We start from the raw sequence: 52,311 nt of genomic DNA, 5'->3' as shown, positions 1-52,311 counted from the left end.
CGTAGACGGGCGCGTTGTCGAAGTACGGGCGGAACTCCCGTACGGCGTCCTGGGAGTTCTTCCGCATGAAGACCTGGCCGCCGAGGCCGACGATCGCCTGCTCGGCCGTGCCGTGGCCGTAGTGCGCGTACCGCCGGCGGTAGAGACGGACCATCTTCTCGGTGTGCTGCTTGGGCCAGAAGATGTGGTTGGCGAAGAAGCCGTCGCCGTAGTACGCGGCCTGCTCGGCGATCTCGGGGGAGCGGATGGAGCCGTGCCAGACGAACGGCGGCACTCCCTCCAGCGGGCGGGGCGTGGCGGTGAAGCCCTGGAGGGCGGTGCGGAACTTGCCCTCCCAGTCGACGACGTCCTCCCTCCACAGCCTGTGGAGGAGGGCGTAGTTCTCGATGGCGAGCGGGATGCCCTGGCGGATGTCCTGACCGAACCACGGGTAGACCGGGCCGGTGTTGCCGCGGCCCATCATCAGGTCCACGCGGCCGTCGGCGAGGTGCTGCAGGGTGGCGTAGTCCTCGGCGATCTTCACCGGGTCGTTGGTGGTGATCAGCGTCGTGGACGTGGAGAGGATCAGCTTCTCCGTGCGCGCGGCGATGTGTCCGAGGAGGGTGGTCGGCGACGACGGCACGAACGGCGGGTTGTGGTGCTCGCCGGTCGCGAAGACGTCGAGGCCGACCTCCTCGGCCTTGAGCGCGATGGCGACCGTGTTCTTGATCCGCTCGTGCTCGCTCTGGGTGCGGCCGGTCGTGGGGTCGGTCGTGACGTCACCGACGGTGAAGATCCCGAACTGCATCGTGCTCACCTCTCGCCTCGGGGGCTGTTGGTTGAATCGTAAACTATCTCGCTCAACGGCGCATCCCCGCGTCCCATTCCCGGCCCCCTCCAGGTCGCCGGCTCCTCGTCCACGTGGGCCGGAACGCCCAGAAGCAGGGTGCGGGAGGGGCCTCCCGTAGAGTTCGCCGACGTGAGTACCGTTCCTCCAGCTGCGATATCGGTCGTCGGGATCGGCGCGGACGGCTGGGACGGCCTTCCCGCGCGCTCCCGCCGCGTCCTCGGCGCCGCCGAGGTCCTGATCGGCGGCCCCCGTCAGCTCGGCCTGCTGCCCGCCGCCGAGTGCCCCGGAGAGCGGATCGCCTGGCCTTCGCCGCTGCGGCCCGCCGTCCCCGGACTCTTCGCCGCCCACGAGGGCCGGCGGATCGCGGTGCTGGCCAGCGGCGACCCGATGTTCTACGGCATCGGCCGGACGCTCGTGGAGACGCTGGACCCCGAGCGCCGCGCCGGCCTGAGGGTCCTCCCGCACCCCTCCTCCGTGTCGTACGCCTGCGCCCGCGTCGGCTGGGCCCTGGAGACCGTGGAGACGGTCTCCCTGGTGGGCCGCCCCCTCGCCGCGCTCTCCGCGTCGCTGCACGACGGCCGACGGGTGCTCGTCCTCAGCGAGGGCGCCGAGACGCCCGGCGCGGTCGCGGCGCTGCTGCGGGAGAAGCGCTTCGGAGCGACCCGGATGCGGGTCCTGGAGCAGCTCGGTTCGGACCGCGAGCGGACCGTCGACGGCACGGCCGACGCCTGGCCGCCGCACGAGCGGGTCGACCCCCTGAACGTGATCGCCCTCGACCTCGTCCGCTCGCCGGGCGCGCCGCGCCTCGGCGCCGTGCCCGGGCTGCCGGACGAGGCGTACGAGCACGACGGCCAGCTCACCAAGCGGTACGTTCGCGCCGCGACGCTCGCCGCGCTCGCCCCCGCGCCGGGGGAGCTGCTGTGGGACATCGGCGGCGGCTCCGGCTCGATCGGCATCGAGTGGATGCGTACGGAACGGTCCTGCCGGGCCGTCGCCGTGGAGAAGGACCCCGTGCGGGCCGCCCGGATCGAACGCAACGCCGCCGCCCTCGGCGTCCCCGCGCTGCGGGTCGTGACCGCCGCCGCGCCCGGCGGCCTGGCCGGCCTGCCCGTCCCGGACGCGGTCTTCATCGGCGGCGGCCTCACCGCGCCGGGCCTGCTCGACGCGTGCTGGAACGCCCTGCCCGCGGGCGGACGGCTGGTCGCCAACACCGTGACGCTGGAGTCCGAGGCGCTGCTCGCCCGGTGGTACGGCGAGCACGGCGGGGAGCTGGTCCGGCTCGCCGTCGCCCAGGCCGTCCCGGTGGGCGGCTTCACCGGCTGGCGCCAGGCGATGCCGGTCACACAGTGGTCCGTAACGAAGGCAGGAGCTGGAGCATGACCGTCTACTTCATCGGAGCGGGCCCGGGCGCGGCCGACCTCATCACCCTGCGGGGCGCCCGCACCCTCGCCTCCTGCGGGGTCTGCCTGTACGCGGGCTCCCTGGTCCCGCGCGAACTGCTCGCCGAGTGCCCGCCGGACGCGCGGCTGGTCGACACCGCGGACCTGGACCTGGACCGGATCGTCGCCGAGATCGTCCGCGCCCACGAGGCCGGGCAGGACGTGGCGCGGCTGCACTCCGGCGACCCGTCCGTCTTCAGCGCGGTCGCCGAGCAGATGCGCCGGCTCGACGCGCTGGACATCCCGTACGAGGTCGTCCCCGGCGTCCCGGCGTTCGCCGCCGCGGCGGCCGCGCTCAAGCGGGAGCTCACCGTCCCGACGGTGGGCCAGACGGTCATCCTCACCCGCATCGCCCAGCAGGCCACGCCCATGCCGGAGGGCGAGGACCTGGCGACCCTGGGCCGCAGCGGCGCCCTCCTGGTGCTCCACCTGGCCGCCCGGTACGTCGACCGGGTCGTCGCCGAGCTGCTCCCCCACTACGGCGCGGACTGCCCGGCCGCGGTCGTGGCGATGGCCAGCCGCCCGGACGAGATCGTGCTGCGGGGCACGCTGGAGGACATCGCGGGGCAGATGAAGGAGGCGGGGATCACCAAGACGGCGGTGATCCTGGTCGGCCGCACGCTGGCGGCCTCGCAGTTCCGTGACAGCCACCTCTACGACCCGGCGAGGGACCGTCACACCTGCTGAACGGGGAGCGGTGGCCGGTGGGCCGGCGCCGCCCCCCTCCACGCGCCCGGGCCGGACACCCCGGTGGGTGTCCGGCCCCGGCTGTCAGGCGTTCGGCCGCTTGCCGTGATTCGCCTTCTTCTTCTTGCGGGCGCGCTTCTTGTTGCCTCGCTTCGCCATGGGGCACATCCCTCTCTCGTGGGGGCACTGCCCTCGCAAGCCTAGGTTCGGAGCTCGGGGGCCGCATCCCGTGTCGCACGGCCGGTGAGCCCGGCCGCCGTCACGGTCCGGCGGGTTCCGCTCGGCCCACCACCGTGCCCGCGCGGTCGATGCAGACGACGTCGACCGCGACCGGGGCGCCGCGCAGGACCGCCAGGGCCTCGTCGCGGGCGCGGGCGGCCACCAGGTCGCCGAGGGGCACGCCCGCGGCCTCGCAGAGGCGGAGGGCCGCCAGGCCCGTGTTCGCCCCGGCGATCTCCGCGGCGAGGGCCTCCGACGCACCACCCGTGCGGGCCAGGTCCGCGAGGAAGGCCTTGTCGACCTGGGAGCGGGCCGAGTGGAGGTCCAGATGGCCCGCGGCCAGCTTGGAGAGCTTGGCGAAGCCGCCGCAGACGGTGAGGCGGTCGACCGGGTGGCGGCGGACGTACTTGAGGACGGCGCCCGCGAAGTCGCCCATGTCGAGCAGGGCGATCTCCGGAAGGTCGTAGAGCGTCGTCACCGTCCTCTCCGAGGTGGAGCCGGTGCAGCCCGCCACATGCGTCAGACCCGCCGCGCGCGCAACGTCCACGCCCCGGCGGATGGAGTCGATCCAGGCCGAGCAGGAGTACGGCACGACGATCCCGGTCGTCCCCAGGATCGACAGGCCGCCGAGGATCCCGATCCGCGGGTTCCACGTCGAGCGGGCGATCTCCTCGCCGTGGTCGACGGAGACCGTGATCTCCACGTCGCCGCCCGCGCCGTGCGCCGCCGCGACCTCCGCCACGTGCTCGCGCATCATCTGCCGCGGGACCGGGTTGATCGCCGGCTCGCCGACCTCCAGGGGGAGGCCCGGCAGGGTGACCGTACCGACGCCGGGACCGGCGCGGAACACGACGCCCGAGCCGGCCGGGAGGAGCCGTACCGTCGAGCGGATCAGCGCCCCGTGGGTCACGTCCGGGTCGTCGCCCGCGTCCTTCACGACCGCCGCCATGGCGTGGTCCGCCGTCAGCTCCTCCGCCGCGAGCGCGAACGCCGGGCGGCCGCCCTTCGGCAGGGTGATCGTCACGGGGTCGGGGAAGTCGCCCGTCAGGAGCGCCGTGTACGCGGCCGTCGTCGCCGCCGTCGCGCACGCCCCGGTCGTCCACCCGGGGCGCAGACCGGTGTGCTTGAGTTGGGCGTCGCGCCCGCCGCCTGCGCTCATGAAAGGGCTCCCGTGCACGTACTCATTCTCGGCGGGACCACCGAGGCCCGCGCCCTCGCCGCGCGACTCCACGCCACCGTACGGGTCACCAGCTCGCTCGCCGGGCGGGTCGCCGCCCCCCGGCTGCCCGTCGGGGAGGTCCGGATCGGCGGGTTCGGCGGCGTGGACGGGCTCGTGGAGTGGGTGCGCGCGCACGCCGTGGACGTGCTCATCGACGCCACCCATCCCTTCGCGGAGAACATCAGCTTCAACGCGGCCCGGGCGGCCGCCACCGCCCATGTTCCCCTGCTCGCCCTGCGCCGCCCCGGCTGGGTCCCGGCGGCGGGGGACGACTGGCACCCGGTCTCCTCCCTGGAGGAGGCGGCACGGGCTCTGGACGGGCTCGGGAGCAGGGTGTTCCTGACGACCGGCCGGATGGGGCTCGCCGCCTTCGCCGACTGCCCGCAGCGGTTCCTCGTGCGGTCGGTGGACGCCCCCGAGCCCCCGATGCCCGCCCGCACCGAAGTCCTCCTGGACCGGGGGCCGTTCACCCTGGAGGGAGAGCGGGAGCTGCTCGCCCGCCACGGCATCGACGTCCTCGTCACCAAGGACAGCGGGGGTGCCGCGACGGCCCCCAAGCTCGCCGCGGCCCGCGAGGCGGGCATTCCGGTGGTCATCGTCCGCCGCCCGCCGGTCCCGCAGGGCGTACCGGTGGCGGCGACCCCGGAGGAGGCCGCCGCATGGGTGCGGGGGCGGGCGGAGGCACCTCCGCCGCGGGCGTGAAGGCCCCGCTCCCGCCTACGCCTCGGGGGCCGTCGCGGCCCTTCCCGCCTACGCCTCGGGGTAGCGCCGGGGCGTCCAGGTGATCGTGCGGCCGTCGCCGCGCTGGACCGCGCGCGTCTGGGACGAGCCGATGAGCAGCAGCGTCCGCATGTCGACCTCCGACGGCTCCAGCGTCTTCAGCGTCACCACCCGTACCGACTGCTCCGGGCCGCCCACGTCCCGCGCCACGACCACCGGGGTCTCGGGGGAGCGGAGTTCGAGGAGCAGGTCACGGGCGGCCGCCACCTGGTGCGTACGGGACTTCGAGCCCGGGTTGTAGAGCGCCAGGACCAGGTCCGCCGAGGCCGCCGCGCGCAGCCGCGCCGCGATGACGTCCCAGGGCTTGAGGCGGTCGGAGAGGGAGACGGTCGCGTAGTCGTGGCCCAGCGGGGCGCCCGCCGCGGCCGCCGCCGCGTTCGCGGCCGTCACGCCCGGGAGGACCCGTACCGGAACGTCCGCGTACCGCTCCTCCGACGCCACCTCCAGGACCGCCGTCGCCATCGCGAAGACGCCCGGGTCGCCGCCCGAGACGACCGCGACCCGGCGCCCGCGCCGGGCCAGGTCGAGGGCGAACTCGGCGCGCTCGGACTCGACCTTGTTGTCCGAACCGTGCCGGAGCTGGCCGGGACGCAGCGCCGGGACCCGGTCGAGGTACGTGGTGTAGCCGACCAGGTCGTCGGCGTTGACCAGCGCGCCGCGCGACTCCGGGGTCAGCCAGGGCGCGCCCGCGGGGCCCGTGCCGACGACGACGACCTCGCCGCCCGTCTCGCGGGACTCGGGGGCGACGGCGTCGATACGGGAGGGCAGCACGGCCACCGAGAAGTACGGCACCGTCTCGGCGTCGACCTCGGAGAGGACCGCCGTCCGCTCGCCCGCCATGAACGCCCGCTCCACGTAGCGGGCGTCCTCCAGCCGGCCCGCCCGCTCCAGGGCGCGCCGCACGGTCGGGAACGTGCGGCCGAGCTTCATCACGACCGCCGAGTCCGTGCCCGCGAGGCGGGCCGTCAGCTCGTCCTCCGGCAGGGTGCCGGGGATGATCGTCAGGACCTCCTCCGCCTCGCACAGCGGCTCCCCGAGCCGGGCGGCGGCGGCGCTGACGGAGGTGACACCGGGGATGACGGTGGTGTCGTAGCGGTCCGCGAGGCGCTTGTGCATGTGCTGGTACGAGCCGTAGAAGAGCGGGTCGCCCTCGGCGAGCACGGCCACCGTGCGGCCGGCGTCCAGGTGGGCGGCGAGACGGGCGGCCGCCTCCTCGTAGAAGTCGTCGAGCGCGCCACGGTAGCCGCCGGGGTGGTCCGTGGTCTCCACCGTGAGCGGGTACATCAGCCGCTCCTCGACGTGGTCCTCGCGGATGTGCTCGGCGGCGATCGAGCGCGCGATGGAGCGGCCGTGGCGGGCGGAGTGGTAGGCGATCACGTCGGCGGAGGCGATCGCCTTCACGGCGGCCACCGTCATCAGGTTCGGGTCGCCGGGGCCGAGGCCGACTCCGTACAGCCTGCCGGGGGTGGTGGCGCTCATGCCTGGATCTCCGCTTCGGTCGCGATGGCGTTGATCGCGGCGGCGGTCATCGCGCTGCCGCCGCGCCGGCCGCGTACGACGAGGTAGTCGAGGCCCAGGGTCTGGTCGGCCAGCGCGTCCTTGGACTCGGCGGCGCCGATGAAGCCGACCGGGATGCCGAGGACGGCCGCCGGGCGTCCGGCGCCCTTCTCGATCATCTCCAGGAGGCGGAAGAGGGCGGTCGGGGCATTGCCGATGGCGACGACCGAGCCTTCGAGGCGGTCGCGCCAGAGTTCGAGCGCGGCGGCGCTGCGGGTCGTGCCGAGCTCGGCGGCGAGCGCGGGCACGGACGGGTCGGAGAGCGTGCACACCACGTCGTTGTCGGCGGGCAGCCGCTTGCGGGTGACGCCGCTGGCGACCATCTGCGCGTCGCAGAGGATGGGCGCGCCGGCGCGCAGGGCGGCGCGGGCGCGGGAGACGACCTCGGGCGAGTACGCGAGGTCGCGGACGAGGTCGACCATGCCGCAGGCGTGGATCATGCGCACCGCGACCTGGCTGACGTCGGCGGGCAGACCCGCCAGATCCGCTTCGGCGCGGATCGTGGCAAAGGACTGGCGGTAGATCTCCGCGCCGTCCTTCTCGTAGTCGAACATCCTGTTGCTCTCGCTCATCTCGTTGGGGTGCGGGCCGCCGCGACGGCGTGGGGAAGGTCTGTACGGGGGGTGGGGCGGCCGTCCACGAGGTAGTGGCCGTCGTCGGTGGCGACGACGTCGACCCAGGCGCGGCCCTGCGGGTGGCCGCACCGACGCTCGCACCCGGAGAAGTGGACGGGGAGACCGCCGCGGCCGGGAGTGGCGTCGGCGCGCACGTCCGCGAGGGACTTGGCGCAGCCGGGGCGCCCGGTGCAGGCGCCGACGCCGACCCAGGGGTCGGCGGGCCGGGTGATGAGGCCGGCCGCGTCGAGCTCCGGCAGTCGCTCGGGGGAGGCCCCGACGACGACGGCACCACGCCAGGGCGTGAGCCGCACCTCGTCGGCGGGCAACAGCGCCCGGAGTTGGGCGGCGGTCAGCCGCCCGAGGGGCGCGAGCACGTGCAGCGCGCGCCCGCCGAGCGCTCCGGGCTCGGGCGGAGCGCGGTGCGGCAGCGGCGGTGCGGGGGTGACGGGGCGGGCGTCGACGCCGGCCCGCGCGAGTGCGGCGGCGAGGTCGAGGAGGCCGGTCTCGGCGTTCGCCGCGCCGGCCCCGTCCTCCGGGCCGTCGGCGCCCGGCAGCCCGTTCGGGCCGGCGGCGTCGGTGGCTTCCGCTTCCGGCGCTCCGGAGCGCGGCAGTTCCTTCACGCGCCACGCGCCGTTTCCGGCGTCCTGTGCGGCCCGCAGGAACGCGTCGGCCGCGGCGAGCGCGGCTCGCGGCGCGTCGGCACCTGCGACGCGGAACGCCTGTCCGCCGACGCACAGCAGGGCGTCGGCGGCGCGCGGCGCGGGGCCGACGCTCCCGCTCGCCGTGGCTCCGCCGGGCGACGGGCTCGTGCCCGTCCGGTCGGCGTCCGGCCGGGGGCCTTCTGCGATCAAGGTCACATCTCCGCCCAGCCCCGCCACGTCGCCGCGGCCGTCGTCCAGGGCGAAGAGGAAGCGGCCCGAGAGGGCCGCCGTCCAGGGGGTCGCGCACAGCAGCGCGTCCAGCTCGCGGGCCCACAACTGGACGTCCGCGTGGCCGAGTCCGTCCAGTGTGGCCGCCGGGGAGGCGACGATGTTGCGGACCCGTTCGTGGGTGGTCGAGGGGAGGAGGCCCGCCTCCGCCAGGCGGTCCGCCAGTTCCGCGCCGCAGCCCTCGCCGAGGCCCCGCAGCTCCACGTTCCCCCGGGACGTGACCGTCACCCGTCCGTCGCCCAGGGACTCCGCCGCCGACGCCAGAACCTGGACCTGACGAGACGTCAACAACCCTGCGGGCAGGCGCAGTCGGGCCAGGCGACCGTCGTCGGCGGGGTGCAGTCGGAGCGCCCCGGGGCAGGCGTCGCCACGGTCCCGTATGAGAGGTTCGCCCTGGTTGGGCGCAGGGGGCGTGGTGGGCGGCATGGCGGCGAGCATACCCACGTGAATCCGGGTGACCCCCCGGGCCGCCGAGCGCACGATCTACTATGCAGATCGGCATGGGGTCCCAGGACCCCGGGGAGGAAGCCCGGTGAGAATCCGGCGCGGTCCCGCCACTGTGAGCCGGGTCCCGGAAGGGGCCGGGTGAGTCAGGAACTCCTGCCGTCCACACGACCACCCGGGGCGCGGACAACCCCGAGGAAGGCCTGCGCACGCATGCGAATTCTGTTGCTGTCGCACTCCGACACCGACCTGCTCAGCGCCCGCGCGGCCGGCGGCCCCGTCGCGTACCGGTTCGCCAACCCCTCCCGCCTCGCCCTGGACGACCTGCCCGGGCTCCTGGACGGCGCCGACCTCGTTCTCGTACGCCTCCTCGGCGGTCTGCGCGCCTGGGAGGACGGCCTGGACGCCCTGCGGGCGACGGAGAAGCCGCTGGTCGTGCTCTCCGGGGAACAGGCTCCCGACGCCCAGCTGATGGAGGCCTCCACCGTCCCTGTCGGCGTCGCCACCGAGGCCCACGCCTACCTCGCGCACGGCGGCCCGGCCAACCTGGAGCAGCTGGCCCGGTTCCTCTCCGACACCGTGCTGCTCACCGGTCACGGCTTCGACGCCCCGGCCGCCGCGCCCACCTGGGGCCCGCTGGAGCGGGAGGCGCGCGCCACCGACGGCCCGACCGTCGCCGTGCTCTACTACCGCGCCCACCACATGAGCGGGAACACCGCCTTCGTCGACTCGCTCTGCGCGGCGATCGAGGACGCGGGCGCGCGTGCCCTGCCGCTGTACGTCGCCTCCCTGCGCGCCCCCGAGCCGGAGCTGCTCGACACCCTTCGTACGGCCGACGCGATCGTCACCACCGTCCTCGCGGCCGGCGGCACCAAGCCCGCCGAGGCGCAGGCGGGCGGGGACGAGGACGCCTGGGACGCGGGCGCGCTCGCCGCCCTCGACGTGCCGATCCTGCAGGCGCTCTGCCTCACCGGCTCGCGCGCCGCCTGGGAGGAGAACGACGAGGGCCTCTCCCCGCTGGACGCCGCGAGCCAGGTCGCCGTGCCCGAGTTCGACGGCCGGCTCATCACCGTCCCGTTCTCCTTCAAGGAGATCGACGAGGACGGACTTCCGGCGTACGTCGCCGACACCGAGCGCGCCGCGCGCGTCGCCGGGATCGCGGTCCGCCACGCCCGCCTGCGGCACATCCCGAACGCCGAGAAGAGGCTCGCGCTGGTCCTCTCCGCGTACCCGACCAAGCACTCCCGGATCGGCAACGCGGTCGGCCTCGACACCCCCGCCTCCGCCGTCGCGCTCCTGCGGCGCCTGCGTGAGGAGGGGTACGACTTCGGCCCGGTCGAGGAGATCCCCGGGCTGGTCTCCGGGGACGGCGACGAGCTGATCTACGCCCTGATCGAGGCCGGTGGCCACGACCAGGACTGGCTGACCGAGGAGCAGCTGGCGAAGAACCCCGTCCGCATCCCGGCCGCCGACTACCGCCGCTGGTACGCGACCCTCCCGGCCGAGCTGCGCGAGGCCGTCGAGGAGCACTGGGGCCCGGCGCCCGGCGAGATGTTCCTCGACCGGTCCCGCAACCCCGAGGGCGACATCGTCCTCGCCGCCCTGCGGCGCGGGAACCTCCTCGTCCTCATCCAGCCGCCGCGCGGCTTCGGCGAGAACCCGATCGCGATCTACCACGACCCCGATCTCCCGCCGTCCCACCACTACCTGGCCGCCTACCGCTGGATCGCGGCGCGCGCCGAGGACGGCGGCTTCGGCGCCGACGCGATGGTCCACCTCGGCAAGCACGGCAACCTGGAGTGGCTGCCCGGCAAGAACGCCGGCCTGTCCGCCGCCTGCGGACCGGACGCGGCGCTCGGCGACATCCCGCTGGTCTACCCGTTCCTGGTCAACGACCCGGGCGAGGGCACGCAGGCCAAGCGTCGCGTGCACGCGACGCTGGTCGACCACCTGGTGCCGCCGATGGCCCGCGCCGACTCGTACGGCGACATCGCCCGCCTGGAGCAGCTGCTCGACGAGTACGCGCAGATCTCCTCCATGGACCCGTCCAAGCTGCCCGCCATCCGCGCGCAGATCTGGACGCTGATCCAGGCGGCGAAGCTCGACCACGACCTGGGCCTGGAGGCCCGACCGGAGGACGACGGCTTCGACGACTTCCTGCTGCACGTCGACGGCTGGCTGTGCGAGGTCAAGGACGCCCAGATCAGGGACGGTCTGCATGTGCTCGGCGGGGCGCCGGCCGGTCCCGAGCGCGTGAACCTGGTGCTCTCGATCCTGCGCGCCCGGCAGATCTGGGGCGGCACGCAGGCCCTGCCGGGTCTCCGTGAGGCCCTGGGCCTGGACGAGTCCGCCGCGACCCGCACCACCGCCGACGAGGCGGAGGCGACGGCGCGCGAGCTGGTCGAGGCGATGGAGGCGGCGGACTGGTCCGTGGACGCGGTCCCGGCGGTCGCCGCCGCGTACGGTCCCGACGTCCAGGCCGTCCTCCGCTTCGCCTGCGAGCAGGTCGTGCCGCGGCTCGCCGCCACGACCGACGAACTCGCCCACGCCGTCCATGCGTTGAACGGCGGCTTCGTCCCGGCGGGGCCCTCCGGGTCGCCGCTGCGCGGCCTGGTCAACGTGTTGCCGACCGGCCGGAACTTCTACTCCGTCGACCCCAAGGCCGTCCCCTCCCGCCTCGCGTGGGAGACCGGCCAGGCGCTCGCCGACTCGCTCCTGGAGCGCTACCGCTCCGACAACGGGGAGTGGCCGACCTCCGTCGGTCTCTCGCTGTGGGGCACGAGCGCGATGCGCACGGCGGGCGACGACGTGGCCGAGGCCCTCGCCCTGCTGGGCGTCCGCCCCACCTGGGACGACGCCTCGCGCCGCGTCAACGGCCTGGAGGCGATCCCGCTCGCGGAGCTGGGCCGCCCGCGCATCGACGTCACGCTGCGCATCTCGGGCTTCTTCCGGGACGCCTTCCCGCACGTCATCGGGCTTCTCGACGACGCCGTACGGCTGGCGGCCTCGCTGGACGAGCCGGCCGGGGAGAACTTCGTACGGGCGCACGCGCAGGCCGACCTGGCCGAGCACGGCGACGAGCGGCGCGCGACGACCCGGATCTTCGGCTCGCGGCCGGGCACCTACGGCGCGGGCATCCTCCAGCTGATCGACTCGCGCGACTGGCGCACGGACGCGGACCTCGCCGAGGTGTACACGGTGTGGGGCGGCTACGCCTACGGCCGGGGTCTGGAGGGCCGTCCGGCCCGCTCGGAGATGGAGACGGCCTACAAGCGGATCGCGGTGGCCGCGAAGAACACGGACACGCGTGAGCACGACATCGCCGACTCGGACGACTACTTCCAGTACCACGGCGGCATGGTGGCGACCGTCCGCGCGCTGACGGGCACGGCCCCCGAGGCGTACATCGGCGACTCCACCCGCCCGGAGACGGTCCGCACGCGGACCCTGGTCGAGGAGACCTCGCGGGTCTTCCGCGCCCGGGTGGTCAACCCGAAGTGGATCGAGGCGATGCGCCGCCACGGGTACAAGGGCGCGTTCGAACTGGCGGCGACGGTCGACTACCTCTTCGGCTACGACGCGACGACGGGCGTGGTCGCCGACTGGATGTACGACAAGCTGACCGAGACGTACGTCCTGGACCCGGAGAACCAGGCCTTCCTGAAGGAGGCCAACCCCTGGGCCCTGCACGGCATCGCGGAACGCCTCCTGGAGGCCGAGTCGCGCGGCATGTGGGAGAAGCCGGACCCGCAGACCCTGGCCGCCCTGCGCCAGGTCTTCCTGGACACGGAGGGCGACCTGGAGGACGGCGCCGAGGGCTGAGGCCTCCGCCGGGGCCGGGCGGCCCCGGCGCCGGGCCTCGACGGCCGACGGTCTACACCCGGGCCGCCTGCGCCGGGGCCAGTTCGAGGCGGCGGCCGGGGAAGGACCGCCTGATGCGGCGGTCGTGGGTGACCACGACCAGCGTGCCCCGGTAGGTGGCGAGTGCGGCCTCCAGTTCCTCCACGAGGCCGGGGGCCAGGTGGTTGGTCGGTTCGTCGAGGAGGAGCAGGTCCGTCGGGCGGCTGACCAGACGGGCGAGCTCCAGCTTGCGGCGCTGGCCCGTCGACAACTCCCTTACGGGCGTGCTCAGATCGGCCGCTCCGAAGAGCCCGAGCCGGAGCAGCTCCTCCTCCCGGCCCGGGCCGAAGGCCGCCGCGACCGTGCGCGGGTCGTCCGGTGGGGCGCCGTCCTGGCGGAGCATGCCGACCCGCGGTGGGACCGTCACCGTCCCGCCGTCCGGGGCGAGTTCGCCGGCGAGGACCTTGAGCAGCGTGGTCTTGCCCGCGCCGTTCGGGCCGGTGACCAGGAGGCGTTCGCCGGGGGCCAGATGCAGGGAGTCCAGGCGCAGCCTGCCCTCCACCCGTACGTCCGTCAGCGCGACCGCACCCGGGTCGCCCTCGATGTCGGCCGCGAACCTCAGCGGCTCCGGGGGCGGCGGCACCGGGTTCTGGTCCAGCCGGTGGAGCCTCTCCCGGGCGGCCCGGATCCTGCTCATCGCGCCGTGCGCCCGTGACCGGGCCCGGAACGCGCCCGCCCCGCTGAACGCAGCCGGAGCCTTGCGCGGGATGGCGGAGAAGCGGTCGATGTTCGTGTCGGCGAGCGTCGACCTGCGGGCGGTCTCGGCCCGCCACTCCTCGTACTCCCGCTCCCACCGGGCCCGTTCGGCCGCCCGTCCGGTCAGATAGCCGGCGTAGCCGTTGCCGTACCGGCGTACCGTCCGCCGCTCGTGGTCGACCTCCAGGACGGCGGTGGTGACCCCGTCGAGGAAGGCCCGGTCGTGGGTGACGGCGACGACCGTCCCCCGGTGGGTGCGCAGCCGCTCCTCCAGCCAGGCCACGGCCTCGTCGTCGAGGTCGTTGGTCGGCTCGTCGAGCAGCAGCAGTTCGGGGTCGGAGGCGAGGGTCGCGGCGAGCGCGAGGCGTGAGCGCCGTCCGCCCGAGAGGGTGCCCAGGGCGCGGTCGCGATCGAGCGGTTCGCGTTCGCCGAGCCGGCGGAGTGTCGTCTCCACCCTCCGGTCGGCGTCCCGTCCGCCGCGCGCCTCGTACGCGGCGAGCAGCGCGGCGTAGCCGTCGAGGTCGCCGGTGCGCGAGAGCGCCGCCTCGGCCTTCCGGATCGAGCGTTCCAGCCTTCGTACGTCGGCGAGCGCGAGGTCGATCGCGTCGCCGACGGTCGCCGTCCCCGCGAGGTCCAGGGTCTGGGGGAGGTGGCCGAGACCGCCGGGGGAGTCGACGGCGACGGTGCCGTTGTCGGGCGCCTCCAGGCCGGCGAGGAGCCTGAGGAGGGTGGACTTCCCGGAGCCGTTGTCGCCGACGACGCCCACGCGCTCGCCGGGCCGCACGGTGAGGGAGACGCGGTCGAGGACGAGCCGGTCGTCGTAGCGCTTGGTGACGTCGGTGAGTTGGACTCGGAACAAGTGGGGATCCTTCGCGTCGGGGACAGGGACAGGGACAGGGACAGGACAAGGGGGCAAGGGGCAGGAACTCAAGACGATACGTATCGTCTCGTGTGACCGACGATAAGGGTTCGCTCGCCAGCTTGCAAGACGTTCCGTCTCGTCAGTCCCGGGAGGGCTCGCCCAGCACCCGCACGGCCTCCACGATCAGATCCCAGAAGCCCGCGACGTCGACCTCCATACCCACCTCCGCGTTGGCCGGGCGGCCCGTCACCCCGAGCAGGTCCACCACCGTCGCGCCCCGCGTGTACGTGCCCGTCAGCTCGACCGACACCGCCGCCCGCACCAGGCTGATCAGGGACGGGTCGATCAGATGCGCCACGGTCAGCGGATCGTGCAGCGGCGGGGCGTCGAAGCCGAACACCTCGCGGTACGTACCGGCGAAGTAGGTCAGCAGCTCGACGCAGAGCTTGGACAGAGGCGTGCCGAGCGCCGCGATCCGCGAGACGACGTCGGCGGTCGCGCGTGCCTGGTGGGTGGCGTTGAGCCCGAACATCGTGATCGGCAGCCCGCTGGAGAAGACGATGTCCGCCGCCTCGGGGTCGCAGAGGATGTTGAACTCGGCGGCCGGGGTGGTGTTCCCGCGCCCCGTCGAGCCGCCCATCAGCACGATCCGCTCGATGCGCGGGGTCAGCTCCGGGTGGGCGAGCAGAAAGGTGGCGATGTTGGTCAGTGGCCCGGTCGGTACGAGCGTGACGGGCGCGGGATGCGCGAGCAGGGTGTCCCGGATCAGTGTGCGCGCGTCGCGCGGGTCCTGCGGGACGTCCGGTTCGCCGTCGCCGAAGCCCGGGCCGTCGAGCCCCGAGCCGCCGTGGATGTTCTCCGCGACGAGCGGCGGCCCGTGCAGCGGGCGGTCCCGTCCGGCCGCGATCGGCACCCCGCGGATCCCGGCGACGGCGCAGACCCGGCGGGCGTTGAGGGTGGTCTTCTCGACCGTCTGATTGCCCGCCACGGTGGTCACGGCCAGCAGGTCGACGGCCGGATGGGCGGCAGCCAGCAGGATGTTGAACGCGTCGTCGTGACCGGGATCGCAGTCGAGGATCACGGGTACGGGCATACGTCCACCGTCCCATACGGCCGCCCCGCCGTCACGACCACGTGCCGCCGCCGACGTGGCGCCGACGTGCCGCCGCCGACGTGGCGCCGACGTGCCGCCGTCGACGTGCCGCCCGCGCTACCGCTCCCTCCCGGACGCCACCGCTCCTCCGCGCTACCGCTCCCCCAGCGTCCGTACGGGAGTGCCCGCCAGGTACGCCTCGATGTCCTCCACCGCCTGCCCGAAGTAGCGGTCATAGTTGCCGCGCGTCACGTACCCCAGGTGCGGCAGCGCCAGGACGTTCGGCAGGGTGCGCAGGGGGTCGTCGGCCGGGAGCGGTTCGGTGGCGAAGACGTCGAGTCCGGCGCCCGCGATCCAGCCCTCGCGCAGCGCCCGCAGCAGCGCCTCGCCGTCGACCAGGCCCGCCCGAGAGGTGTTGACCAGATACGCCGACGGTCGCATCGCCCGCAGTTCGGGCTCCCCGATCAGCCCGCGGGTCCGCTCGGAGAGCACCATGTGCAGCGACACCACGTCCGCGCGCTCCATCAGCGCCCGCCGGTCCGGCACGTGGGCGACCCCGTGCTCCGCCGCCCGTTGTGCCGTCAGGTTCGGGCTCCAGGCGACGACCTCCATGCCGAAGGCGAGCCCGACCCGGGCGACCCGGCCGCCGATCTTGCCGAGGCCGACGAGCCCGAGCGTCCGCCCGGACAGGTCCGCGCCGACCGTCGACTGCCAGGGCCCTCCCTCGCGCAGCGCCTGCGCCTCGGCCGGGACCTGCCGGGCCAGCCCCAGGATGAGCGCCCAGGTCAGCTCGGCGGGCGGTTCGGAGCTGCTGGCCGTACCGCAGACGGTGATCCCGAGGGCTGCCGCCGCCGCCAGGTCGATGGAGGCGTTGCGCATGCCGGAGGTGACCACGAGCCGCAGCCGGGGCAGCCGCCCGAGCAGCTCTGCGTCCAGCGGCGTCCGCTCGCGCATGACGACGAGGATCTCGCAGTCCCCGACCGCCGCGACCAGCGCGTCCCGGTCGGTCAGGTGCTCGCGCAGGACGCGTACGTCGACGCGGTCGGCGAGCCGGCTCCAGTCGGCGGAGGAGAGGGCGACGCCCTGGTAGTCGTCGAGTACGGCACAGCGCGGCTTCATGGCCCCATGATCGCGCGGCCGGCCGATCGTACGACGGGGGCCCCGGCCCCGCCCCGCGCTGCTGCGACACCCCGCTTGACGGCCCGTGAACGGCCCCGCTCGGACCGGCGGGAGTTCGTGATCACTCGCCGATTCGGACGAGGGCGATGGTGATGTTGTCCGGCCCACCGGCGTCGATGGCGGCCTTCCACAGTTCGAAGGCCGCCTTGCCGTCGTCGTGGACGCGCAGCAGCTCCTCGATCTCGCCCTCGGGCACGGGGTCGGTGAGCCCGTCGCTGCACACGAGATAGCGGTCGCCCGGCGAGAGCGGGAAGGCGGCGATGTGGGGGGCGACCGGGTTGTACGTCAGGCTGCCGCCGAGGGTCTGGGTGACGGCCGACGTGGTCCGGTGCCCGGGCGCGGGCGGCGGGCTGTCGTCCACGCTGACCTGGCGCAGCCCGTCACCGGTCGCGTGGAAGACCTTGCTGTCGCCGACGTTGAACGACAGCAGCGACCCGTCCAGGACCAGCGTGCCCGCGACGGTCGTCCCCATGGTGGCCAGCTCGGGACGGCCGTCGGCGGCCGCGTACACGGCACGGTTGCAGAGGGCCAGCGCCTCGCCGACCGTCTCCGGGCCGTCGAGCGCGGGTCCGAGACCCGCGAGCCGGCGGACGACCAGGGCACTGGCCACCTCGCCGGCCGGCTGGCCGCCGAGCCCGTCGGCGACGGCGACGAGGAGCGGCCGGTCCGGCGGGAAGGCCAGGGTCTGGGGGGTGTCGGTCACCGTCCCGCACAGGGTCCAGGGCCCGACGACGAGGCTGTCCTCGTTGTGCTCGCGCATCAGCCCGGCGTGGCTGAGGGCGGTCACGGCGATGTACGACGCCACGGCATCCGCCTCCTCGTGCCTCGTACCCCCATTCTCCCGCGATCCCGCGACGTGTCCTGTGCGGGCGGCCCGTGTCCCGTGCGGACGACCCGGCATGCGGCGCGGGCCCCGCCGTCGCAGGCTGGTCCTGAGCCGCCCGCCCCAGGGGAAGGCCGAGGGAAAGGACGTCCGCCGATGTTCGCGAGGCTGAGCACCTACCAGGGGTCACCGGTACCGCCGGAGGGCGACCTGGCAGCCAAGTCGGAGGTGATCGTCAAGCAGGTGGAGAACCTGCCGGGGTTCCGGGGCGCGTTCTATCTCGTGGACCGGGTGACGGGGAAGGCGAGGTCGCTGACCCTGTGGGAGGACGAGGCGGCGATGCTGGAGAGCGAGGAGCCGGCGGCGCGGGTACGGCACGAGTCGTCCCAGCGGGAGGGCCAGCGGGTGGTCTCGGTGGACCACTTCGAGGTGGCCTTCGTCCGCATGGCGCCCTGACGGGACGGGCGCCCTGACGGGACGGGCGCCGACGGTACGGCCGCAGCTGCTGAGGGACGTGCCTCAGCTCGCCGCGCGCTTGACCAGCGCCTCGATGAACGCCTCGTCGTCGGCGGTGAGCCGTGTCAGGGCGAAGGCGGTGGGCCACATGGTGCCCTCGTCGAGGTTGGCGGGGTCGTTGAAGCCGAGGGTGGCATAGCGCGCCTTGAACTTCGCCGCGCTCTGGAAGAAGCAGACGACCTTGCCGTCCTTGGCGTACGCGGGCATCCCGTACCAGGTCTTCGGCGTGAGCTCCGGCGCGGCGGCCTTCACGACGGCGTGGATCCGCTCGGCGAGGACACGGTCCGCCTCCGGCATCTCGGCGATCTTCGCGAGCACCTCGCTCTCTCCGTCCGCCTTGGCCGCGCGCGGGCTGCGGCGGGCGGCCTTCTTCAGTTCCTGGGCGCGTTCCTTCATCGCGCCCCGCTCATCCTCCGTGAAACCGTCGTACGACGTGGCGGCCGAGTCGGTGCTCTCCATGGCAGGTCCTCTCGCGGTGCTGGGGCGGGTCGGGGCGGGGCGGTTCTCCGTGCTGGTCGCGCTGGTTCGTACTCGTCGTACTCGTCGTACTCGTCGTACTCGTCGTACTCGTCGGATCGGCGTGCTGCGGGTCAGATCCGGCTGGTGGCCGGGGCGGGCTCCCAGGCGAACCCGTCGGGGTCGGTGAGGGCCTCGGTGCCGCCTCCGAGGACGAGCCGGTGCGAGCCCGTGCCGTCGACGGGGACTCCGACGTCCTTGGCGAGGGCGCGACGGCCGTACAGCGCGAGCTTGACGGGGCCGGACCCCGCGGCGAACTCGACGTACTTGCGGCCGAAGCTCTTCGTCACGGTGAGGCCGTGCTCGACGTAGAACTGCCTGCTCGCGGTCACGTCGGCGGCGCCGAGCAGGAGCACGATCTGGTCGATCCGGCCGGTGGCGGGGCCCTTGTCCTTCTTCTCCGACGTGGCGATCTTCCAGATCGTGCCGTCGGGCGCCCGGACGACGCCGCCGTAGCCCCAGAAGGACTTCGAGACGGGCTTCAGCGCCGTGGCGCCGGCGTCGAGGGCGGCCTCGACGAAGGCCGTGACGTCGGCCGGCCGGGAGACCGTGAGCGACAGCGAGAAGCCGCGGAAGCCGGTGGTCGGGGCGTCCGAGGCCCGCAGGCGGACCTGGTCGCCCAGACCGAAGGCGGTGTAGAAGCGCTCGGCGGCCGCGGTGTCGGCCACCTCCAGGGTGACGGTGTCGATGGAGTTCATGACTGCCACGCTAGTGACGGCAGGGCCGCCGACGCTTCTCGATTCCTGACCGGTCCGGCGGACCGCTCCGACGCGTCCGCCGCCCGGCTCCGGTAGTCGTCGGGCTCCATGCCGACCCGCTCGGCGAAGTGCGCGCCGAAGACGCCGGACGAGGAGCAGCCGACCTGGGCACGCACCTCGGCGACGCCGAGATCGCCGCGGCGCAGGAGCGCCGTCGCGTGCTCGACGCGCCGGGCCATCAGGTAGGAGTAGGGCGACCGGCCGTACGCCCGGCGGAACAGGCGGCTGAAGTGCCCGGGAGCCATGCCGGCGTCACGGGCGAGCGCGTCGACGTCCAGGGGCCGTGCGTACTCCCGGTCGATCCGGTCGCGGACCCGGCGCAGCCGTGCGAGGTCCTTCAGGTGCTGCGCCGCGACGCGGGCATGCCTCCACGCGGGATGGCACATGGGTGGAACTCCCTTCAGCCGGACGGCTCAGCGGACTTCCTGGATGCGGACGAGGTTGCCCGCGGGGTCACGGAACGCGCAGTCCCGCACGCCGTACGGCTGCCGGGTGGGCTCCTGCACGACGTCGACGTCCCCGACCTGCACCTTCTCGAAGACGCCGTCGAGGTCCGGGGTGGCCAGCAGGATCCACCCGTACGTGCCCTTGGCCATCATCTCGGTGATGGTGCGCCGCTCGTCCTCGGTGATCCCGGGGTCGGCGGCGGGCGGCGCGAGCAGGATGGAGGTCCCGGGCTGTCCGACGGGTCCGACGGTGATCCAGCGCATCTTGCCCTGCCCGACGTCGCTGCGGACCTCGAAGCCCAGCACGTCCCGGTAGAAGGCCACGGCGGCGTCGGGGTCGTCGTGCGGGAGGACGGTGGTGTGAATGGTGATGTCCATGCCCATCACGCTAGTTGGGCTCGTGGCCCGCCGCTTCTCGATTCCTGACGGCCGTCGGAGGAGCCTCTCCTGGTGACAGAACTCCGTCAACCGCTGCGTACCGTGGGCGGTGACCACTCCCTTCCCGCGAACGGAGCACCACATGTCGGAGCGCACACCCACCGCCGAGGTCGTCTCGAACCCGATCGGCCGAGTGGTCGGCGGGCGGACGGAGGTCCGTGACGACGCATGGGGGGAGGTCTCCGCGGTGATCAGGCTGGACGAGCGCTTCGGGCCGGACGCGCTCGCGGGCCTGGACTCCTTCTCGCACGTGGAGGTCGTCTACCACTTCGACCGGGTGCCGGCGGAGAAGGTGGAGACCGGAGCCCGGCACCCGCGCGGGAACACCGACTGGCCGCTGGTCGGCATCTTCGCCCAGCGCGGCAAGAACCGCCCCAACCGGCTCGGTGTCTCCCGCTGCCGCCTGCTGCGCGTCGACGGACGCGACGTCCACGTACAGGGCCTCGACGCCGTCGACGGCACCCCGGTCCTCGACATCAAGCCGTACCTGTCCGAGTTCGGCCCCCGGGGGCCCGTGACGCAGCCGGACTGGGCCACCGAGATCATGCGCGAGTACTACTGAGCGCCGGGAGCCACTCGATCCCGGGGTTCCGGGATTCTCCGCCCGCGGTGTGACGGTCAGCGGACGACCGTGATGCCGAATCTGCCGCCGAACCGACACTCCGCCCGCTACCGCGTCCTGACCCGCCTCCGAGCCGCCGCCCAGGGCACCGCATGCCGCGAACCGACGCGGACAGAGCGCCCTTCTTCGCCGCCCCGGGTGCCGGCGGGGCCCGCCCAGCGCGCTCGTCGGGCGTCGCGGGACGGGCGGGAGCTTCGCCACACCCCCTGGGGGTGTCTCGCCGATCATGCCGGGCTCACGGGGCCTGGCACGCACTCCCCCGTAGCCCTTCGGGCACGGGAGGTACCCCCACGCCGCGTTGTCGTCGGTCGCCGACGCTCCGCGTCGGCTCCCTCCTCCGCCTTGCGACCGCACGCTCCCCCAAGCTCTCGGCTGCGCTCGAGCAGGGGGACCCCATGCCCCCGCTCCCGGATCCGGCCTGATCGACGCAACACCCCCTAGGGCGCGCCCGCTTCGTGTTCTCTGATCGCCGCCTCCACCAGGGCTCGTGCCGCCCAGGTGATGGCCTCCTCCTCTGCCTGCGGGCCGAGGCCACGGACATCACGCAGAGCGATCTGCGCCTCCCAGCCGACCACGATGGTCAGGGCCGAGATCAGCCGCTGGTACGACTCCGGGCTCAGGGTGTCGCGGAGCGGCTCGCAGGCCTGCTCCAGCCATTGGATCCGGCGGGGGCCGCGGCGCGGGGCGGGCGGATCCGGAGTCTCGCCCGCCGGCAGGTCGACGGTCAGGCGGATCAGCCGGCGGCCGAGGGGCAGTGACTGCGGTGAGTACGTCAACAGCGTCCTTATGAGGGCGTCCACCCGGGCAGCGGCGTCGCCGGCGATCGCGGGATCGGCGAGCGCCTGCTCGACCGGGGGCTCGTTGAGCGCGCCGGCGGTCGCGTCGATCAGCAGGTGGTCGAGGCTCGGAAAGTACGTATAGACCGTGCGGCGTGACACGTCGGCGGCGGCCGCGATCTCGTCGACGGACGGCGTCGCTCCGCCGGCGCTCAGCCGGACCGCCGCGTCGACGATCGCCTTACGGGTACGGCGGCGCTGCGCCTCGCGGCCGCCGCGGCGGGCGGGATCGTCCTGGCTCATCGTGCCCTGTCCTCCCGGGGCGATCGGTTCGGCGGGGTCTTGACGCCCCCTCAGGCCGTAAGTATATCTTCGTGCAGTCGCTGCACAGCAGTGCAACGACAGCACTGGCGTGAACTCGAATGTCGTGCGGGTCACATGGCCGTACGTGTCACAGAATCCGGGTCGTCGGTGTCTTGATGTCGAACCCCTTGAAGCGGAGGACACACCATGAGCGAGAACACCGATGTGGTCGTGATCGGCGGCGGGTACGCGGGCGTCATGGCGGCCAACCGCCTGACGAGGCGCGGCGACGTGACGGTCACGCTGATCAATCCGCGCCGGAGCTTCGTCCACCGGATCCGCCTGCACCAGCTGGTGGGAGGGACGGACGGCGCGGTCGTCGACTACCGGGAGGTACTGGGCGAGGGCGTACGGCTGGTGGTCGACACCGTGACCCGGATCGACGCGGCCGCACGCAGCGTGGAGCTGGCGTCGGGCGGCAGGGTCGACTACGACTACCTGGTCTACGCGGTGGGCAGCGGCAGCGCCGACCCGAGCGTCCCCGGGGCGGCCGAATTCGCCTACCCCATCGGCACCTTCGAGGAGGCCGGGCGTCTGCGCCCGGTCCTCGACGCGGCGCCCGCGACGGCCGCGGTGACCGTCGTGGGAGCCGGTCCGACCGGTATCGAGACCGCCGCCGAGCTGGCGGAGGCCGGCCGCGCCGTCACCCTGGTCTGCGGCGGGGTGCTCGGCCCGTACCTGCACCCGAGGGGCCGGCGCTCGGTCGCCAGGCGGCTGGCCGGGCTCGGGGTGACCGTCCTCGACGGCCCCGACACGAGAGTGACGGCCGTGACGCGTGACGCGGTCACGCTCAGCGGAGGCCGCGAGCTGCCGAGCGCTGTGACGATCTGGACCGTCGGCTTCGGCGTTCCGGACCTGGCCGCGCGCAGCGGTCTGAGCACCGACGCGCTGGGCCGTCTGCGTACGGACGAGACGCTGACCAGCATCGACGACGAGCACGTCATCGCGGCGGGCGACTCGGCGGCGCCTTCGGACCTGCCGCTGCGGATGAGCTGCCAGGCCGCGATGCCGATGGGCGCCCGGGCCGCCGACACGGTGCTCAGCCGGATCGCGGGGGAGCGGCCCGAGACCCTCAACCAGTCGTTCGCCGCGCAGTGCATCAGCCTGGGCCGAGGCGACGGCATCTTCCAGTTCGCCAAGCGGACCGACGTCGCCGTCTGGCTCAAGGTCGACGGCCGCCTGGGCGCGAAGCTCAAGGAGCTCGTGTGCGTGGGCGTGGTCAAGCACCTGGCCGACGAGGCGGGCAAGCCCGGCTCGTACCGTCTGCACCGCGCCTCGGGAGGGGCCACCCGCGAGCGGCAGCTCCGGGCCGCGGCAGCCGCGCGGACCGCCACGCCCGCCCCGGTCCGGCGGGCCGGAGTCTGAGCGAACACCTCCCGACGTAAAGGACCCTGACGAGGATGCACATGGACGAGCAAGCCACCGACCCGGCGACCGAGGCGTTCGTCGCCCACCGGAACCTGCTCTTCACCGTCGCGTACGAGATGCTCGGCTCGGCCGCCGACGCCGAGGACGTGCTGCAGGAGACCTGGCTGCGCTGGGTCAGGGTCGATCTGGAACAGGTGGGCGACGCGCGCGCCTACCTGGTCCGGATCACGACGCGGCAGTCGCTCAACCGGCTCCGTACGCTCCAGCGACGCAAGGAGGCGTACGTCGGCAACTGGCTGCCGGAGCCGCTGCTCACCGCGCCCGACGTGGCCGAGAACGTCGAGCTCGCCGAGAGCGTGTCGATGGCGATGATGCTCGTCCTGGAGACGCTGGCACCGACCGAGCGCGCCGTCTTCGTCCTGCGCGAGGTCTTCGACCTGGGCTACGACGAGATCGCCGCCGCCGTCGACAGGACCCCGGCGGCGGTCCGCCAGATCGCCCACCGCGCCCGCCGCCACGTCGACGCCCGCCGCCCCCGCCAGGCGGTCCCGCCGAGCGTGGCCCGGACGGCGCTGGAGTCGTTCCGCCAGGCGCTCGAGACGGGCGACCCGCAGGGCCTTCTCGACGTACTCGCCCCGGGGGTCGTCCTGGTCAGCGACGGAGGCGGCATCAAGCAGGCCGCGCTCCGCCCGATCGCCGGCGCGGACAAGGTGACCCGCTTCATGCTGGGCGGCCTCGGCAAGAACAAGCTCCCCATGGAGGTCGCCTTCACGGTGATCAACGGCAGCCCGGCCCTCCTCGTCCACCTGGACGGCGAGCTCGACGGCATCATGGCGATCCACGTCGAGGACAGCCGCATCACGGGCCTCTACTACGTCCGGAACCCCGAGAAGCTCTCCCACGTGGAGTCGGAGACCCCGCTCACCCTCCGCTGAACCGGCCCCTCGCACGGCAGAAGCCCCAGGCCGTTGGACCTGGGGCTTCTGTCGGGGTGGCGGCGGTCAGAGGCTGATGGTGTAGATGTCTTGGTGCTCCTGGTACGCGGGAACCCATCCGTCGACGGCGCCGGTGGTCGGGCCGGTGCAGTTCGCCCTCTCGAAGCCCATGTAGCTGACGGCCCCCTTCCACCAATAGCCCGAGAGCAGGGTGAAGGTGGAGGGCGTCTGGAAGCAGCCGTCGACCCGCTGGCCGTTCTGATTCGTACCGACGACGTAGAGGGAGTAGGTCTTACCTTCCCTGTCGTAGAACTGGAGCATCTGGCCGTTGGAGCCGGCGAAGGACTGACCGGCGGTGCCGAGAATTCCCGCGAACGCCAGTGCCGTTGCTCCGACGGTCGTGGCGATCTTCCTGCGCATGCTCATGCTTTCCCCTGAGGTCTCGGCCCGTGCAGATCGCCGGGCCACCGCCGCCGCGTTCTCGCTGCGGCGGTGTTCCCCGGCAGCGGAGAATCTAGGTCCGCCCGGCGCGCGGTGGTGTGCGTGACGTGCAGACTTTCTGTCCAACGCGCGCACCGCGTGCACCGCGTCCCGTGGGGGCCGAGGACGACCGGTGTTCGGACGGGGTGATCCCGTACGCCTCACGGAAGGCGCGGCTGAACGCGGTCGCGCTGGAGAACCCCCAGCGCGCCGCGATCAGTTGCACGGGCTGACCGCTCAGTTCCCCGCGCGCGAGGTCGGCACGGGCGCGCTCAAGACGGCTGTGCCGGATGTGCGCCGCGACGGTCAGGGGCTGGTCGCGGAAGAGGGTGTGGAGACTCCGCAGGGACATGCCGTGCCGATCGGCGACCACCTGAGGAGTCAGCTCCGGGTCCCCGAGGTTGTTCTCGATGAAACGGTGGATCCGCTGCAGTGCCTCCTGCGCCCGCGCCTCGGCGGGAGCCTCGCCGGGGTCACCGAGCCGTCGCGCGAGAAGCGCCGTGGCGAGTTCGAGGGCGACGGACCCCATCGCGCGCAGCTCCTCGGGGTCACAGTGCGGGCCGTGGGCGAGCAGCGTCTTCAGGAAGCCGGCGAGGACGGCCCCCGACCCGGCGTCGGCGGCCAGACTCCGTGCGAGGAGCCGGTCCACCCGGTCGGCGCGCAGCGCCAGGGCGGACCGGGGCATCTGCAGCACGACCGACTCGACCCGCCCTCCCACACTGGCCCCCTCGCTCGGCCGCGAGGTGTCGGTGAGAACGAGCCCGCCCGCCACCACGGACTCGCTGCCCCGCTGGGAGATCCTGAAGGCGCCCTGTGTGACGAGCGCCAGCTGCAGGTGCTCGGGGTCACCGCGCCGCACGTGGACCGAGGTGCGGCGCGAAGTCACCGGCGAACACGCCACGGTGGACAGCCGCACCACACCGAGATCCAGTTCCGCGATGCTGGCGTGGAAGTCGGTCCTGCTCTCTGTGCTGAGCAGGACGGGCATCACATCGCTGGACACGGCCTGGCAGAACCACTCGAACCTGTCCCCGCGCGCCACGCCGGCATCCGACGCAACCAGCACTCCCATGCGATCCCCCTGCCGCGACGAGGCGACCAACCCGCCGGCCGATCTGTCGGACCCATGATCCCGGATGGCGCACGACCTGCGTTCTCGACGTCTCTCCCACCGCGCCGTTCGGCGCGCCGCGTTCGGCACGCTGTCGCGGGGTGAGGGTGTCGTCGGCGACGACGTCCGAGACGCCGATACGGCGCCCGGGCTTGAGGGCGCGGAAGGTCTCGGCGAAGACGGCGGGCTTGTCGGTGGTCAGGTCGATCACGCGGTTCGAGATCACCCGGCGGGAGGCACCTCGTCCGGCGTACGTGGCTGAAGTACTCGGGGTGCGGTGAGTATCTGCGCTCTGCTCCCCCCGGCGGAGAGCCGGGACTCTTGGGCCATGCGACGACGACTCCCGATGCTCGACAACCAGCCGTTGGTGACCCTGCTGCTGGCCCTGACGACACTGGCCGCCTGGGCCGCCTGGCTGGGCTGGGACCAGCACCGCGACGTGCACCCCGACGGCTCCACGACCGGCCCCTACGAGGCCTGGCAGGTGATCGGCCTGGTGCTGACTCTGCTGGCGTCCGTGTCCTGGGCGGCATCCCGGCGCCACGTCGTCGGTGCGGTGGTTGGCCCCACCGCCGGGCTGACGGCCGCCGCCTTCTATGACTGGTCGGACGACGCCAGCGGCCTCTTCATGGTCGGCGTGGTGATGGTCATGATGGGAAGTCTCGCCGTGACCACCGCCGTCACCGCCGTGATCGCCGCCGTGACAGGCCGCTCCGACCGCCGAGGCCGGGCGGGGCTGGGGGCGACGTCCTGAAGAACGTCGCCGCCTTGGCCGTCCGTACGGCTCTGACCTGCGGACACGTCTCTTCTCGGGTCCCGTCGGGAGGCTCTGCTCGTACCCGTGGTGACCGCTGTTCACCGCCCTGGAGGGCGCGGATGGGGCACGTGCCGGCTCCCGCTCGGCGGTTCGGTGCGGCTGGACGGGTGTAGTTCGTACCCGACTCCGGCGCCGTCCGACGGGAGTGCCGCTCGGCCGGATTACATGGGCCTGCGCCTCGGCGCGGGGCGTGCCGGTGCCCTTCACGGGCCCGGACCCGACGACTGGAAGAGCACCATGGCAGAGCGCCACCCTCGCAACCGCACCGGCCGCAACCCGCTACGTCGCGGGCTCGCCGCCGCCGTGCTCGCGGTCGGCATGCTGACGGCTGCGGCGGCACCCGGATTCGGGGCCGGCGCGACCCCGCCGGCCCCCGGACCGCAGTTCACCCCGTTGACGGCGGCGGTGATGACCGAACCGGCGCCGTTCCGGGCCACGGACGGCAAGACGCACCTCTCGTACGAACTGCTCACCACGAACGCGCTGTCCAGCAGCACCCAGGTGCGGCTCGACCGTGTCGAGGTCCGGGACGCGCGCACGCACCGGGTGGTGGGCGCGCTGAGCGGCCAGGCGCTGGCCGATGCCGCCAACCCGGTGGGTGACCCCCTGCCGGGTGCGGACGGGTACACCCCGGCGCCCCCGGGGCCGACGCCGACCGTCATCCCGGGCTCCCAGCAGTGGGTCGTCTGGATCGACCTGGCCCTGGACCGCGGCCGACGGGTGCCCGAGGTCCTCGAACACCGTCTCTCGGGTGCGGTCCTCACCGCCTCCGGTTCCTCCCCGTTCGAGGAGACGGTCCAGGTCACCCCGACCGACCGCGCCGCGCCGCTGAACCTGGAGGCGCCGGTCCGCCCCGGCACCTGGTACTCCAGCGAGTCGTGCTGCGGCAACACCCACCATCGGCGCGGCCTCGGTCCGATCAACGGCCGCTTCTACGTGCCACAGCGGTTCGCGATCGACTGGTACCGGGTCGGCGAGCAGGGACAGACCTGGGAGGGCGACCCCGCCCGGCTCAGCAGCTACCTGAGCTACCGTCAGCCGGTCGTGGCCTCGGCCGGCGGCAGGGTCGTGGAGGTCCAGGACGGGATCCCGGACAACACGCCGCCCGTCACCCCGCCGGTCCCGCCGATCGAGGAGACCGTCGGCAACCACGTCACCGTGGAGGTCGCGCCGGGCCGCTACCTGCTCTACGCCCACCTGAAGCCCGGCTCGCTCAGGGTCCGGGAGGGCGACCACGTCGAACCCGGCCGGGTCCTCGGCCTGATCGGCAACAGCGGCAACTCGACCACGCCGCACCTGCACTTCCAGGTGATGACCACGCCCGAGTTCTTCCCGACCGACAGCCCGCCGTTCACCTTCCGGCGGTTCCGCGTCGTCGGAGAGGTCGAACCCCGGATCTGGGACGACAACCTGGGCCTCCAGCCGACCGGAGTCCTGCCGATCACCCCCTCGCCGTACGACGGCCCCCACCGCGCCCGGTACCCGCTCGACCGCGAGGTGCTGGAGTTCTGACCGCTCCCGGCCGGCCCGGCGCGCGGGGCACGGAGAGGCCCGGATGCCCGGACGACGACGAAGGCCACATCGAGCCCGCGGTGACGCCGTTGGTCGACGACGTCGGTGTGCCTCGGGTACAGCGAGCCGTCACCGGAGAGCACGCCGTGCTGCGGCATCTGGTCGGCGGGCTGCCCGGAGACGGCCTGAAGCCGAGTACGAACTCTCCCGGACCGCTCGGGGGCGGTCTCCATAGGCATCCACGGCCTGATGGGCAACTCCCGACACGAACGCGCAGGCCGGGCGCACAGCGCCCACCGGGCCACTCGTAGTGCTGGCCTGGGGGCGGGTCTCCGCGCGGGCATCTGCTCGTGAGTAGTCCTCCGCCAGGCCCCGGGGTTGCACCCGTCGGTCGATGCCGACGGCGGGCGGACTCACCTCAAGCCGATTCCGGCGGCCCGTCGGATGCGGCGGCGCGGCGGTATTCGGCGTTGATGCGCTGGGCCTCTTCGAGCTGGTCTTCGAGGATGATGATGCGGCAGGCGGCCTCGATCGGTGTGCCCTGGTCGACGAGTTCGCGGGCGCGTGCCGCGATGCGCAACTGGTAGCGGGAGTAACGGCGGTGGCCGCCCGCCGAGCGCAGCGGGGTGATCAGGCGGGCCTCGCCGATGGCGCGGAGGAAGCCCTGCGTGGTGCCGAGCATCTCGGCGGCCCGGCCCATCGTGTAGGCCGGGTAGTCATCGTCGTCGAGACGGCCGTACGAGTCATCTGCTGTCATTTGCACCTCTCTGGGAAACGCGTTGAGGGGCCCTGGTGCCAGTACTGGCACCAGGGCCCCGAAGGAACTTCTACACCACCTGCCGGCCCTGATACTGCGCCGGCGTTCTGTGTCCGCGCACCCGACCTGGTTGCTGTCGGGGCTGCGGGGATCGCGGTTGCTTGACCGGAGACCACCTCACTATCGATGTCCTGCGGTACCCGGGCTCAGACGTACGCCCGGGCGATCCTGATGGCGTGGGTTCCTCCGTTCTTCCTCGGTGATCAACTACTTACTACGGGAACTTCGTACTGCGGGTACTGCATGGTGATGCGTACTGCTTGCTCAGTGGCCTGTGACAGCGCCACTCTTCGACAGCCAGCCCCGTTGCCCGTCCTGCGTCTGCTCTGGCTTAGAACCCCACTGCCGAACTTCCCGGTGCGCGCGTCCGCAGCCGACGCCTTCACCAGGGGTACCGCTTGCCGACTTCACTGCTGGGTACTGCGCACTGCGAACACGGGTACCGCACCTGCCATGACCGCGGTCCCGCTTGCGGCGGCCCCTGATCACTGCGGGCCACCCGGTCCGGCCGCCAGTCCCGTCGCCGTCCTGCGAAAGCCTGGCTTCGAAACTCCACCGCCGCACCGCCCTGCGAACTGCAACCAGCTGTAGTTGCTGGTAACGCCTGCCCGGCAGTTCGTCTCTGCCGAGCCCTGTTGTCTCTCTGGGCTACGAGAGAAACCATAGCCACGCCACAGCCGCATGTCTACTCCGGCCAACATAGATTTTCGCGCGTCCGCTGGATAGGTAATCGGCCTCGAACAGTGACGCGAGGGGTCGCGGAGCGGCACCGCCGGGCGAACGGAGGAAAGACGGTAACCGCCTTCCTCCCCCGAACCGTTGCGAGCATGGTGACACCGGTCAGGAGTATGAAGGCCCTGGCGTGGCTGCTGACGTCGGCGCGCAGGTCCGGAGCGGCTGCTTCTGCGCCGCGGTGGCGGTGTTCAGGAGACGCTGCACGGGCCGGGAGCGGTTGACGAGCCGGAGCCTGCGTCCGTGGCGTGGCCACCGTTCGAGGATGGCAAGGAAGCCGGAGTCGCAGAAGGTGACCCGGGCGGTGTCCAGGACGAGGCCGGTGCAGCCGGTGTCGGCGGCCGAGGCCAGCAATGCCCGCAGCGGGGCGGCACTGTAGTGGTCGATCTCGCCTGCGAGCCGGACCACCAGGGTGGTGCCGAGGGTGGTGCAGGAGGAGATGACTATGACGCCGGGCGCGCTGTCCGCGCCCGAGTCATGCACGGTGGTAGAGGCAGGGGCTGCGTGGGAAGTGGCCACTATGGGGACGATGCTCGTGGTGTTCACATCCGCACCAACGTCTCCCGCCCGGGGACAGGAAACGAGCCAGGCAGCCCTTTCACCCCATGTGACCAGCTTCGATCCCCGATCAGGGGAAAGTTCCATCGGAGGGGGCAGACTGCGCCTGGGACGGGCCTCTGGTCCGGAGGCCGTATGGCCTTCTGTCGGCCGAACAGATGGTCGTGCTCCTCGCCGGCGTCAGACGGCGACTGTCCGTCTCCCTGGGAGGATTCCGGTATGGAGCCGCTGGCGAGCCCTTCCGGCTGGTCCGCGCGGGACGGATCCGCCTGTCGCCCAGGCCGCCCCCGGTCGCCCGACCGGTTGAGGGGACGGGGCTACCCGTGAATAGGATCGGCTCTCATGTCGAAGCTTGACGAGTTGCTCGTTGACGTCGCCACGCTGGTGGAGTCCGGGCAGAGCAATCAGATGTCCATGACCGTGGTCACCGGTGGCGCTGTCATCACCGGTCGGCTGGCGCCCGAAGCGGTGTGGAGGCAGCGGGTCTCGGAGGTTCTGGCGGACTCCGCCCGCCTGGGAGAGTTCTCCGCGGTCTTCACCGCTACGACGCGGAGGGACGGACCGCCCGCATACCTGCACTTCCACATGGCGCGGATCCTTCAGGGCACGGTGGGGATCCCGGAGACCGGCGGGATGTACCGCGTCTCGATCGCGGATGTCAGCGCCTGGACCATGGGCGACTTCCGTTACTCCGATCACTGACGTCGAGCCCTTGGGGAACTCGTCCACCGCTACGCGAGAGGGCCCGGTCGGCGGACCGGTCGGGCCCTCTCGGCTGCCTGAGTGTCAGCTCACGTTCGCCCGTGGGTGATGGTCAGGCCGCTGCCGGAGTGCCGAGCATCGCGGAGGCGTGCTCGAACGGGTCGGGGGCGTGGGTGGGCGCGGTGTTCCGGGGGAGGCCGCGGCAGGTGAAGCCGAGCTTGGTCATGGCGCGGAGAACTTCACCCGCACTGAAGTCGCGGCGGTCCTGGCGGGTGATGACCTGGCCGACCTGCATGACGGGGTAGGTGCGGCGACCGATGATCACGGACTCGCCGACGACCTCCTCGGGCTTGACGCCCTTCATGGAGTCCAGGACGCCGCTCTTGGTGAGGTCGAAGGGGAAACGGGCGATGACACAGCGCACGATGCCTCACAGGGAGAGGAAGGGAATGGTTCCGCCGTGGTGAGGCGGTTCACGCGAGGACGAGGGCGGGCGCGAGGGCGCCCAGAGCGTCGTCCTGTCCGCCCGCGCCGGACGAGGCGACGACCCTGGGACGTACGGCCCGCCCGATCGTCACAGCGGTGGCCGAGGTGAGCGGCCCGCCGTCGCCGGAGAGGTCGCGCAGCTGGATCCGGTCCGTGTAGGCGGGGCTGTCACGGACCGTGGTGAGCTGGGTCCGGGTGACCAGGCCGGTGCACTGGTCGTCGCTGTCGCAGACGAGCAGGTGCGTGGTGTGGGCCCCGGCCATGACGGCCAGGGCCACTTCCACGGTCATGTCGTCGCAGACCAGCGGTCCGGCCGTGTCGACGGCGTCGGCCGCCGTCAGGTGCGCGGGGGCGGGGTGCGTCGGGCGGGGCTGCATCTGGACCAGCGTCATGACGTGCCTCCTGCAGAGATGGGTCAGCTTCCGGATCACGTACGGCTCAGGCCGCCGCGTCGCCGACGGAACGCCGTCCGCCGGCGCGCCTCGCCGAAGAGCTGCGCCCGCGCCGGCCGCGGGAGGCCGTGCCGCGTTCGCGCTGCTCGGCCGGCGGCGCGGTGATCGTCACGGGGGTGCCGGAAGGGGTCTGGGCGCCCGTGATCCGGCGGAGCTCCTCCTCGCCGGATCGGACCTGGGTGGTCTCCGGCACGATGCCGGCGGCCGCCATGAGGCGAGTCATGTCGCGGCGCTGCTGGGGCGTGACGAGGGTGACGACGCTGCCGGACTCGCCGGCCCGGGCGGTTCGGCCGCCTCGGTGCAGGTAGTCCTTGTGGTCCGTCGGCGGGTCCACGTTGACGACGAGGTCGAGGTTGTCGACGTGGATGCCGCGCGCGGCGACGTTCGTCGCGACCAGGACGGTGACGTGCCCGCTCTTGAAGCGGGTGAGGGTGCGCGTCCGCTGCGGCTGCGACTTGCCGCCGTGCAGGGCGGCGGCCCGGACACCGCAGTGGAGGAGGTCCTCGGTGAGGCGGTCCACGGCGTGCTTGGTGTCCAGGAACATGATCACCCGGCCGTCGCGCGCCGCGATCTCCGTCGTCAGCCGATGCTTGTCGGCGCCGTGCACGTGCAGGATGTGGTGCTCCATCGTGGTGACCGCGGCCCGGGAGGGGTCCACGGAGTGGACGACGGGGTCGGTGAGGTAGCGGCGGACCAGGAGGTCGACGTTGCGGTCGAGGGTGGCGGAGAACAGCATGCGCTGGCCCTCGGGGCGGACCTGGTTCAGGAGCGCGGTGACCTGGGGCATGAAGCCCATGTCGGCCATCTGGTCGGCCTCGTCCAGCACGGTGATCGCGACCTGGTTCAGCCGGCACTCACCGCGGTCGATGAGGTCCTTGAGGCGGCCTGGGGTGGCCACGACGACTTCGACGCCGCTTCGCAGAGCGTTCGCCTGCCGGCCGATCGGCATCCCGCCGACGACGGTCGCAAGGCGCAGCTTCACGGCGCGGGCGTAGGGCGCGAGCGCGTCGGTGACCTGCTGGGCGAGTTCCCGGGTGGGGACGAGGACCAGCGCCAGCGGCTGACGGGGCTCGGCGAGCTGTCCGGCGGTGCGGGCCAGCAGGGCCAGGCCGAAGGCGAGGGTCTTGCCGGAGCCGGTCCGGCCGCGGCCCAGGACGTCGCGGCCCGCCAGGGAGTTCGGCAGGGTCGCGCCTTGGATGGGGAACGGGACGGACACGCCCTGTGCGGTGAGCGCGGCCAGGATGCGCCGGTCCATGGCCAGGTCGGCGAAGGTCTCGACGGCGGGCAGTGCCGGAGTGATCGTCTTCGGCGGGGCGAACTCCCCCTGCACGGCGGCGGAACGCTTGCCGCGTCCGCCCGACCGGCTGGGACCTCCCGACCGGCTCGCGGCGGACGAACCGGGTCGACCGCCCCGGCCCGTTCCGGCGGAGGAGTCGTACGCGTGGCCGCCGTTGCGGCGGGTGCGGGCGGAACGGCCGTTCGTGCGTGTGGGGTTCATGCAGAACCTTCCTTGATACGGCGCGTATCAAGGACCCGGCAGCGGATGAACAGCATTGGGAATCACAGGCACGGGCCGAATGAAATGCGAAAGCAGGCAGCCTGGCTCAAGACAAAGGAATTGTCGGCGCAAGCGGGCGAGCGAAAGAAATGCGGCAGGTGCACGCGAAAACCCTGCGAAATGCATGCAGCTGGGGCCCGCACCCCGAGGGATGCGGGCCCCAGCTACGTATTACGCGTCAGCGTCAGGCGGAAACGATGTTCTCGGCCGTCGGGCCCTTCTGGCCCTGCGCGATGTCGAAGGAGACCTTCTGGCCCTCCTGGAGCTCGCGGAAGCCCTGGGCGGCGATGTTGGAGAAGTGGGCGAACACGTCAGGGCCGCCACCGTCCTGCTCGATGAAGCCGAAACCCTTTTCCGCGTTGAACCACTTCACGGTGCCAGTAGCCATGTCATATCTCCTTGGGCAGTACGACGGTATCCGTACCGTACGGATACCGTGTCGCCGCGATGATGCCCTGCCCGGAAAATGACCGGAAATACAAAGCGCTTCCGTGTGGCACGCGGCCGACGGGAGACGCTTGAAGTTTTTGGGTACCAAAACTGCAACTGGGTTCGACAGTAGCACGTCACCGCCGCCTGTGTGTCGCGAGTATTTCACCCTGTGTGGCGCCGCTAAAATCTCTGCCTGCGACGGCGGTTAAAACCTCAGGCCGCGAACACAGGTATTCGTGCACCCCGAATTCGGCGGTCCGGAAGCAAGGCGGTCGGCCGGCTGGGCTGTCGGCAGGTCATCGGAACCTGCGTCAGCGGGTCGGAGCCCGGGGGAGTCCCCGAGCGGTTGTGCACGGCGGCGGATCAGCCACGCCACTCGACCAGGACGAGAGTGGCGTCGTCCGAGGTGGCTTCGCCGCGGGCTCGCTTGAGCGTGTGGGACAGGTCCCGTGCCACCGCGCGGACTCCTCGGTCCGTCTTCTCCAGCTGGTTCACCCAGTCGATCAGCTGGTCCTCGCCGAACTGCTCCTGCCCGCTCTCGTGCTCCTCGATCAGCCCGTCGGTGAAGCACAGGACGCGGTCCCCCGGTTCGAGCGTCACACTGCTGACCTGTGGCTGTGCTCCTCCGAAGCCGACGGGGAGGGTGGTGGGGCTGTCCAGGCGGCCCAGGACACGGTGCTCGCGGATCAGAACGGGGGCGGGGTGTCCCGCGTTGACCCATTGCAGGCGGCCGACGGTCGTGTCCAGTCGCATCATCTGGGCGGTGACGAAGTGGTCGGGGGCGAACTGTTCGGCCACCGCCCGGTCCATGAAGAGGTAGATCTCGGACAGCTCCACGCTGATGCGGCGGGCGTGCCGGTAGGCGCCGATGGCGACGGTGGCCATGGTGGCCGCGTCCAGGCCGTGGCCCATGGCGTCGATCATGGCGAGGTGGAGGGTGTCGCCGTTGAGGGCGTAATCGAAGCTGTCGCCGGCCACGTCGTAGGCGGGTTCCAGGACTCCGGCGACGGCGACGCGCGGCATGGTCATGGTCAGCGGCGGCAGGAGCGACCACTGGATCTCCGCGGCGACGTTCAACGGCTCGCTGCGGCGGGTGCGGAAGAAGAGGTCGGTGTAGTCGTTCTTGGTCTGGAGGAGGTCGGCGACCAGGCCCGCGATCCGGCGCAGGATGCGGCGGACGTCGTCGTCGACCGTGTCCAGGGTGACGGCCAGGACGCCGGCCTGGTCGCCGCCGCCGAGCAGCGGTGCGTGGACGCGTACTCCGTCGGCCATCGCCAGCTCGACAGGGAGCGACGTGAGGAAACACCTGCCGGCGTCCGAGCCGTCGATGGACAGCGTCTCGCCGCCCGTCAGTCCTTCGGAGAGCAGGGGGACGAGCCTCTGCTGCTGATAGTCCTGGAGAAGGATCTGCGGATTCCTGCCGCCCAACCGGCCCACCGTCTCGGCGACGACCAGCCCGACCCGGTGAGGGGGCAGCTCGTGCGCCTGGTCCAGGATCGTTCCCAGAAGCCCCTCGTCGAAGCTCTCCGAGCGATCGGATTCCCTGCGCGGTCCGACGGTCATCCCGTTGCCTCCAACCGAGCGGCGATGACCTCGTCCGGTCCTGCCGTACGGGTCGGGTGCCGCGACCGCGCCGCGATCGGGTACCGGAGCGGCCCGCACCAGGGACGTGGCCTCCAGGATGCTTCTCGGAGGCAGGGCACGCCACCCGGCCCCCGTGCGGGGGCATCGGCCGCAGGCGGCCGACGACGCCCTCCCTGGGCCTTCCGCCCTCCCTGGGCCTTCCGAGCCAGCGACGCCCTCCCTGGGCCTTCCGAGCCAGCCGGGTCCGGAGGCGAACCCGCTCAGTCGCCCTCTTCCTCCTCCGCTTCCATGAGGCGGATGCCCTGGTGGGTGAGCGAGACCATCGCGGGTGTGTTTCCCGGCTCCCAGTCGACGGAGACCAGTCCCTCGCCCGCGAGGTAGGAGCAGGCGGCGGCGAGGTCCTGCTCCGGGATGCGCAGGTCGTGGTTGAGCGCGGCCCCGGTGACGCCGAGCAGGCGGTTGCCTTCGGCGGCAGCGTAGAGGGCCTGGAGGATCTGTCGGCGGTACCGCTGCCGTTCGTGGAGTGTCGACATCGCCGCGTGGTCCCGTCGTCGTGTGGTGTCGTTCGTGGCCGGTCAGAATTCCTCGGTGTGGGGGCCGGTGCCGGTGGGAGGTCTGCTGGTGGCGAGCCAGGTGCGGGCGGGCCCGGCGGCGGTCTCGGTGTCGACGGTGAGGTGGAGCCGTGTGCCGCCGCCCGGCATGGGATAGCTGCGCTGCTCGGCCCCGGCGAAGCACCGGCGGATCACTTCGGCGACCGCACGGGCGGCCTCGGGGGCGGCGGAGACGATACGAATCTCGGCGTGTCCCCCCTGCGGCAGGGGCTCGTTCTCGGTGGGGTGCAAGACGGCGTGCTCCGTTCGGGACAAGGCGAGAGGCCGGCGGGTGGGTTGTCCCTGGGGTCGGGTGCCCCACCCGCGGCCTTCGGTCGGAGGAGTGGTCTGAGGTCAGGGCCAGGTGCCCGTAGGCCCGCGATGGTTGTCGTGACCGGGGGGACGGCTGAGGGAGGGGTAGGGGTCGCCGAAGTGGTGGGCCGCTATGCGTGCGTCGTGCTGGGCGTTGAGCCGGTGGATCAGGCGTGTGCCGAGCGCGATCAGAAGTGCGACTGCCAGGAGCGTGATCACGGTCTCCATGTCCTCACCTCCCGGTGCGTCCCGGCAGCGGAATCATCCGAGCGCCGACGACCGGGTGCGCCGCTGGGTGCGGCTGGGGCGCCGGGGCGGCCCCGCCGTCGGTCTCCCACGCGTCTTCGCTGCTCCGTGCCTCCCGTATGCGGCGGCCGGTCGCGGCCTCGCCGGACATCAGCGAGCCCGCGGTGAGGACGCTGCCCGGGAGGGCGGCGGCGGTCATCAGCCGGGTCGCGGAGGCGGGTTCCGTCTCGGGCGGAATCACGAGCAGGTCGCAGCGGCCGGTCGTGTAGGACAGCAGGATGATCTTGTCCGGGTCCTGCTCGGTGAACCAGCCCACGTGCAGGACATGGCCGGTGGCGGCGACCTTGTGCGGGATGACGGGCCAGTGGCCCGGGTTCACCAGGACGCGGGTGATGCGGCCCCAGCGTCCTTCGAGGGAGTCGGCCAGCGCTGGCAGCTCGGCTGCCAGGTCGTGTGAGCGGGGCCACCAGGCGCCGTCGAGCCGGCCGACGAGTGGGGTCTTCGGGGTGAGCGACAAGCGGGCCGGAAGTCCTGGGGTGAGGGCGCGGTTCGCTGTCCTGTCGAGGGTGGTGGTCATGGCGGCGAACCTGCCCCCGGGCTGCCCGTCGGCAGCCCGGTTTTTCGTGTTCCCCGGAAACGACACCTGCGTGGAAGCTGGTGCTCGAAGTACTTCCGGTACCTCCACCCTACGTCCGAACACCCCGTTCTCGGCCTGACAAGGGGAGAGACTTCCGAGCCGCACGAACGCGGGTGCGGCGACGGGCGGACATACGCGAGCCGGGGTTACCGTGAATGGACAGCACAAGTCGCCCCGTCGGCGGCCTGTCGCCTCTCAGGCGCGGCCGACGGGTCGCGGCAGCTCACCTGCAGACGGGCGGACGCACCATGGTCGACCCAGACATTCCGCCCCCGCCCCCGCCCCCGTTGCTCCTGCCGGACGCGATCCACGAGGCGGTGCGCCCCGGTACGGCCCTGCTCCGGCTCGAGACGACGCACTCGCGGCAGGGCGTCCTCGACGGGGTGTGGTGGCCGCGCACCCGCGACGTGGAGCAGGAGGTTCCCGCGCTGGTGGAAGCCCTGACCGAACACCTCGGACCCATCACCCGGGTCGGCCTGGACGCCACCGCGTGGGACGGGATTCCGCCCCGGATGATCATCGACGACCGTGTCGTCCACCTCGACTCCTTCCCGGTCGGCGACGACACCGCCCTGATCACCCGCGGCGACAAGGACCACTTCGCGCTGATGGTGGTGCCGCCGGACACGGAGCCCGACGCCGCCCGCGCGGCCATGGCCCGCGCGGTCCACGCCGACAACATCAAGCCGGCCACCGAGCTCCTCGTCGCCGCGCTTCCCCCACCGGCGACCGAGCAGGGAGGAACGGCATGATCCGGACGGCGGACATCCGCGAGTGGCGCGACCAGGACGTGGTGGACCCCGACGGCCACAAGATCGGCGAACTGGAATCCGTCTACGTCGACACCAGCACCGACGAACCGGCGATGGCCACGGTCCGGGTCGGCCTGCCCACCCGGCACCGCCTGGTGTTCGTCCCCCTGGAGGGGGCGACGGTGGGGCCGGGGTACGTCCGGGTCGCCCACGACAGGAAACTGGTGAAACGGAGCCCTTCGATCGGCACGGACGGTGTCCTGCCCTTCGAGGACGAGGAAGCCGTCTTCCGTCACTACGACCTCGTCTACGAACCCGGTGCGAACGGCGAACGCCAACTGGCCCGACGCTGAGCCCCCCGACCGCCGGGGAGGCGGCCCCCATGACACTCTTCCTCTTCCTGATCATCGTCGCGATCATTCTGGGCCTCATCGGCGCCGTCGCCGACGGACTCCTCTTCCTGCTCTTCATCGGCATCGCGGTACTCGTGGCAGACCTGCTCTACGTGGCCCTGCGCAGCCGCCGCTCCGCCCGCCACCGCCCGCTCCGGTGAGCTGGGGAGCGGGGCGCGTGACGGTTTCCACGGCTAACCTCCGCATCATGCTGCGTATCGTCGACACACGTACCGGCCACCTTGCGGAGATTCCCTCCGTGAGCCGCCATCTGCTCAGCATCTGCGTCCACCTGCCCGTCGGCGGCGCCGGGATCGGCATGACGGATCTGCGGGCGCTCCTGGTCGGGGACGTACTGGCGCGCACTGCGGAGCTGCACGGCCTGCAGTCCCGCACCTTCCTCGCCACGGCGGACCTGCCGCACGAGCAGGCCCAGGCACTTGATGGCGCCATGTCCGCTCTTGGGATCCATCCGCCCGCCACCGTCGGTGCTCACCATCCGACCGGAACAGTCCGCGCCGCTGCCGACGTACACGTCTGCGCGTACGGGACCGCCGGCCAGGACGCGGCAGACGGGGTCCGCGTCGACGTGGGCCGGATCGGCACGGCCTCCGGGGAGAAGGGCGTTCCGGACCGTGCCCAGCTCCCGGCCCCGGGGGTGCTGGACGCCTTCGCCCCGGAGGGGACGGATCCGCTGGCGGTGAGGATGCTTCTGCTCGGCCACGCGTATCGCACACCGATCACGGTCACCGGTACCGCCCTTGAAGAGTCCCGGCGGAAGCTGGGGCACTGGCGCCGGCTGGTGGCCGACTGGGCAGAGGAGCCGTCCAGGCCGGTCCCTGCCGATGCGCTGCGACACACCCATGCCGAGCTGGCCGAGGACCTCGGCGTCCCCGCTGTCCTGGACACGCTGGTCACCCTGGCGAAGCGCGCCGACGTACCGGCCGGTGCCAAGTTCGAGACGTTCGCCTTTCTCGACCGCGTCCTCGGACTGGACCTCGCCCGCGAGGTGGGTCACCAGCACCGGGCGGCGCCGTGAGTCGAGGTCCCGTCGTCCGGCGTGCGTGTCCCGCGCACATCGGGCGATGATGGGGAGTACGGCCGAGCACGCGGAGCTGACCATGACGGGTTGGCGTGTCAGGGACTACGCCCAGGACGATCTCGAAGCGGTGCTCCGAGTCGATGCGGAGAGCGGCACGGCCGAGGAGGCACCTCTCTTTCCGCTCTCGGACGCGGTGGCGGCCCTCCAGGCTCTTCATCCGGCGGTGGTGGCCACCGCCGACGAGGAGGTGGTCGGCGCGGCGGTGAGCAGGGTGGAGGGCGACCGGGCGTGGATCCTGCGCATCAGCATCGCGCCTGCCTGGCGGCACCAGGGGCTGGGCAGCGACCTGATCACGGCCCTGGAGCACCGGCTGTTCGCCGACGGCGTCCGGACGCTGCACGCGGTCCTGCCCGAGAGCGAGACCGGTGCCACCGCCCTGCACAACTGCGGCTTCGCCGGCCGCCCGGGTCTGGTCTTCTTCGAGAAGCACGGGCGAGTGACCCCCAAGGCGGTCAGCATGCTCGCGTCGCTGGGAGCGGAGCTGCCCCCCGGAGGACTGTGGCAGAAGGTCGCGGGCATGCAGAGGGAGAAGGAGCTCATCGAGCGGCGCCTGGTCCTGCCGCTGGCCCATCCCGAACTGGCAGCCCAGCACGGGGTGGAGCTGCCGCGGGCGGTGATGCTGTTCGGGCCGCCCGGAACGGGTAAGAGCACGTTCGCGCACGCGATCGCCAGCCGCCTGGGATGGCCGTTCCTCGAACTGTTCCCCGCCCGGCTGGCTGCCGAGTACGGGCTGGCCAGCGGGCTGAACCGGCGTTTCGACGAGATTGCCCGGCTCGACCACGTCCTGGTCTTCATCGACGAGGTCGAGGAGATCGCGGGGACCCGCAGCGGGGCGGACGCGACCGCGGTCGGTGTCGTCAACGAACTACTGAAGGCGATCGTCCGGTTTCGGGGTCAGGACGGGCGGCTGCTCGTCTGCGCCACGAACGACGTGACCACGCTCGACTCCGCGTTCCTGCGGCACGGCCGTTTCGACTACGTGCTGCCGATCGGCCCGCCCGACCACCGCGCGAGGACCGCCCTGTGGGAGAGCTACCTGACCCGGGCCGGCGCGGAGGCCGATGGCGCGGCCCTGGCGTCCGCCAGCGAGGGGTTCACCCCTGCCGACATCGCCCATGTGGCGAGGACCGTCTCCCAGGTCCAGTTCGAGCGCACCTTCGACACCGGAGCCCGGGCCCGCCCCACCACCGAGGACTACCTGCGCACGATCGACGAGACCAGGCCCACGGTCAGCGCCACGATGGCCAAGGAACTCGTCTTCCAGACCGAGAAGTTCGCCCGCATCTAGGGCGTCTTCGTGCCCTCCGGGTGCCGCACCTCGCGGGGCTGACGGGAGTCGATGTCCTCCATGAAGGAGAGCATCCGGGCGTTGACCACGTCGGGGTGGTCGATCTGCGGGCCGTGCCCGGTCGCGGTGATGATCTCGGCGCGGGCTCCGGGGACGAGGCGCGGTACGCGTTCCAGCTGCCGCTTGGGGTGGACGAGCAGGCTGTGCCTGCCCATGATCACGTAGAGCGGGGTCCGGATGGACCGCAGCTCGTCCTCGGCCAGCGGCAGGGGTGCGGGGCGGCGGATCCGGTACGCGCGGGCGCCGAGCTGGATCCACTTGCGCATCTCGGGTACGGCGAGGACCGGCTGGTCCAGCCAGGCGGCGAGGCGCGGGCGCAGCGCCTTCGGGGCGAGGGTGGCGAACAGGCTCACGAAGACCCAGGCGAAGAAGCGCAGGCCGACCTTCTCCAGGCCGCCGGGGTCGAGGGCGGTGACGGAGGCGATCCGTGCGGGCCGCAGGTGGGCCTGGTTGAGTACCAGCCAGCCGCCGTAGGAGGAGCCGACGAGGTGGACCTGGTCGAGGCCGAGCGCGTCGAGGACCTCGTCCATCCACTGCGCGGCGCGCTCGGGCTGCCACATGGGCTCGCGGTGGACGCTGCGGTTGGCGTCGCCCGGGGTGTCGAGGGCGTACACGGGACGGTGGAGGCTGAGCCCGGGGGTGTTGGGGTACCACATCGCCGAGCCGTAGCCGGCGCCGTGGATCAGGACGATCGGCGTCCTGGAGTCGGCGGCGGGGTCCGCGGGCCCGTACCGGTAGACGTGCGTGGTGCCGAAGGCGGTCTCCACGTCGGTCTCGGAGCGGACGGGTGCCCCCATCGCGTGGAGCACGTCGTCGGCGGCGAAGTAGCGGTCGCGCAGGGTGTCGTTGACGTAGCGGCCGACATCGCGGCGTACGCGGGCGGTGTTCTCGGGCACGGCGGCACCTCCTGTGAAGATCCGTTCTTCGTGGTACGACCGTACCACGAACATGGTACGGCTGTATCATGAAGGAGTTCGGGGAGCGGACCGCGAACCCACCACCGACGGGCGGAGACACGGGAACATGCCGAAGCGTGTGGATCACGAGGAGCGGCGCGCCCAGATCGCCGAGGCGCTCATCCAGGTCGCGGGGCGGCGAGGGCTGCACGCCGTCGGCATGCGGGACGTGGCCGCGGAGGCCGGTGTGTCGCTCCGGCTCGTGCAGTACTACTTCGAGACCAAGGAGAAGCTGCTCTTCTACGGCCTCCGGCACCTGACCGACCGTTTCACCGCGAGGGTGGGCGCCCGACTCGCCGCCGCCGGCCCGGACCCGGGCCCGCGCACCACGGTGGAGGCGCTGCTGTCGGCCTCGCTGCCGACCGACGAGGAGAGCCGCACGTTCCACCTGCTGTACAGCTCCTACGCGATCCTGTCGGTGACCGATGAGGCGCTGGCCGCCCAGCCCTTCATCGACAACCCCGACGCCGCGGAGAACGCCCTGACCGGGATCCTGGAGCAGGCGCAGGAGGCCGGCCTGGCCGATCCGGGCGTCGACGCGCGCACGGAGGCGATCAGCCTGCTCGCGATGGCGGCGACCATGGGCACCAGCATCCTGGTGGGCCAGCGGAGTCCGGAGTCGGCCGTCGCGGTGCTCCGTCACCACCTGGACCGCATCTTCACGACCGCGTGGACGTCAGGGACGAGAGCGGGATCGACCTGATGTGTTCGCCAAGCACTCGCACGCGGCTCCGAGCGCGTCATCGATCCGGACCGTTCCGACGGACGCCGGGTCGGGCGGGGTGCCGAATCGGAGAGAAGGAGCAGCAGCGCCGCATGGCAGGTCGCTGCCTGGCGATCTCTTTCCGGCAGTCTGCAACCGGGACCGCTTCGGGGCGCGTGTCGATGATCTGAGAAGCGCGAAGCGAGAAGTCGTTGTCCGTAGGGCCGTCACGAGGGTTCGAGCCGTCCGGCCAAGAGGATCTGGAGCCGTTCCATGTCGGATGAGATCACCCTTCGTCCTGTCGCCGCCGACGATCTCGACCTGTACGAGAGGGAGTTCAGCGGGCCGGAGGGCCGGGGCGTCCATCAGGAGGCGGGCTTCGTCGAGGAGGGCGTGCTCCGTTCCGCGCTCTGGCTGGGCGGGGAGTGGAACGACCGGGTGATCTACTCGGTGCTCCGCGCGGAGCGGACCGGCGGGACGGCGCAGTGAGCGCGGGACGGCGAACGGACGGAGTGCGGCGCGGAGTGGACCACGACCAGGTGCTCGAAGCCTTCCGGCTCGAATGCGGGGCCCTCACCGCCGCCCTGGCCGGACTGTCCGAGGCCGAGCGGGACCTCCCGACACGCTGCACTCCCTGGACCGTACGCGACCTGCTCGGGCACGTATGCGTGGTGATCGACTGGCTGCCGGCCATGCTGGACGCCCCGGCGCCCGGCGAGGCGGAGATCTCCGCGGTGGAGTACTACCGCCCGGACGACCGCTTCTCACCCCAGACCAACGGCAAGCGCATCGCCTTGGCCCAGCACCGCGCGGCGGCACCGGCCGACGGCGCCGCTTTCGCCGAGGACTTCGCCGCGACCTGGCGGCGGGTCGACCGGCTGTGCACGGTCCAGCCGGCCGGTCGGACCGTGCGTACACGTCATGGCGATGCCATGCTCCTGTCGGAGTTCCTCCTCACCCGCGTCGTGGAAGTCGCCGTCCACGGCCTCGACATGGCCGACGCGCTCGGACGCGAGGCATGGCTCACCCCGGCGGCCGGTGACGCCGTGACGGAGCTGCTCCTCGGCCCGGAGCACGCCACGGCGGCCGACAGGCTGGAGTGGGACCGTCCCCACTTCCTGCGCAAGGCCACTGGCCGGGAGCCACTGAACGAGGCGGAGGCCGCGCAGGTCGAACAGCTCGGCATCCGCTGGCTCGCCCTGGGCTGACTTCCGCGCCTGTCCGGCATGTCCACCCGCCGCCCTGTATCAGGAGGACGTGCGCAACGTGGTGAGATCTGGTGGGACGAGTTCGACGAGCGACGGCCGGTCGTACTGCTGTCGGGAGACGGCGCGTCGTCCGGGCTCCGGGTGATGCAGGTCGTCGCCCCGGCGGGTGCCCTGTCCTCCGCGAAGCTGAGCGAGATCGAGGATGCCGTCCGACTCGCCGAACGGGCGAGGGAACGGACCCCGGCGACGACCGCGAAGCTCGGCGGGACGAGGGACGCCCCCCGTCACGGTGGACTCGAGCAGACGGACAGACCGACATCCCGCTCCGCGGGAACGAGCGTCATCCGGGTCGCCGGCATCGGGGATTGCGCCCGCAAGCGGTCAGGCGGACGGGGCGGGGGCGATCTCCGCGATCAGGCCCTCGACCAGCTTCTTGATCTCGTCGCGGATCGGGCGGACGGCCTCGACGCCCTGGCCGGCGGGGTCTTCGAGCTTCCAGTCGAGGTAGCGCTTACCCGGGAAGACGGGGCAGGCGTCGCCGCAGCCCATGGTGATGCACACATCGGAGGCCTTCACGGCGTCGACGGTGAGGATCTTGGGGGTCTCGGCGGACATGTCGATGCCGACCTCGCGCATGGCCTCGATCGCGGCCGGGTTCACCGAGTCGGCCGGGGCGGATCCGGCGGATCGGACCTCGACGCGGTCTCCGGCCAGGTGGGTCAGCCAGGCGGCGGCCATCTGGGAGCGGCCGGCGTTGTGGACGCAGACGAACAGCACGGAGGGCTTGGCGGAGGTCATGCGAGGGGCCCCTTCTCGGGCGGGCGGGAAGCGCGGTCGGCAGGGCGTCAGCCGGAGCTGGTGTCAGCGGCTGCTGATGTGAAAGTATCAGTACATGATGACGTCAGTCGACACTGACCTGATCCGGGTTCTGGCCGATCCGCTCAGGCTTCAGATCGTGACCCTGCTCGCCCGCGAGACGCTGTGCACCACCCACCTCGTGGAAGAGACGGGTGCCAAGCAGACGAACCTCTCCAACCACCTGAAGGTGCTGCGCGAGGCTGGGGTCGTGGATACGGAGCCATGCGGGAGGTACATCTACTACCGCCTGCGCCCGGAAGTCATCGAAGTCCTCGCCGGTCAGTTCGCCGACCTCGCCACGACCGCGCGTGCCACCGCCGAAGCGAACCTCAAGCGGTCCTGCCCGTAGCCCGCTGCCTGCCTCACCTGCCCGAGGAGATCCTGTCTTGACCGCCACCGAGCCCCTCGGCGCCGCCCCCGCGGCGGAGAGCGACATAGCCGCCGACGTGCCCCAGCCCGCACCCGGCGCGACCCCGCCCCGCACCCCACTGATCGCCCGCGCCGCCGCCGAACTCGTCGGCACCGCGGCCCTGGTCGCGGTCGTCGTCGGCTCCGGCATCCAGGCCACCGAGCTCACCCAGGACGTGGCGCTGCAGCTGCTGGCCAACTCCACCGCCACCGTGTTCGGCCTCGGCGTGCTGATCGCCCTGCTCGGTCCGGTCTCCGGCGCGCACTTCAACCCGGCCGTCACCCTGGCCGAGTGGTGGACCGCCCGCCGGGGCGGTGGTGGCGTCACGGCCCGCGAGCTGGCGGTGTACGTGCCTTCGCAGATCGTCGGCGCCGTCGCGGGCGCGATCCTCGCGGATGCCATGTTCGGCGAGCCGCTGGTGAAGTGGTCCACGCACGACCGCTCCGCCGGAAACCTCCTCCTCGGTGAGGTCGTCGCGACCGCCGGCCTGATCCTGCTGATCTTCGGCCTGGCCCGTACCGACCGGCTGCGCTTCGCGCCCGTCGCGGTCGCCTCGTACATCGGCGCCGCGTACTGGTTCACCTCCTCCACGTCCTTCGCCAACCCGGCGGTGACCATCGGCCGCGCCTTCACCGATACGTTCGCGGGCATCGCCCCCGCCTCGGTCCCGGCGTTCGTCGGCATGCAGCTGGTCGGCGCGATCGTCGGGCTGGCGCTCGTGGCGGTCATCTTCATGCGCGGCAAGAGCGACACGGAGCGGCCCGCGGCATGACGTGCAGCACGGACGTGGTGGTGATCGGCGGCGGCCAAGCGGGGCTCGCCGCCGGCTACCGCCTGCGCTGCCCGGGCGTCGAGCACGTCATCGTCGACGCCCGAACGACACCGGGCGGAAGCGGTACGAGCTGCCGGTCCAGCGCGGCGGGTGGGTTGACTCGGTCCATCGACATCGTGGCTGTGCCGCCCGTACGCGCCGCCCGCGACGCCGGACTCCTGCACGCGGAGCCGATGTTCACCCGCCTCACTTCCACCGCGGTGGAACGGGCCGACGGCACCCTCACGGGAGCGGACGCGGTCATCTGGTGCGCCGGCTTCCGTCCAGCCCTCGCCCACTTCGCTTCACTGCGCCTGCGGTGCACCCGCGGCCACATCGCGACCGTCGGCACCCGGGCCGTCGATGACCCGCGGCTACACCTGCTCGGCTACGGAGACTGGACGGGCCCCGCCTCGGCCACCCTCATCGGCGTCGGCCGTGCCGCCCGCGATGCCGCCCGCGAGATCGCATCCCTGCCGGCCGGCTGAGCTGGTAGAACGCAGTGCCGTCAGGTGATGGCGGGGCTGCGGCGCTCCAGCAGGACCACGTCGCGCCACACGCCGTGGTGGCGGCCGATGCGCTCGCGGGTGCCGATGATCCGGAAGCCCGCCCTCTGGTGGAGGGCGAGGCTGGCGCGGTTCTCGGGGAAGATGCCGGACTGGATCGTCCAGATCCCTGCGGCCTCCGTCGAGCCGATCAGGGCGGTAAGGAGCTGCATGGCGACTCCCTGCCCTCGGGCGGCGGGGTGGACGTAGACGGAGTGCTCGACCACGCCCGCGTACGCGCACCGGTCCGAGACCGCGCTCGCCGCGACCCAGCCCAGGACCTTGCCGTCCTCGTCGACGGCGGCGAAGCGGTGCTCCGCCAGCTTGCCCGCGTCGAACGCCTGCCAGGTGGGGGCGGTGATCTCGAAGGTGGCGTTGCCCTCGTCGATCCCCGCCTGGTAGATCGCCAGGACCTCATCGGCATGCACTTCGGTCAGCGACGCGATCGTGATGGTCATGCGGTGGCCGCGCGGGTCAGGAGCCGGCCCATCGCGGCGAGCACCGCGGGCTCCACCCGGTAGTACACCCAGGTGCCGCGCCGCTCGGAGGACAGCAGCCCCGCTTCCCGCAGCTTCTTCAGGTGGTGGGAGACCGTCGGCTGGGACACACCCACATCCGAGATGTCGCACACGCATGCCTCGCCGCCCTCGTGCGAGGCGACCAGCGAGAACAGGCGCAGGCGTACCGGGTCGCCCAGGGCCTTGAACATGACCGCGGTCCGCTCGGCCTCATCGGCCGTCAGCGGGCGCTCCGACAGAGGCGGGCAGCACGCGGCCAGGGTCTCCGGCTCCAGCAGCGGCAACACCTTCGTAGTCATGCCCCCATCATCCGCAAAATTTCGACGGATGTCTATGTTGACGAATATCGATCCAGGGGCCACTCTGGAGGCGTCAGGACATCGACAAGCGTCGAATCAATTGGGGAGCCCGTCGTGAACGCATCCACCGAAGCCCTGCCCGTCGCGGTGATCGGCGCCGGCCCGATCGGACTCGCCGCGGCCGCCCGCCTCATCGAGCGGGGCATCGAACCCCTGGTCCTGGAGGCCGGACCGGTCGCCGCGTCCGCCGTGCGCGACTGGTCGCACGTACGCCTCTTCTCCACCTGGTCGGAGGTCGTCGACCCTGAGGCCGAGAAGCTCCTCGCCCCTACCGGCTGGGTGAAGCCGGACGGTGCCACCTACCCGTCCGGCGGCGACTGGGCCGAGCTCTACCTCCAGCCCCTGGCCGACGTACTCGGCGACCGCGTCCGCTACAACGCGACCGTCACCGGTGTCTCGCGCACCGGCCGCGACCGCATCGTCGACGCCGACCGCGAGACCCAGCCCTTCGTCGTCCACCTCACCAGCCCCGAGGGCCGCGAGGAGCGGATCTTCGCCCGCGCCGTCATCGACGCCTCCGGCACCTGGTCCACCCCCAGCCCGGCCGGCGGCAGCGGCCTGCACGCGCTCGGCGAGAAGAGCGCGGCTGACCGCATCACCTACCGCGTCCCCGACCTCAAGGACCAGGCTGTCCGGGCCCGGTACGCCGGCAAGCGCACCGCCGTCATCGGCTCGGGCGCCTCCGCCTTCACGGCTCTGGCCTACCTGGCCGACCTCGCCAGGAACGACGAGGACGGCACCGGGACGCACGCCACCTGGATCCTCCGTCGCGGGATCAGCGGCTCCACCTTCGGCGGCGGCGAAGCCGACCAGTTGCCCGCTCGCGGCGCTCTCGGCCTCGCGGCGAAGGCCGCGGTCGACGGCGGATACGCCGATGCGGTCACCGGTTTCCGCACCGATGCCATCGAGCGCGACGGGGACGCCCGGCTGGTCCTGGTCGGCGAGGACGGCCGCCGCCTGGACCCGGTCGACGAGGTCATCGTCCTCACCGGCTTCCGTCCCGACCTCACCTTCCTGGACGAACTCCGCCTCGGCCTCGACGAGCGCCTCCAGGCCCCGGTCGAGCTGGCGCCGCTCATCGACCCCAACCAGCATTCCTGCGGGACCGTCTATCCCCACGGCGCGGCCGAGCTCTCCCACCCGGAGAAGGGCGTCTACCTCGCCGGCATGAAGTCCTACGGCCGAGCCCCGACCTTCCTCGCCATGACCGGCTACGAGCAGGTCCGTTCCATCGCCGCCCACCTGGCCGGCGACCAGGAAGCAGCCGAGCGCGTCGAACTCACCCTCCCCGAGACCGGAGTGTGCGGCGGCGCCGGCCTCTTCGACCAGCCCGAGGCCGCCGAAGAGACCGGCGGCGGCTGCTGCGCCGCCCCGGCCACCCTCACCATCGGAGCCCCCGCCACCGTCTCCGGCGGCTGCTGACCACCGTGCCCGACACACGGGCCGGCGTGGCGGCGACCGGAACGGGGGTCCGGTCGCGGCCACGCGCCGCCCTGCCCGCCCTGTGCCTGACGCAGATCACCAGCTGGGGAATCGTCTACTACGCCTTCCCCGTCCTGGGCTCCCGGATCACCACCGACACCGGCTGGTCCCCGGCCGCCACCACCGCGGCCTTCTCCGGCGCCCTGCTCGTCTCCGCCGTGGCGGGCATCCCCATCGGCCGGATCCTCGACCGCCGAGGACCACGAGCCGTGATGACCGCCGGCTCCGTGCTCAGCACGCTTGCCCTCCTGATGATCGCGGCCGCCCCCGATCTCGCTGTATTCAGCGCGGGTTGGCTGCTCGCGGGCGTGGCCATGGCCGCCACCTTCTACCCGCCCGCCTTCGCCGCCCTCACCCGCTGGTGGGGTCCCGACCGCGTCCGCGCCCTGACGATCGTCACCCTCGCCGGCGGACTCGCCTCCACCGTCTTCGCACCGCTGACCGCATCCCTCGCCGAGCAGTTGAGCTGGCGGGCCACGTACGCGGTCCTCGCGGCGATCCTGGCCGTGGTCACCATCCCCGCACACGCCCTGGCGCTACGCGCCCCCTGGCCGACCGCCCCACCGCCGGCCCCCGCCACCGGTCACACCTCCATCCCGCGCAGCCGCCCCTTCATCCTCCTGGCCGCAGCCTTCACCCTCTCCAGCTTCGCCATGTACGCCGTCGTCATGGGCCTCATCCCACTCCTCACCGAACGCGGCGCCACGCCTCTCCAAGCCGCCTGGGCCCTCGGGCTCGGCGGAGCGGGCCAGACCCTCGGGCGCACCCTCTACGCGAGCCTGTCCGCCCGCACATCCGTCACCACCCGCACGGCCGCACTCATCGCCCTCGGTGGCGCGGCCACCGCAGCCCTCGCCCTCATCCCCGGCCCCGTACCCCTCCTGGTGATCCTCGCGGTCCTGGCAGGAGTCGTCCGAGGCAACCTCACCCTCCTCCAGGCCACCGCCGTCACCGACCGTTGGGGCACCGCCCAGTACGGCCGTCTCTCCGGGCTCCTCGGCGCCCCGGCCCACCTCGCCGCCGCCCTCGCCCCGTGGGCCGGCGCCGTCCTCGCAGGCCCCCTCGGCGGACACCAGCACCTCTTCCTCTTCCTCGCAGCCCTCTCCCTCGTAGCCACGATCCTCGCGCTCGGGACCGCCCGACCGCAGAAGACCACCGGGGGCTGGGGCTGAACCATCCGTCGGCGTTCCGCACACGACTGCGGGACCACACCCTGTACCTGGACGTGACGCCCGAACTGTTGCTCGCTGACACGGGTCCGGCCGAACTTGTGGTCGGCTGCGCCGACCCCGCAGCGCGTGACCGTCGCGAACACGTATCCCCGGTGGTCAACGGGCGCGGCGGGAGCGGGTCAGAGCCCGCCCGCCCAGGACGGTGCCGGCCAGCCCGAGCAGCAGAGCCACGTAGGCGCCGCCAAGCCCGTTGCCGGTGCCGAGTCCACCGTCAGCGGTGGCCGCGACCAGCCCGCCGAGAGCCATGGCGATCAGCCCCGCCGCTATCGCCGCCGTGGCCCCGAGCGACCCGTTGGCAATGCCGAGACGACCGGCGGGACGGGCCAGCGCCAGTACGGCGATGACCGCGGCAGCCAGCCCCAGCAGCCCGCCGGTGGTGGCTCCGAGCCTCCCGAGGCTGAAGTCGGTGACGCCGGCGGCGACAGGCTGGACCGAGGCGTGCGCTGCCGCTGGTGTGGCAAGGGCCATACCGAGCCCGCCGAGCAGGGCGGTCGCGGAGGCGGCGAACAGGCGACGAGCGGACATCAGGGTGCTCCTTCTCTTCCCACGACTGGATGCACTTCGAGCATGTCGGCCGGGCCCCTGGCCGGTCGTCCAGCAGGCGCAGGCACTTCGCGCTACCACGGACGCGGCACGTGCTGCGGAGCTACTGCGTGCGTGGTAGCAGGGTGCTCGTCCGCGAGCAGGATTCGACTGCGGCGGCCCCGGGCTACGGTGCGCCCATGAGCAAAGGACCGTTCCGCGTTCGGGCCGGAGTCAGAGACTGGCTGATGGCCATAGGCGTGGCGGCAGCGCTGCTGGTCACCGGGCTGTCCGGGCAGCACTCCGCCACAGGACGCGACCTGCTCGGATACGTGTTGCTGGCGGTGGGCGGCCTGGCTCTCGCCGCCGGACGGCGGGCTCCGGTTCCCGTCCTCGCCCTCACCGGGCTGTGTGCGGTGGGGTATCAAGCGGCGGGGTTCGACGTGGCGGCCGTCGCGTTCCTCTTCGCGGTGTACGCGGCCATGCGGGCGGGCCACCGCCTCATCACGGTGGTGACCAGCGTGGCCGTGCTGGCCTCCCTCCCCCTGGCGGCCCTGATATCGGGCCTGCACGACAAGGGCGAGGCGTTCGCGCAGGCCCGGGGCGCCCTCCAAATCGCCTGGCTCATCGCCGCCGGCGCCGCCGGTGAAGCTCTCCGTCAGGCCGAGCAGCGAGCCGACGAAGCCGAACGCACCCGCGAGGAGAGCGCGCGACGGCGTGCCGACGAGGAAAGGCTGCACATCGCGCGAGAGCTGCACGATTCGCTCACCCATCAGATCTCGGTCATCAAGGTGCAGTCCGAAGTCGCCGTCCACGTGGCCCGCAAGCGCGGCGAACCGGTCCCGGAGACCCTGCTGGCGATACGGGAGGCCGGCCGGGAAGCGTCCCGGGAACTCCGCGCCACCCTGGAGGCGCTGCGCGACGACGGCACCAGCCCACCGCACGGCCTCGACCACATCCCCGAACTGGTGGAACGGCACGGCAAGAGCGGTCTGCAGGCGACCCTGACGACCCAGGGCCAGCCGCATGACGTGCCGGCCGCGGTGGGTCGGACCGTCTACCGGATCGTCCAGGAGTCGCTCACCAACATCACCCGTCACGCGGACGCGACCACGGCATCGGTCCACATCGACTACCGTCCGGACGCCGTCGCCCTCCAGGTCGACGACAACGGCAAGGCCGCGCCGGACACCGCCCCCGTGCCCGGCATCGGACTGCTCGGGATGCGCGAACGCGTCTCCGCCCTCGGCGGTCGCCTCCGGGCGGCACCGCGCGACGAGGGCGGCTTCACCGTCCGGGCCGAACTCCCCGTGGAACGAGCATCGTGATCCGTGTCCTGCTGGTCGACGACCAGCCGCTCATCCGCAGCGGATTCCGCGCGCTCCTCGACCTCGAAGACGACATCGAGGTCGTGGCCGAAGCCGCCAACGGCCAGGAGGGCCTGGCGCTCGCCAGAGAGCACCTGCCCGACATCGCACTCGTCGATATCCAGATGCCGGTCCTCGACGGCATCGAGACGACCCGGCGCATCGCGGCCGACCCGGCCCTGACCGGCGTCCACGTCGTCATCCTCACCAACTACGGCCTGGACGAATACGTCTTCAACGCCCTGTCCGCCGGCGCCGCCGGATTCCTCGTCAAAGACATCGTGCCGGAGGACTTCCTGCACGCCGTACGCGTGGCCGCGCGCGGCGACGCCCTCCTCGCACCCTCGATCACCCGCAAACTGATCAACCGGTACGTCACCCAGCCGCTCCCCACCGACACGGGGCCGGGGCTGGAAGAACTGACCGGCCGAGAACGGGAGGCCGTCGTCCTGGTTGCGCACGGCCTGTCCAATGACGAGATCGCGGCTCGCATGGTGATCAGCCCGCTGACTGCGAAGACCCACGTCAACCGGGCCATGACCAAGCTCCACGCCCGCGACCGCGCCCAGCTCGTGATCCTCGCCTACGAAGCCGGCCTGGTGACCCCGCGCAGCTCGCCACCCCACCCCGGGTAGACGCGCCGCAAGGCGCGCCGCGTGCTGTGATGTGCGAGGTCAGAGGCTCCGACGGATCGCAGAACGGCCGTCGGA

General features: G+C 72.4%; 59 protein-coding genes, 2 pseudogenes and 1 riboswitch (1 of these 62 running past the window's edge). Of the genes and pseudogenes, 27 read left to right on the top strand and 34 right to left on the bottom strand.

The annotated features are described in order from the left end of the window. On the bottom strand, positions 1 to 787 hold the 5' portion of the coding sequence (locus ACZ3IJ_RS22335) for an LLM class flavin-dependent oxidoreductase (protein WP_467470713.1). It extends 305 nt beyond the left edge of the window; 787 of the gene's 1,092 nt are visible here — the first part of the coding sequence; it begins with the start codon at positions 785 to 787; its stop codon lies beyond the left edge, outside the window. 171 nt (positions 788 to 958) lie between these two features. On the opposite strand from ACZ3IJ_RS22335, the gene cbiE reads away from it, so the two are divergent. Together cbiE and cobM are read left to right on the top strand one after the other, a co-directional pair. Then, entirely contained in the window at positions 959 to 2,209 is a 1,251-nt protein-coding gene (gene cbiE / locus ACZ3IJ_RS22330) for a precorrin-6y C5,15-methyltransferase (decarboxylating) subunit CbiE (protein WP_467470711.1), read from the top strand. Next, positions 2,206 to 2,955, top strand: a complete 750-nt coding sequence (gene cobM / locus ACZ3IJ_RS22325) for a precorrin-4 C(11)-methyltransferase (RefSeq protein ID WP_391800154.1) — start codon at positions 2,206 to 2,208, stop codon at positions 2,953 to 2,955. Before cbiE ends, cobM begins: the two co-directional genes overlap by 4 nt. 84 nt (positions 2,956 to 3,039) lie before the next feature. On the opposite strand, the gene ACZ3IJ_RS22320 is transcribed toward cobM, so the two are convergent. Next, positions 3,040 to 3,114, bottom strand: a complete 75-nt coding sequence (locus ACZ3IJ_RS22320; protein ID WP_099895366.1) for a 50S ribosomal protein bL37 — start codon at positions 3,112 to 3,114, stop codon at positions 3,040 to 3,042. Between the two features lie 100 nt (positions 3,115 to 3,214). After that, complete coding sequence (locus ACZ3IJ_RS22315) at positions 3,215 to 4,333, bottom strand: cobalt-precorrin-5B (C(1))-methyltransferase (RefSeq protein ID WP_467470709.1); 1,119 nt, start codon at positions 4,331 to 4,333, stop codon at positions 3,215 to 3,217. A 12-nt stretch (positions 4,334 to 4,345) separates the two neighbouring features. Here ACZ3IJ_RS22315 and ACZ3IJ_RS22310 point away from each other — a divergent pair, with 12 nt between their 5' ends. Further along, complete coding sequence (locus tag ACZ3IJ_RS22310) at positions 4,346 to 5,095, top strand: cobalt-precorrin-6A reductase (RefSeq protein ID WP_467470707.1); 750 nt, start codon at positions 4,346 to 4,348, stop codon at positions 5,093 to 5,095. Between the two features lie 48 nt (positions 5,096 to 5,143). Here ACZ3IJ_RS22310 and ACZ3IJ_RS22305 read toward each other — a convergent pair whose 3' ends face one another. From ACZ3IJ_RS22305 to ACZ3IJ_RS22295, 3 genes are read right to left on the bottom strand one after another with little or no spacing between them, the layout of a single operon-like run. Next, positions 5,144 to 6,652: a precorrin-2 C(20)-methyltransferase gene (locus ACZ3IJ_RS22305; protein ID WP_467470705.1), complete on the bottom strand. Its 1,509-nt coding sequence runs from the start codon at positions 6,650 to 6,652 to the stop codon at positions 5,144 to 5,146. After that, positions 6,649 to 7,284, bottom strand: coding sequence for a precorrin-8X methylmutase (locus ACZ3IJ_RS22300; protein WP_391800229.1), 636 nt, complete (start codon positions 7,282 to 7,284; stop codon positions 6,649 to 6,651). Before ACZ3IJ_RS22300 ends, ACZ3IJ_RS22305 begins: the two co-directional genes overlap by 4 nt. Positions 7,285 to 7,298: 14 nt before the next feature. Further along, on the bottom strand, positions 7,299 to 8,714 hold the full coding sequence (locus ACZ3IJ_RS22295) for a cobalamin biosynthesis protein CobG (RefSeq protein ID WP_467470832.1): 1,416 nt from the start codon (positions 8,712 to 8,714) through the stop codon (positions 7,299 to 7,301). 45 nt (positions 8,715 to 8,759) lie between these two features. Continuing rightward, positions 8,760 to 8,894: riboswitch (cobalamin riboswitch) on the top strand. 39 nt (positions 8,895 to 8,933) lie between these two features. Here ACZ3IJ_RS22295 and cobN point away from each other — a divergent pair. Beyond that, complete coding sequence (cobN, locus tag ACZ3IJ_RS22290) at positions 8,934 to 12,542, top strand: cobaltochelatase subunit CobN (RefSeq protein ID WP_467470703.1); 3,609 nt, start codon at positions 8,934 to 8,936, stop codon at positions 12,540 to 12,542. Positions 12,543 to 12,594: 52 nt separating this feature from the next. On the opposite strand, the gene abc-f is transcribed toward cobN, so the two are convergent. From abc-f to ACZ3IJ_RS22270, 4 genes are all read right to left on the bottom strand, one after another. Then, a complete protein-coding gene (gene abc-f, locus ACZ3IJ_RS22285; protein WP_467470701.1) occupies positions 12,595 to 14,175 on the bottom strand; it encodes a ribosomal protection-like ABC-F family protein in 1,581 nt (526 codons plus the stop codon). 142 nt (positions 14,176 to 14,317) lie between these two features. After that, on the bottom strand, positions 14,318 to 15,271 hold the full coding sequence (locus ACZ3IJ_RS22280; protein ID WP_467470699.1) for a nucleoside hydrolase: 954 nt from the start codon (positions 15,269 to 15,271) through the stop codon (positions 14,318 to 14,320). Between the two features lie 153 nt (positions 15,272 to 15,424). Continuing rightward, entirely contained in the window at positions 15,425 to 16,390 is a 966-nt protein-coding gene (locus tag ACZ3IJ_RS22275) for a D-2-hydroxyacid dehydrogenase family protein (protein WP_467470697.1), read from the bottom strand. 121 nt (positions 16,391 to 16,511) lie between these two features. Then, complete coding sequence (locus ACZ3IJ_RS22270) at positions 16,512 to 17,210, bottom strand: PP2C family protein-serine/threonine phosphatase (RefSeq protein WP_467470830.1); 699 nt, start codon at positions 17,208 to 17,210, stop codon at positions 16,512 to 16,514. Positions 17,211 to 17,429: 219 nt separating this feature from the next. Between ACZ3IJ_RS22270 and ACZ3IJ_RS22265 the strand changes: the two genes are divergently transcribed. Then, positions 17,430 to 17,729 (top strand): hypothetical protein, encoded by a 300-nt coding sequence (locus ACZ3IJ_RS22265; RefSeq protein WP_467470695.1) that lies wholly within the window; start codon positions 17,430 to 17,432, stop codon positions 17,727 to 17,729. Between the two features lie 63 nt (positions 17,730 to 17,792). Here ACZ3IJ_RS22265 and ACZ3IJ_RS22260 read toward each other — a convergent pair whose 3' ends face one another. The 4 genes from ACZ3IJ_RS22260 to ACZ3IJ_RS22245 form a co-directional block, all read right to left on the bottom strand. Then, positions 17,793 to 18,248: an iron chaperone gene (locus ACZ3IJ_RS22260; protein WP_467470693.1), complete on the bottom strand. Its 456-nt coding sequence runs from the start codon at positions 18,246 to 18,248 to the stop codon at positions 17,793 to 17,795. Between the two features lie 131 nt (positions 18,249 to 18,379). Then, positions 18,380 to 19,003 (bottom strand): glyoxalase, encoded by a 624-nt coding sequence (locus tag ACZ3IJ_RS22255; RefSeq protein ID WP_467470691.1) that lies wholly within the window; start codon positions 19,001 to 19,003, stop codon positions 18,380 to 18,382. Continuing rightward, a complete protein-coding gene (locus ACZ3IJ_RS22250) occupies positions 19,000 to 19,449 on the bottom strand; it encodes a helix-turn-helix domain-containing protein (protein WP_467470689.1) in 450 nt (149 codons plus the stop codon). The genes ACZ3IJ_RS22255 and ACZ3IJ_RS22250 overlap by 4 nt, the downstream gene beginning before the upstream one ends. Before the next feature lie 27 nt (positions 19,450 to 19,476). Continuing rightward, positions 19,477 to 19,887 (bottom strand): VOC family protein, encoded by a 411-nt coding sequence (locus tag ACZ3IJ_RS22245; protein WP_467470687.1) that lies wholly within the window; start codon positions 19,885 to 19,887, stop codon positions 19,477 to 19,479. Between the two features lie 142 nt (positions 19,888 to 20,029). Between ACZ3IJ_RS22245 and ACZ3IJ_RS22240 the strand changes: the two genes are divergently transcribed. Continuing rightward, complete coding sequence (locus ACZ3IJ_RS22240) at positions 20,030 to 20,509, top strand: SAM-dependent methyltransferase (RefSeq protein WP_467470685.1); 480 nt, start codon at positions 20,030 to 20,032, stop codon at positions 20,507 to 20,509. A gap of 497 nt (positions 20,510 to 21,006) precedes the next feature. Here ACZ3IJ_RS22240 and ACZ3IJ_RS22235 read toward each other — a convergent pair whose 3' ends face one another. Continuing rightward, positions 21,007 to 21,648: a TetR/AcrR family transcriptional regulator gene (locus tag ACZ3IJ_RS22235; protein ID WP_467470682.1), complete on the bottom strand. Its 642-nt coding sequence runs from the start codon at positions 21,646 to 21,648 to the stop codon at positions 21,007 to 21,009. Positions 21,649 to 21,855: 207 nt separating this feature from the next. Here ACZ3IJ_RS22235 and ACZ3IJ_RS22230 point away from each other — a divergent pair, with 207 nt between their 5' ends. Beyond that, complete coding sequence (locus ACZ3IJ_RS22230) at positions 21,856 to 23,073, top strand: NAD(P)/FAD-dependent oxidoreductase (RefSeq protein WP_467470680.1); 1,218 nt, start codon at positions 21,856 to 21,858, stop codon at positions 23,071 to 23,073. Positions 23,074 to 23,114: 41 nt separating this feature from the next. Continuing rightward, a complete protein-coding gene (locus tag ACZ3IJ_RS22225; RefSeq protein WP_467470678.1) occupies positions 23,115 to 24,011 on the top strand; it encodes an RNA polymerase sigma-70 factor in 897 nt (298 codons plus the stop codon). 66 nt (positions 24,012 to 24,077) lie between these two features. Here ACZ3IJ_RS22225 and ACZ3IJ_RS22220 read toward each other — a convergent pair whose 3' ends face one another. From ACZ3IJ_RS22220 to ACZ3IJ_RS22210, 3 genes and pseudogenes are all read right to left on the bottom strand, one after another. Beyond that, positions 24,078 to 24,437 (bottom strand): hypothetical protein, encoded by a 360-nt coding sequence (locus ACZ3IJ_RS22220; RefSeq protein ID WP_391800172.1) that lies wholly within the window; start codon positions 24,435 to 24,437, stop codon positions 24,078 to 24,080. Between the two features lie 88 nt (positions 24,438 to 24,525). After that, positions 24,526 to 25,563 carry an AraC-like ligand-binding domain-containing protein gene (locus ACZ3IJ_RS22215; protein ID WP_467470675.1) on the bottom strand — a complete coding sequence of 346 codons (1,038 nt, stop codon included), beginning with the start codon at positions 25,561 to 25,563 and terminating at the stop codon, positions 24,526 to 24,528. Between the two features lie 97 nt (positions 25,564 to 25,660). Beyond that, a pseudogene (locus ACZ3IJ_RS22210) lies at positions 25,661 to 25,828 on the bottom strand (arsenite S-adenosylmethyltransferase); the annotation flags it as partial. A gap of 102 nt (positions 25,829 to 25,930) precedes the next feature. On the opposite strand from ACZ3IJ_RS22210, the gene ACZ3IJ_RS22205 reads away from it, so the two are divergent. Both ACZ3IJ_RS22205 and ACZ3IJ_RS22200 read left to right on the top strand, forming a co-directional pair. After that, entirely contained in the window at positions 25,931 to 26,356 is a 426-nt protein-coding gene (locus tag ACZ3IJ_RS22205; protein ID WP_467470673.1) for a hypothetical protein, read from the top strand. A gap of 300 nt (positions 26,357 to 26,656) precedes the next feature. Beyond that, complete coding sequence (locus ACZ3IJ_RS22200) at positions 26,657 to 27,931, top strand: M23 family metallopeptidase (RefSeq protein ID WP_467470671.1); 1,275 nt, start codon at positions 26,657 to 26,659, stop codon at positions 27,929 to 27,931. Positions 27,932 to 28,349: 418 nt separating this feature from the next. Here ACZ3IJ_RS22200 and ACZ3IJ_RS22195 read toward each other — a convergent pair whose 3' ends face one another. Continuing rightward, positions 28,350 to 28,688 (bottom strand): MerR family transcriptional regulator, encoded by a 339-nt coding sequence (locus ACZ3IJ_RS22195; RefSeq protein WP_467470669.1) that lies wholly within the window; start codon positions 28,686 to 28,688, stop codon positions 28,350 to 28,352. Positions 28,689 to 29,588: 900 nt separating this feature from the next. Further along, positions 29,589 to 29,963, bottom strand: a complete 375-nt coding sequence (locus tag ACZ3IJ_RS22190) for an STAS domain-containing protein (protein ID WP_467470667.1) — start codon at positions 29,961 to 29,963, stop codon at positions 29,589 to 29,591. A 417-nt stretch (positions 29,964 to 30,380) separates the two neighbouring features. Between ACZ3IJ_RS22190 and ACZ3IJ_RS22185 the strand changes: the two genes are divergently transcribed. Then, positions 30,381 to 30,740, top strand: a complete 360-nt coding sequence (locus ACZ3IJ_RS22185; protein ID WP_391800178.1) for a hypothetical protein — start codon at positions 30,381 to 30,383, stop codon at positions 30,738 to 30,740. A gap of 112 nt (positions 30,741 to 30,852) precedes the next feature. Here the strand turns inward: ACZ3IJ_RS22185 and ACZ3IJ_RS22180 are convergent, their stop codons facing one another. The 9 genes from ACZ3IJ_RS22180 to ACZ3IJ_RS22140 form a co-directional block, all read right to left on the bottom strand. Next, positions 30,853 to 31,164, bottom strand: a complete 312-nt coding sequence (locus ACZ3IJ_RS22180; RefSeq protein ID WP_467470664.1) for an SCO5918 family protein — start codon at positions 31,162 to 31,164, stop codon at positions 30,853 to 30,855. A gap of 49 nt (positions 31,165 to 31,213) precedes the next feature. Beyond that, positions 31,214 to 31,618 carry a CBS domain-containing protein gene (locus tag ACZ3IJ_RS22175; RefSeq protein ID WP_467470662.1) on the bottom strand — a complete coding sequence of 135 codons (405 nt, stop codon included), beginning with the start codon at positions 31,616 to 31,618 and terminating at the stop codon, positions 31,214 to 31,216. A 46-nt stretch (positions 31,619 to 31,664) separates the two neighbouring features. Then, positions 31,665 to 33,176: a DEAD/DEAH box helicase gene (locus ACZ3IJ_RS22170; protein WP_467470660.1), complete on the bottom strand. Its 1,512-nt coding sequence runs from the start codon at positions 33,174 to 33,176 to the stop codon at positions 31,665 to 31,667. 244 nt (positions 33,177 to 33,420) lie between these two features. Then, positions 33,421 to 33,624 (bottom strand): cold-shock protein, encoded by a 204-nt coding sequence (locus ACZ3IJ_RS22165; protein ID WP_030323642.1) that lies wholly within the window; start codon positions 33,622 to 33,624, stop codon positions 33,421 to 33,423. Positions 33,625 to 34,031: 407 nt separating this feature from the next. Next, the gene (locus ACZ3IJ_RS22160) at positions 34,032 to 35,231 is read right to left on the bottom strand and encodes a PP2C family protein-serine/threonine phosphatase (RefSeq protein WP_467470658.1); all 1,200 of its coding nucleotides are present in this window, start codon (positions 35,229 to 35,231) and stop codon (positions 34,032 to 34,034) included. Between the two features lie 281 nt (positions 35,232 to 35,512). Beyond that, positions 35,513 to 35,785, bottom strand: coding sequence for a hypothetical protein (locus ACZ3IJ_RS22155; RefSeq protein ID WP_391800183.1), 273 nt, complete (start codon positions 35,783 to 35,785; stop codon positions 35,513 to 35,515). A gap of 42 nt (positions 35,786 to 35,827) precedes the next feature. Beyond that, entirely contained in the window at positions 35,828 to 36,094 is a 267-nt protein-coding gene (locus ACZ3IJ_RS22150; protein WP_467470655.1) for a hypothetical protein, read from the bottom strand. A 102-nt stretch (positions 36,095 to 36,196) separates the two neighbouring features. Further along, positions 36,197 to 36,382 carry a hypothetical protein gene (locus ACZ3IJ_RS22145; protein WP_467470653.1) on the bottom strand — a complete coding sequence of 62 codons (186 nt, stop codon included), beginning with the start codon at positions 36,380 to 36,382 and terminating at the stop codon, positions 36,197 to 36,199. Between the two features lie 4 nt (positions 36,383 to 36,386). Further along, on the bottom strand, positions 36,387 to 36,977 hold the full coding sequence (locus ACZ3IJ_RS22140) for a DUF5994 family protein (protein ID WP_467470650.1): 591 nt from the start codon (positions 36,975 to 36,977) through the stop codon (positions 36,387 to 36,389). 308 nt (positions 36,978 to 37,285) lie between these two features. Here ACZ3IJ_RS22140 and ACZ3IJ_RS22135 point away from each other — a divergent pair, with 308 nt between their 5' ends. The 5 genes from ACZ3IJ_RS22135 to ACZ3IJ_RS22115 all read left to right on the top strand — a co-directional run bounded on the left by ACZ3IJ_RS22135 (position 37,286) and on the right by ACZ3IJ_RS22115 (position 40,571). Beyond that, the gene (locus ACZ3IJ_RS22135; RefSeq protein WP_467470648.1) at positions 37,286 to 37,789 is read left to right on the top strand and encodes a DUF5994 family protein; all 504 of its coding nucleotides are present in this window, start codon (positions 37,286 to 37,288) and stop codon (positions 37,787 to 37,789) included. Beyond that, entirely contained in the window at positions 37,786 to 38,142 is a 357-nt protein-coding gene (locus ACZ3IJ_RS22130) for a PRC-barrel domain-containing protein (RefSeq protein WP_467470646.1), read from the top strand. Before ACZ3IJ_RS22135 ends, ACZ3IJ_RS22130 begins: the two co-directional genes overlap by 4 nt. Before the next feature lie 29 nt (positions 38,143 to 38,171). After that, on the top strand, positions 38,172 to 38,342 hold the full coding sequence (locus ACZ3IJ_RS22125) for a hypothetical protein (RefSeq protein WP_467470644.1): 171 nt from the start codon (positions 38,172 to 38,174) through the stop codon (positions 38,340 to 38,342). Positions 38,343 to 38,389: 47 nt separating this feature from the next. Then, positions 38,390 to 39,220 (top strand): hypothetical protein, encoded by an 831-nt coding sequence (locus tag ACZ3IJ_RS22120; protein WP_467470642.1) that lies wholly within the window; start codon positions 38,390 to 38,392, stop codon positions 39,218 to 39,220. An 82-nt stretch (positions 39,221 to 39,302) separates the two neighbouring features. Further along, positions 39,303 to 40,571 carry an ATP-binding protein gene (locus tag ACZ3IJ_RS22115; protein ID WP_467470640.1) on the top strand — a complete coding sequence of 423 codons (1,269 nt, stop codon included), beginning with the start codon at positions 39,303 to 39,305 and terminating at the stop codon, positions 40,569 to 40,571. On the opposite strand, the gene ACZ3IJ_RS22110 is transcribed toward ACZ3IJ_RS22115, so the two are convergent. Further along, a complete protein-coding gene (locus ACZ3IJ_RS22110; protein WP_467470638.1) occupies positions 40,568 to 41,527 on the bottom strand; it encodes an alpha/beta fold hydrolase in 960 nt (319 codons plus the stop codon). The two genes, ACZ3IJ_RS22115 and ACZ3IJ_RS22110, sit on opposite strands and share 4 nt — an antisense overlap. A gap of 127 nt (positions 41,528 to 41,654) precedes the next feature. Between ACZ3IJ_RS22110 and ACZ3IJ_RS22105 the strand changes: the two genes are divergently transcribed. The 4 genes and pseudogenes from ACZ3IJ_RS22105 to ACZ3IJ_RS22090 all read left to right on the top strand — a co-directional run. Continuing rightward, positions 41,655 to 42,290 (top strand): TetR/AcrR family transcriptional regulator, encoded by a 636-nt coding sequence (locus ACZ3IJ_RS22105; protein ID WP_467470636.1) that lies wholly within the window; start codon positions 41,655 to 41,657, stop codon positions 42,288 to 42,290. Positions 42,291 to 42,563: 273 nt separating this feature from the next. Beyond that, entirely contained in the window at positions 42,564 to 42,779 is a 216-nt protein-coding gene (locus tag ACZ3IJ_RS22100) for a hypothetical protein (RefSeq protein WP_467470634.1), read from the top strand. Between the two features lie 35 nt (positions 42,780 to 42,814). After that, on the top strand, positions 42,815 to 43,498 hold the full coding sequence (locus tag ACZ3IJ_RS22095) for a maleylpyruvate isomerase family mycothiol-dependent enzyme (protein ID WP_467470632.1): 684 nt from the start codon (positions 42,815 to 42,817) through the stop codon (positions 43,496 to 43,498). 18 nt (positions 43,499 to 43,516) lie between these two features. Continuing rightward, positions 43,517 to 43,795, top strand: a pseudogene (locus ACZ3IJ_RS22090) (type II toxin-antitoxin system PemK/MazF family toxin); the annotation flags it as partial. An 84-nt stretch (positions 43,796 to 43,879) separates the two neighbouring features. Here ACZ3IJ_RS22090 and ACZ3IJ_RS22085 read toward each other — a convergent pair. Further along, positions 43,880 to 44,296 carry an arsenate reductase ArsC gene (locus ACZ3IJ_RS22085; protein ID WP_391800196.1) on the bottom strand — a complete coding sequence of 139 codons (417 nt, stop codon included), beginning with the start codon at positions 44,294 to 44,296 and terminating at the stop codon, positions 43,880 to 43,882. A gap of 94 nt (positions 44,297 to 44,390) precedes the next feature. Between ACZ3IJ_RS22085 and ACZ3IJ_RS22080 the strand changes: the two genes are divergently transcribed. Genes ACZ3IJ_RS22080 through ACZ3IJ_RS22070 form a run of 3 tightly spaced genes read left to right on the top strand, consistent with a single transcriptional unit; the run spans position 44,391 to position 46,064 of the window. Next, positions 44,391 to 44,705 (top strand): ArsR/SmtB family transcription factor, encoded by a 315-nt coding sequence (locus ACZ3IJ_RS22080; protein WP_079407384.1) that lies wholly within the window; start codon positions 44,391 to 44,393, stop codon positions 44,703 to 44,705. A gap of 37 nt (positions 44,706 to 44,742) precedes the next feature. Continuing rightward, entirely contained in the window at positions 44,743 to 45,537 is a 795-nt protein-coding gene (locus ACZ3IJ_RS22075) for an aquaporin (RefSeq protein ID WP_467470628.1), read from the top strand. Continuing rightward, a complete protein-coding gene (locus ACZ3IJ_RS22070; RefSeq protein WP_467470626.1) occupies positions 45,534 to 46,064 on the top strand; it encodes an NAD(P)-binding protein in 531 nt (176 codons plus the stop codon). The genes ACZ3IJ_RS22075 and ACZ3IJ_RS22070 overlap by 4 nt, the downstream gene beginning before the upstream one ends. A 20-nt stretch (positions 46,065 to 46,084) precedes the next feature. Here the strand turns inward: ACZ3IJ_RS22070 and ACZ3IJ_RS22065 are convergent, their stop codons facing one another. Together ACZ3IJ_RS22065 and ACZ3IJ_RS22060 are read right to left on the bottom strand one after the other, a co-directional pair. After that, positions 46,085 to 46,579 carry a GNAT family N-acetyltransferase gene (locus ACZ3IJ_RS22065; protein ID WP_467470624.1) on the bottom strand — a complete coding sequence of 165 codons (495 nt, stop codon included), beginning with the start codon at positions 46,577 to 46,579 and terminating at the stop codon, positions 46,085 to 46,087. After that, positions 46,576 to 46,938 carry an ArsR/SmtB family transcription factor gene (locus ACZ3IJ_RS22060; RefSeq protein WP_467470622.1) on the bottom strand — a complete coding sequence of 121 codons (363 nt, stop codon included), beginning with the start codon at positions 46,936 to 46,938 and terminating at the stop codon, positions 46,576 to 46,578. Before ACZ3IJ_RS22060 ends, ACZ3IJ_RS22065 begins: the two co-directional genes overlap by 4 nt. A gap of 114 nt (positions 46,939 to 47,052) precedes the next feature. Between ACZ3IJ_RS22060 and ACZ3IJ_RS22055 the strand changes: the two genes are divergently transcribed. Beyond that, entirely contained in the window at positions 47,053 to 48,420 is a 1,368-nt protein-coding gene (locus tag ACZ3IJ_RS22055) for an NAD(P)-binding domain-containing protein (protein WP_467470620.1), read from the top strand. Next, positions 48,417 to 49,652, top strand: coding sequence for an MFS transporter (locus ACZ3IJ_RS22050; RefSeq protein WP_467470828.1), 1,236 nt, complete (start codon positions 48,417 to 48,419; stop codon positions 49,650 to 49,652). Before ACZ3IJ_RS22055 ends, ACZ3IJ_RS22050 begins: the two co-directional genes overlap by 4 nt. A gap of 156 nt (positions 49,653 to 49,808) precedes the next feature. On the opposite strand, the gene ACZ3IJ_RS22045 is transcribed toward ACZ3IJ_RS22050, so the two are convergent. Beyond that, positions 49,809 to 50,237 (bottom strand): DUF6223 family protein, encoded by a 429-nt coding sequence (locus ACZ3IJ_RS22045; protein ID WP_467470618.1) that lies wholly within the window; start codon positions 50,235 to 50,237, stop codon positions 49,809 to 49,811. Positions 50,238 to 50,434: 197 nt separating this feature from the next. Between ACZ3IJ_RS22045 and ACZ3IJ_RS22040 the strand changes: the two genes are divergently transcribed. Next, positions 50,435 to 51,562, top strand: coding sequence for a sensor histidine kinase (locus tag ACZ3IJ_RS22040; RefSeq protein ID WP_467470615.1), 1,128 nt, complete (start codon positions 50,435 to 50,437; stop codon positions 51,560 to 51,562). Next, complete coding sequence (locus ACZ3IJ_RS22035) at positions 51,559 to 52,236, top strand: response regulator (protein WP_467470613.1); 678 nt, start codon at positions 51,559 to 51,561, stop codon at positions 52,234 to 52,236. The genes ACZ3IJ_RS22040 and ACZ3IJ_RS22035 overlap by 4 nt, the downstream gene beginning before the upstream one ends. The last annotated feature ends 75 nt before the right edge of the window (positions 52,237 to 52,311 follow it).

The sequence above is a fragment of the Streptomyces sp. NPDC013317 genome, assembly GCF_055563155.1.
This window is presented reverse-complemented; position numbering and strand designations above follow the sequence as displayed.

Coding starts and splice junctions, on each gene's coding strand:
- ACZ3IJ_RS22230 (WP_467470680.1), top strand. CDS start 21,856: ATGAGCGAGAACACCGATGTGGTCGTGATCGGCGGCGGGTACGCGGGC.
- ACZ3IJ_RS22295 (WP_467470832.1), bottom strand. CDS start 8,714: ATGCTCGCCGCCATGCCGCCCACCACGCCCCCTGCGCCCAACCAGGGC.
- ACZ3IJ_RS22195 (WP_467470669.1), bottom strand. CDS start 28,688: ATGACAGCAGATGACTCGTACGGCCGTCTCGACGACGATGACTACCCG.
- ACZ3IJ_RS22100 (WP_467470634.1), top strand. CDS start 42,564: ATGTCGGATGAGATCACCCTTCGTCCTGTCGCCGCCGACGATCTCGAC.
- ACZ3IJ_RS22135 (WP_467470648.1), top strand. CDS start 37,286: ATGGTCGACCCAGACATTCCGCCCCCGCCCCCGCCCCCGTTGCTCCTG.
- ACZ3IJ_RS22235 (WP_467470682.1), bottom strand. CDS start 21,648: ATGAGCCAGGACGATCCCGCCCGCCGCGGCGGCCGCGAGGCGCAGCGC.
- ACZ3IJ_RS22070 (WP_467470626.1), top strand. CDS start 45,534: ATGACGTGCAGCACGGACGTGGTGGTGATCGGCGGCGGCCAAGCGGGG.
- ACZ3IJ_RS22225 (WP_467470678.1), top strand. CDS start 23,115: ATGGACGAGCAAGCCACCGACCCGGCGACCGAGGCGTTCGTCGCCCAC.
- cobM (WP_391800154.1), top strand. CDS start 2,206: ATGACCGTCTACTTCATCGGAGCGGGCCCGGGCGCGGCCGACCTCATC.
- ACZ3IJ_RS22130 (WP_467470646.1), top strand. CDS start 37,786: ATGATCCGGACGGCGGACATCCGCGAGTGGCGCGACCAGGACGTGGTG.
- ACZ3IJ_RS22105 (WP_467470636.1), top strand. CDS start 41,655: ATGCCGAAGCGTGTGGATCACGAGGAGCGGCGCGCCCAGATCGCCGAG.
- ACZ3IJ_RS22140 (WP_467470650.1), bottom strand. CDS start 36,977: ATGACCACCACCCTCGACAGGACAGCGAACCGCGCCCTCACCCCAGGA.
- ACZ3IJ_RS22255 (WP_467470691.1), bottom strand. CDS start 19,003: ATGAACTCCATCGACACCGTCACCCTGGAGGTGGCCGACACCGCGGCC.
- ACZ3IJ_RS22060 (WP_467470622.1), bottom strand. CDS start 46,938: ATGACTACGAAGGTGTTGCCGCTGCTGGAGCCGGAGACCCTGGCCGCG.
- ACZ3IJ_RS22305 (WP_467470705.1), bottom strand. CDS start 6,652: ATGAGCGCCACCACCCCCGGCAGGCTGTACGGAGTCGGCCTCGGCCCC.
- ACZ3IJ_RS22120 (WP_467470642.1), top strand. CDS start 38,390: ATGCTGCGTATCGTCGACACACGTACCGGCCACCTTGCGGAGATTCCC.
- ACZ3IJ_RS22175 (WP_467470662.1), bottom strand. CDS start 31,618: ATGACGCTGGTCCAGATGCAGCCCCGCCCGACGCACCCCGCCCCCGCG.
- ACZ3IJ_RS22085 (WP_391800196.1), bottom strand. CDS start 44,296: ATGACCTCCGCCAAGCCCTCCGTGCTGTTCGTCTGCGTCCACAACGCC.
- cobN (WP_467470703.1), top strand. CDS start 8,934: ATGCGAATTCTGTTGCTGTCGCACTCCGACACCGACCTGCTCAGCGCC.
- ACZ3IJ_RS22205 (WP_467470673.1), top strand. CDS start 25,931: ATGCGACGACGACTCCCGATGCTCGACAACCAGCCGTTGGTGACCCTG.
- ACZ3IJ_RS22260 (WP_467470693.1), bottom strand. CDS start 18,248: ATGGAGAGCACCGACTCGGCCGCCACGTCGTACGACGGTTTCACGGAG.
- ACZ3IJ_RS22160 (WP_467470658.1), bottom strand. CDS start 35,231: ATGACCGTCGGACCGCGCAGGGAATCCGATCGCTCGGAGAGCTTCGAC.
- ACZ3IJ_RS22155 (WP_391800183.1), bottom strand. CDS start 35,785: ATGTCGACACTCCACGAACGGCAGCGGTACCGCCGACAGATCCTCCAG.
- ACZ3IJ_RS22200 (WP_467470671.1), top strand. CDS start 26,657: ATGGCAGAGCGCCACCCTCGCAACCGCACCGGCCGCAACCCGCTACGT.
- ACZ3IJ_RS22245 (WP_467470687.1), bottom strand. CDS start 19,887: ATGGACATCACCATTCACACCACCGTCCTCCCGCACGACGACCCCGAC.
- ACZ3IJ_RS22115 (WP_467470640.1), top strand. CDS start 39,303: ATGACGGGTTGGCGTGTCAGGGACTACGCCCAGGACGATCTCGAAGCG.
- ACZ3IJ_RS22145 (WP_467470653.1), bottom strand. CDS start 36,382: ATGGAGACCGTGATCACGCTCCTGGCAGTCGCACTTCTGATCGCGCTC.
- ACZ3IJ_RS22275 (WP_467470697.1), bottom strand. CDS start 16,390: ATGAAGCCGCGCTGTGCCGTACTCGACGACTACCAGGGCGTCGCCCTC.
- ACZ3IJ_RS22250 (WP_467470689.1), bottom strand. CDS start 19,449: ATGTGCCATCCCGCGTGGAGGCATGCCCGCGTCGCGGCGCAGCACCTG.
- ACZ3IJ_RS22125 (WP_467470644.1), top strand. CDS start 38,172: ATGACACTCTTCCTCTTCCTGATCATCGTCGCGATCATTCTGGGCCTC.
- ACZ3IJ_RS22185 (WP_391800178.1), top strand. CDS start 30,381: ATGTCGAAGCTTGACGAGTTGCTCGTTGACGTCGCCACGCTGGTGGAG.
- ACZ3IJ_RS22040 (WP_467470615.1), top strand. CDS start 50,435: ATGAGCAAAGGACCGTTCCGCGTTCGGGCCGGAGTCAGAGACTGGCTG.
- ACZ3IJ_RS22270 (WP_467470830.1), bottom strand. CDS start 17,210: ATGCGCGAGCACAACGAGGACAGCCTCGTCGTCGGGCCCTGGACCCTG.
- ACZ3IJ_RS22265 (WP_467470695.1), top strand. CDS start 17,430: ATGTTCGCGAGGCTGAGCACCTACCAGGGGTCACCGGTACCGCCGGAG.
- ACZ3IJ_RS22045 (WP_467470618.1), bottom strand. CDS start 50,237: ATGTCCGCTCGTCGCCTGTTCGCCGCCTCCGCGACCGCCCTGCTCGGC.
- ACZ3IJ_RS22315 (WP_467470709.1), bottom strand. CDS start 4,333: ATGAGCGCAGGCGGCGGGCGCGACGCCCAACTCAAGCACACCGGTCTG.
- ACZ3IJ_RS22220 (WP_391800172.1), bottom strand. CDS start 24,437: ATGAGCATGCGCAGGAAGATCGCCACGACCGTCGGAGCAACGGCACTG.
- ACZ3IJ_RS22280 (WP_467470699.1), bottom strand. CDS start 15,271: ATGCCCGTACCCGTGATCCTCGACTGCGATCCCGGTCACGACGACGCG.
- ACZ3IJ_RS22170 (WP_467470660.1), bottom strand. CDS start 33,176: ATGAACCCCACACGCACGAACGGCCGTTCCGCCCGCACCCGCCGCAAC.
- ACZ3IJ_RS22300 (WP_391800229.1), bottom strand. CDS start 7,284: ATGTTCGACTACGAGAAGGACGGCGCGGAGATCTACCGCCAGTCCTTT.
- ACZ3IJ_RS22240 (WP_467470685.1), top strand. CDS start 20,030: ATGTCGGAGCGCACACCCACCGCCGAGGTCGTCTCGAACCCGATCGGC.
- ACZ3IJ_RS22165 (WP_030323642.1), bottom strand. CDS start 33,624: ATGGCTACTGGCACCGTGAAGTGGTTCAACGCGGAAAAGGGTTTCGGC.
- ACZ3IJ_RS22065 (WP_467470624.1), bottom strand. CDS start 46,579: ATGACCATCACGATCGCGTCGCTGACCGAAGTGCATGCCGATGAGGTC.
- ACZ3IJ_RS22080 (WP_079407384.1), top strand. CDS start 44,391: ATGATGACGTCAGTCGACACTGACCTGATCCGGGTTCTGGCCGATCCG.
- ACZ3IJ_RS22215 (WP_467470675.1), bottom strand. CDS start 25,563: ATGGGAGTGCTGGTTGCGTCGGATGCCGGCGTGGCGCGCGGGGACAGG.